The following is a 44,884-nucleotide window of genomic DNA, read 5'->3' as shown; positions in this document are numbered from 1 at the left end:
CGGCCAGGTAGACCGCCCCGCGGCGTTCCTGCTTGCGCAGGGCCACGATCTGGGCTTCCACCGCCGGATCGGTGCGGGTCGGGGACGTGTGAGGCCGCGAGGAACGATCTTCCAGCCCGGCCTCGCCTTCGGCCCGGTACCGGCCGATCCACTTGCTCACCGTTGGCCGAGAGACCCCCAGCTGCTCGGCGATGCGCGCCTGCGACCAACCGGCCAGATGACGCTGCACCATCAGCCGGCGGGCATAGACCGTGGTGCGGGCGTTACGGTGCGCCATGGAGGGCCTCCTGGGTTCGAAGTAGGTGCCTCAGACACACCCACCTCGCCCGGAGGCCCTCCCCTCGTTCAAGCCGACACGCCGTCGAGCACTGACAACAACGTCCTGAGTCACTACAGCTAGCCCGCAGCGGTCGCAGCGCCTCCGCCCAGGCGATCACCTGCGACAGCATCGCCTGCAGCGCCGCCTCGTGCTCCGGGCGGGGCGTGAACACCGTGAAGTCGGCGAAGTCGGTGAACACCGACAGCGCCACCTGGTCGGCGACTGCGGCCACGCGCAGCTGCCCCAGCACCTGGCGCAGCTGCTCGACGGCGCGCACGCCGCCGTCGCCGCCGTAGCCGACGAACCCGGCCGCCTTGTGGTGCCACTCCTGGTAGAGGAAATCGATCGCGTTCTTCAGCGCTCCGGGGATCCCGTGGTTGTACTCGGGCGTGACGAACACGAACCCGTCGAACGGTCGGACGGTCTCGGCCCACCGCACCGTGTGCGGCTGCTCGTAGCGGCCCATGATCGGCGACAGCGGCTCGTCGAGCAGCGGCAGACCGGCGTCACGCAGGTCGATCATCGAGAACTCCGCGTCACCCCGCGTGGCCGCCACCTCGTGCACCCACCGGGCGACCGGCTCGCCGATGCGCTGGGGTCGGGTGCTGCCGAGGATGATCGCGATCTTCGTCATGGTCCCGACGCTACGAGCCGCCGAGGAGACGATCCATGCGCTTGAGTCCGGCGATGATGCGCGATCGTCTCGCTTTCGCCCTGGCGTCTAGACTCGCGGAGGTGGACGTCCTCGGCCAGGCGATCGCGGCGATGCGCAGCGGTGCGCCGCGGTCGTTCGAGGTGGAGTGCCGTGCTCCGTGGGGGCGGCGCTACCCTGCCGTGCCCGGCGCCGGGTTCCACGTGATCCTGCAGGGCTCCGCGTGGCTGATCCCGCGCAGCGGCGAACCGCGGGCGCTCGGTCTCGGCGACGTCGTGCTGCTGCCGCACGGCACCCCGCACGGCATGGCCGACCGGCCGGACGCCCCGCTGCGTGAGATGGATCCCGCCCCCGGGGAGCCGCTGGTGTCGTACCGGGCCACGCTCGGGCCGGACGGCCCCGGCCCGGATGCGCCGCCCACCGCGATGCTCTGCGGCAGCTACCCGCTCGATCGGTCCCGCCCGCACCCGCTGGTGGCCGATCTGCCCGAGGTGGTCCACGTCCCGGCCCGCCTCGGCCGGCACCAGGCGCTGCGCGGTGCCGTCGATCTGCTCGCCGCGGAGCTGCAGGCCGTCCGTCCGGGATCCGCTGTCGCGGTGGCCGCGCTGCTCGACCTGATCCTCGTGCAGATCCTGCGCGCGTGGTTCGCCGAGCAGCCGGACGAGGGCTGGGGTGCGGCGCTCGCCGACCCGGCCGTCAGCGCGGCGCTGCGGCTGATCCACGCCAGGCCGGAACGGCCGTGGACGGTGGCCGGCCTCGCCGCCGAGGTCGGGCTCTCCCGCGCGGCGTTCGCCCGCCGGTTCCGCGAGCTGGTCGGGTGGGCGCCGTTGAACTACCTGACGTGGTGGCGAATGATGATCGCGGCCCGGCTGTTGCGGGACTCGCGCGCGCCGCTCGGCAGCGTCGCCCGCAGCGTCGGCTACACCTCGGAGTTCGCCTTCGCGAACGCGTTCAAGCGTGAGCACGGGATCGCTCCGGGGCGCTACCGCACGCAGCACAGGATCGAACACCCTCCCGCACCGATGGCCCGCTGAGGTCCCCGTCCACCCCGCCAGAAAGGCGCCCGGCATGGTTCAGCGCGACGGAACCCCTGGCTACGACATCACCGATCCCGCCGACCCCGCCGACGTGGGCGTCCAGGGCCGGGTCGACGCGGGCTACGAACCACTGGCGGTGGCCTTCGCCCGCCTCCTCGCCGAGGACGAGCTGGGTGCCGCGCTGTGCGTGGTGCGCGGTGGCCGGACCGTCGTCGACCTGTGGGGCGGCACCGCCGACACCACGACCGGTGCCGCGTGGACGGCCGATACCCGGGTACTCACGTTCTCCTGCACGAAGTCGCTGGCCAGCGCCTGCGCCGCGGCCCTCGTCGACGCCGGCGAGCTGGACCTCGACGCCCCGGTCGCGCGGTACTGGCCCGAGTTCGCCGCCGCCGGCAAGGCCGAGCACACCGTGCGCGAGGTCCTCTGCCACCGGGCCGGGCTGGTCTACCCCGAAACCGACCTCACCCTGGGCGACCTGCAGGCCTGGACCCCGGTCGTCGAGGTGTTGCAGGCGCAGCGCCCGCAGTGGCCCCGCGGCGCGGGCTTCGCCTACCACCCGCTCACGTTCGGCTGGCTCGTCGGCGAGATCATCCGCCGGATCACCGGTACCGCACCGCGCACGGCGTTCCGCGAGCTGCTGGCCGACCCGGTCGGCGTCGGCGTGCGCATCGGCGTCGAGCCGGACGACGCCGACCCGCCGATCGCGCGCCTCGAACCCCGCCGCTTCGAGTTCGACGACCCCGAGCTGGCTGCGGCCGAGGAGGCCGCCTTCTCCGATCCCCGCGTCGCCCGCGCGTTCACCCTCGGCGGCGCACTGCAGTTCCCGATCCGCGGCCTCGGCACCACCACGAACTTCAACGACCCCGCCGTGCGGGCCCTCGACATGCCCGCGGTGAACGCGACCGGCTCCGCCCGTGACCTCGCACTGCTGCACGCGGCGCTGGTCGGGGCGCACGGTGGGTCGCCGCTGCTGAGCCGGGCCGTCCGCGACGACGTGCTGCGGCCCCGCTCGAGCGGCGCCGCCGTCTTCGGACCGGAGAACCGCTCGGCTTGGGGCACCGGGTTCATGCTCGACTCCGCGGGTCGCCCGATGCTCGGCCCGCGCAGCTTCGGCCACGACGGCGCCGGTGGCGCGCTCGTGTTCGCCGACGACGCCTACGACCTCGGCTTCGCCTACGTCCCGAACCGCATGGGCGCGTTGCCCGACGAGCGGTCCCGTCGCCTCGTGGCGGCGCTGCGCGCGTGCGTGGCCCGGTGATAACTCTCTATCACTGACGAAAATTATCTATTGACTCCTGGTGGGTGCCGGGAGCAGACTTCCTGTCCATGGGCCGGAGGAACTCGCGGTTCCGACCGCTGCTCGGCACGCCTCGTCAGTCGTATCCCCGTCGCGAGTCCCCGCACGTCGTGCACCGCCGGACAGCGCGCGCTCGCATCCGTGGAGAGCACAATGTCGATCCCTCGTGAACCGCTCATCGAGCTCGTCGGTGTGAGCCGGTCGTTCGGCAGGGGCGCTGGGCGGGTGGTTGCCGTCCGCGACCTGGACCTCACGGTCGGCGAAGGCGAGATCATCACCGTCGTCGGCCCCAGTGGCTGCGGCAAGTCGACCCTGCTCAACATGCTCGCCCGCCTCGACGAGCCGGACGCCGGAGAGCTGCGCTTCCGCGGCCGCCCGGCTGCAGAGGCCGACGTCGAGATCGGGTACGTGACACAGTCCGACTCCCTGTTCCCGTGGCGGACGCTGCTGGCGAACGTCGAGTACCCGCTGGAGATCCGCGGAGTGCCGAAGGCGGAGCGGCGGGAGCGCGCCATGGCCCTGCTCGCCCGCGTCGGCCTCGCCGGCTTCGAGAACCACCTGCCTCGCCAGCTGTCCGGCGGAATGCGCCAGCGGGGGAACATCGTGCGTGCGCTCGTCTACGAGCCCGACATCGTGTTGATGGACGAACCGTTCGGGGCGCTCGACGCCCAGACCCGACTGCTGCAGCAGCGGCAACTGCAGGACATCTGCGCCGAGGAACGCACGACCGTCGTCTTCATCACCCACGACCTGCAGGAAGCGATCCTGCTGGGGGACCGGGTCGTCGTCATGACAGCCCGGCCCGGTTCGATCAAGCTGGTCCGCGAGGTCGGGATCGACCGCCCCCGGGACCTCGACCACATCCACGAGCAGCCGCGGTTCCAGCACCTCGTGACCGAGCTGTGGGACGCCCTGCGGGACGAGGTTCTGCGCGCCGCACCGGCGGTGGCGTCATGACCCGGGCGACGACGACCGCCCGCCGGACGGTGACACTGCAGCAGCGCCCGGCTGCACGGGTCCGCCGCAGGCGACTGCCGGTGTGGGCGCAGAGCCTCGCCCTGCTCGTCGTGCTCCTCGCGGTCTGGGAGGCATTCTCCGGCCGGCTGGTCGACCCGTTCTACCTGCCGGCGCCGTCCGCGATCGCGGATGCGCTGGCGGAGTCGGCCGTCGCGGGGACGCTGTGGGCGAACCTGTGGACGACCGTTCAGGAGACCGCCATCGGCTTCTTGATCGGCGCGTTGGCGGCGCTGGTTGCCGGGATCGTGTTCGGCCGCTCGCCCCGGGTCGCCGCGGTGCTGGACCCGTTCCTGGTGGCCCTCAACGCCACCCCGCGCGTCGCGCTTGCCCCGCTGTTCGTCGTGTGGTTCGGGATCGGGTTCCTGTCGAAGGTGATCCTCGTCATCACGATGGTGTTCTTCATCGTCTTCTACAACACGTTCCAGGGCGTGCGCAGCGTCGACGCCACCTATCTGCGGGTGGCCACCGTCATGGGCGCCTCGCAGCGGCAGATCTTCCGCACGGTGATCCTCCCGGCGGCGACGCCGCTGATCGTCCTGGGTCTGAAGCTCTCCATCCCGTTCGCCCTGATCGGTGCAGTCATCGGCGAGTTCATCGCCTCCAGCGCCGGGCTCGGCTACCAGATCAAGCTCGCGTCCAACACCTACGACACCGCCGGGACGATGGCTGGGATCTTCGTCCTGATGGTCGTCGCGGTCCTCATCGACCTCGTGCTGAACCGGATCGCCCGGCGGGTCCTGTTCTGGCAGCCCGAGAGCACCGAACGCACCACGAACACCCTCTGACTCCTCCTGAGGAGCCACTGTGAACTCCCTCAACCCCCTTCTCTCACGGCGCCGGGCATTGCAGGGCATCACTACGCTGGCTGGCCTCGGCCTGGCCGGATCGGTGCTGACCTCGTGCGCAGGCTCCACCACCGGGCCGGACGGCCTGCGCCGGGTCCGGCTGACGCAGGCGGTGAACTCCCTCGCCTACGCGCAGAACTACATCGCCCAGCGCGCCGGCTACTTCCGCGACGTCGGGCTCGCCGTCGAGACGGTGGTCACTGACGGCGGTGGACCGGACGTGCAGGCCGTGCTGGCCGGCAGCGCCGGATTCACGATCAACGACGGCGGCCAGGTGATCACCGCGCTGTCGGGGAACCGCCGCCTCACCGCCGTCGCGGCCACGTTCGACCGCTGCCTGGTCAACGCCACGATCTCGGTGCGGACCGCGCAGCGGCTCGGCATCGACGCAACCACTCCGCTTCCCCGCAAGCTGGCGGTGCTGCCCGAGCTGCGCATCGGGGTGACCGCTCCGGGCGCGCTGACCTGGCAGATCGCCCGGTTCAACCTCGTCGGGGCGGGCGCCGACCCGGACTCGGCCACGCTGGTCGCACTGGGCGGCGGCCCGGCGGTGCTGGCTGCGCTGGAGAGCGACCAGGTCGACGTCATCTACATCAGCGTCCCGTTCGGCGAGCAGGCCGTGCAGCGCGGCACCGGGCTGACGCTGATCGATCACAGCGCCGGCGAGGACCCGACGCTGTCCCGGTTCATGATGGAGGGGTTGTGGGTCCGCCCCGGCGACATCGAGGAAGACCGCGAATCCATCGTCGGGATGGTGACCGCGCTGCAACGCGCGTCCACCTTCATCCGCACGGCGAGCCCCGAGGAGATCGCCGACGTGCTCCAGCCCGACTTCACCGCCTTCGGCCGGGAGGTGCTGCTCGCGGCCGTGGAGCGGCTCAAGGGGGCCGTACCCGCCGACGGGCGCTGGGACGCGACCGCGCAGGCCACGACGGAGCGGGTGCTGCGGACCAACGGGCTGCTGCGCCCCGACGCGCCGCCGCTGGCCTCGATCGTGGAAGATCGGTTCTTGACATGAGCACGGCACGGCGCCGGGACCGCTCAGCGGAGGCCGATCACCTGATCCGCACCGCGAAGACGATCGCGGACGGCATCGGTGCGATGTTCGGGCGCAACTGCGAGGTCGCGGTCCACGATCTGCGCGACCCGACCCGGTCCCTCGTGCACCTGGTGAACGGACACATCAGTGGCCGGCAGCTGGGGCACCCGATCCGCGACCTCATCTACGCGGTGCTGCCCAACATCGGCCCGTCGGACGTGCTCGCCAACTACCCGACCGAGCTGCCGGACGGCCGGGTCCTGAAGTCGACCACCTGTCTGCTGCACGACAGCGCTGGTGAGCCCCTCATCGCGATCTGCATCAACCTCGACATCAGCTCGATGGCGGCGGCGAAGGAGACGCTGGAGCAGCTCACCGCCATGACCGAGCTGGACACCCGGCCCGGGGAGCCGTCGCCCGAGTTGGGCGACGCCGCCGTCGTCGACGTCCTGCGCGTGCTCGTGCGCAACACCGCCAAGCAGTTCAGTCGCCCGCCGCACCGGCTCACCAAGGACGAGCGCCTGCAGGCCATCGCATTCCTCGACTCGAAGGGCGCATTCCTGATCAAGGGCGCCGTTCCGCTCGTGGCGGAGACGTTCGGGGTGTCCGAGCCGTCCGTGTACCGCTACCTCGACCAGGTCCGGGCCGCGCAGCAGCCCGAGGACTGATCGCCCACGCCTTTGCCGGCTGTCCGACCACCGGAGGCATCTCGTTGATCACGCATGTCGTTCTGTTCCGGTTCCGCCCGGACGCGCGTCGGCACCTGGAGAGCGCCCGCGCCGCGCTCGCCTCCCTCGACGGCCAGGTGCCCGAGCTGCGCAGCATCTCCGTCGGGGTCAACGTACTGGCGTCCGACCGCGCCTACGATCTCGGCCTCGTCGCCCAGTTCGACGATCTCGACGCGTTGGCCGCCTACCGCGCGCACCCCGCGCACCGGGCCGTCGCGGCCACCGTCGACGACCACTGCACCTCGACGATCTCGGTCGACTATGAGAGCTGACGCCGCTGTGCCTGCGCCGCGGGTGCTCGTCTGCGCCGGCCTCAACCACCGCGACTCGCAGCGAGAGCTGGGAACCCCCGACCGCGTCGAGCCGCTGCTGTTTCTCAAACCCGTGAGCTCGGTGATCGGGTCGGGCGCACCGATCGTCTGTCCGGCTGGGATCGCCGCGCTCGACGTCTCCGCGGAGCTGGCCGTCGTCATCGGCCGCCCCACTCGCGGCGTCGCCCCGGAGGCGGCGATGGCGCACGTCGCCGGGTTCACCTGTGCCAACGACATCGCCGTGCGGGAGTGGATGCGCACCGAGGAGCAGTGGTTCGCCGCGAAGGGCGCCGACGGGTTCTGCCCGCTCGGCCCTCGCATCGTCGCGCTCGACGACCTCGAAGACCGGCTGATCACCCTGCGGATCAACGGAGAGGTGCGCCGCTCCGGCGCGGTCGGGGACCTGATCTGGGGCGTGCCGGAGCTGCTCGCGCTCGCCACCCGGCACGTGACGCTCGGCCCGGGCGATGTCCTGCTCACCGGTTCGCCCGCCGCACCAGCCACCGCCCGCCCGGGCGACCACGTCGAGGTGGTGGTGGACGGCATCGGCACGCTCTCCAACTCGGTCGTCCGCGCAGGGGAGGAGCCGTGATCGTCGAGGACATCCGTCGGCCACCGTCGTTGTCCGCGGCCGTGCGGCTGCTCGCCGATCTCGGCGACGATGCGCGGCTCGTCGCGGGTGGTACGGCCGTCGTTCTCATGCTGCGGCAGCGGCTGCTCTCGGTGTCGACGCTGGTCAGCCTGGACAGCGTCGCTGACACCCGGTACCGCGGGATCGACGTCCTGGACGGGCATTTGCGGATCGGTGGCGGTGAACGGCTCGCCGACGTCGCCGCGCATCCGGCCGTGCGGGGGCTGCTGCCGGCGTTCGCCGAGGCTTGCGGTGCGGTCGGCAACGTCCGCATCCGCAACCGCGCGACGATCGCCGGCAACCTCGCCGAGGCCGACTACGCCTCGGATCCGCCCGCCGCTCTGGTCGCGCTGGACGCGCAGGTCGACGTCATCGGGCCGGGCGGAGCCCGGCGCATCCCCGCGGCGGAGCTGTTCGTCGGCTACTACGAGACCGCCCTGCAGGACGCGGAGGTGATCGCCGGGATCGAGGTTCCGCGGCCGACGCGCGGCGTCGGCTCGGCGTACCTGCGGTTCACCAGCCGCGGCTCGGAGGACCGGCCCTGCATAGGTGCTGCGGCAGTCATGGCGATCACACCCGGCGGGCGGATCGAGCACCTCCGCGTCGTTGTCGGCGCGGTCGCCGACGTCCCGCATCTGCTGCCCGATGTCCTCGCCGACGCCGCCGGGCGCCCGGCGGCGGACGAGGTGTTCGCCGAGATCGGGGCCGGCTACGCGCGCCGGATCGATCCGCTCGACGACGAACGCGGTTCCGCCTGGTACCGCCGCCGGATGATCGAGGTCCATGTGCGGCGCGCGCTGGCCGAGGCACACCGGAGGGCCGTGCGATGAACCCGATGCCGGACGCACGCGACCGCGTGCGCGGCACCCTGCCCATGACCGTGCACCTGCACCTCTCTGGGATGCTCCACGCCGCCGTCGTCCGCAGCCCGGTCGCGCACGGGGAGCTGCGCGGCGTCGACGCGACGGCGGCACATGCGGTGCCTGGCGTGGTCGCGGTGCTGACCGCAGTTGATCTCCCCGGCCCGGTGCCGCACTTCGGCGACGCCACCGACGACCAGCCCGTGCTGGCCACCGATCGGGTCCGCTACGCGGGTGAGCCGGTCGCATTGGTCGTCGCCGAGGACGAGCACGCCGCCGCCGCCGCGGCCGCCGCTGTGGAGCTGGACGTCGACGTCCTGCCGCACGTCACCGACGCGGACGAGGCGCTCGCCCCCGAGGCTCCGCTGGTCCACCCTGGCGGCAACGTCCTGCGCGCCTGGACGCTGCGCCACGGTGATCCGGAGGCCGCGCTCGCCACCGCCGACCGGGTCTACGACGACGTCTACGAGAGCCCGCCCGCTGCGCACGTGCCGATGGAGCCGCACGTCGCCGCCGCGGAGTGGACGGACGAGGCGCTCACCGTGTGGACGTCCACGCAGAGCCCGCACGTGGTGCGGGAGACGCTCGCCGCGGCGTTCGCGCTGCCGGTCGAGCACGTCCGGGTGTGCGCCCTCAACGTGGGCGGAGCCTACGGGGCGAAGGTCGTCACCACGATCGAACCCCTTGCCGCGCTCGCGGCCCGGCACGTGGGCCGCCCGGTCCGGCTTCGGCTGGATCGGGCCGAGGTGTTCCACACCCTCGTCAAGCACGCGGCGCGGGTGCGGATCCGCACCGGCGTGCGGAACGACGGCCGCATCGTCGCGCGGCTGATCGACGTTGTGTGGAACGCCGGCGCGTACGCCACCAACAGCGAGAGCGCCGCCGGGTACGGGATGTTGCGCGCCCCGGGCCCGTACGACGTGCCGAACGTCGCGGTCACCTCGACCGCCGTCTTCACCAACACCGTGCCGGCCGGGCCGTTCCGCGGGGCGATGACCTCCCAGCTGTGCTGGGCCTACGAGTCGCAGATGGACGACATCGCTGCCGACCTGGGCATCGACCCGGTCCGGCTGCGCGAGATCAACCTCCTGCGCGATGGCAGCGTGTACCCGACGGGCGAGGTCATGCACGACCTGCACTACGACGAGCTGCTGGCTGTGCTCCGCCGCGAGCTGGCCGCGATCGACGTCGAGCCCGTCCGGCCCGGCCATGCCCGCGGCCAGGGCCTCGCCCTCATGATCAAGAGCACGCTGACGCCGTCTCACAGCGAGTGCCGGTTGCGGGCGTGCGCGGACGGGACGTACGAGCTGCACACAGCGAGTGTCGAGATCGGCCAGGGCGCGCACGCCACCCTGCGCGCGCTCGCCGCTGCCGAGCTGGGTACGACCCCGGAGCGGGTCGTCGTCTACCAGCCCGACACCGCCGAGGCGCCCTACGACTCGATGACCGCGTCGAGTCGCACGACATTCGCGATGGGTTCTGCTGTGCAGGACGCCGCCCGACAGGTGCGGCAGGCGCTGGCCGCCGGGAGGACGCCGCCGTTCGAGGTGATCGGAAGCTGGACGGGCGACGGAGGACTGGACGCTCTCGACGAGCACGGCCAGGGTCCGGCGAGCACGCACTGGCACCAGGGCGGGGTAGCCGTCGAGGTCGACGTCGATCTGGAGACCGGCCGGATCACGGTCGTGCGAGCCGCGGGGGCCTGTTATGCGGGACGGGTGGTGAGCCCGGTCCGGGTCGCGCACCAGAACGAGGGCGGGATGATCTTCGCGCTCGGGCCCGCCCTGTTCGAGGAGCTCGGCCTCCGCGACGGGCTGATCACCAACCCGAACCTCTCCGACTATTCGCTGCCGTCGTTCCGAGACGTGCCGCGGATGCGCAGCGCCGCGGTCGAGGCTCCCGGTGCGGATTTGCACGGGGTCGGGGAGATGACCGTGCCGCCGACGGCGCCGGCCATCGGCAACGCCGTACGGGCCGCGTGCGGGGTGCGACTGCGCAGGCTCCCGATGCACCCGGAACGCGTGCTGCGTGCGATCCTCGAGCGAGCGGAGGAGGTGCCCGCATGACCTGCGCGTTCACCGTCAACGGGGCCCGGGTCACCGCAGCGGAGGGGGAACCGCTCATCCACACGCTGCGGGACCGGCTCGGCCACCACAGCGTGCGGGAGACGTGCGGGATCGGGGTGTGCGGATCGTGCACCGTGCTGCTCGACGGCCGCCCGGTGAGCAGTTGCCTGCTGCTGGCAGGGTTGGTCGCCGGACAGGAGATAGTGACGGCCGAGGGACTGGCCGATCACGGCGGCGTCGCGGTGCAGGACGCGTTCGTCGAGCACGAGGCGTTCCAGTGCTCGTACTGCATCCCGGCGATGACCGTCGCCGCGCACGCGCTGCTCACCGCGATCCCGGATCCCGACGAGGAGACGGTGCGCGAGCACCTCGCCGGCAATCTCTGCCGGTGCGGGACACATCCGCGCATTCTCGCCGCGGTACAGGCGGCAGCCCGGCGCTCGGGTCCGGCCGCGGCACTGGCTCGGCTCGGCCACGATCCCGAGCACGCCCCTTCCCCGTCCGCGCCTGCGCGGCCGGTCGTGGAGGCCGCCGGGCTCTTGCACGTGGCCGGGCAGATCCCGCTGCGCGACGGGGACCTGCTCGCGACCGGGGTGATCGGTGCCGACGTCGACCTGGCGACCGCTCGGCGCTGCGCCGAACAGGCCACCGCGAACGCGCTGGCCCAGCTGCACGTCCACGCCGGTGGGCTCGGCCGGGTCCGCGCGGTGCGGCTAACCGTCTACCTCGTCGGAGCACCGGACTTCTCGGGGCACGCCGAGATCGGTGCGGCCGCGTCGGAGCTCGTCATCGCCGTGCTGGGCGAGCACGGACAGCACAGCCGCAGCGTCGTCGGCGTTGCCGGGCTGCCGCGCCGCAGCCCGGTCGAGGTGGAGCTGGTCGCAGCGCGGCGGGAGGTCTGAGCCTCGGCCTCGCCGCGGATCGGATCGGTGCGGATCGGTTCGACGCTGCCGTGACGGTCATCGATGCCCATGGATCGTCCTGGTGTACGTCGCCGCGCAGCCGACTGGGCCGGCCCCTGTCGACCCCTGCACAGACCGCGGACGTGCGGCCCGACGCTGGTGTCGGTGGTGGAGCGGGCCGATCTCGAGGGGGCCGATCCCGAGGCGCCGGTCAGCACGGTGGGTGCCCTCGACGGCCGGGTGATCGGTCCGGGCGGTGACGCCGAGGACGTGCGGCTGGCGATGGCGGCGCGGCGGCAGCGCCGGCTCGCCGTCGTCGACCACGACGGCACCCTGCTGGGCCTGCTGTGCCTGAAGCGCAGCGGACGGGGGTTCTGCTCGGCCGAGGACGTCGCGGCGCGGGAGGCCGAGCGCGCGGCCCGCCGGGGGGAGCATCGTGCTCAGGACGCAGCGGAGGGGGCGGCCGAGGCCACCCCCTCCGCATCCGCTGCGCCCCACCCCCCTTCGGGGCGCGGCGGTCCTACGCCGGCTCGAGCCGGCGACGGCCCTGGTTGGTGAGGCACGCGGCGGCGCGGTTCCTGCTCTGCCGCACGCGGTCGGCGACGGCGATCAGGCCCCGACGGACCAGCCGCCGCCTGGTCCACGTGAGACGACACGTGCGCTTGTAGGCGGGATCCAGGGCGGTGGATGTCCAGCGCAGTGCGGCGAACCCGTCGGAGGTGCTCGCGTGACGAGCCCGTCGACGGTCCGGTGGGGGGAGTCTCTCCGTGGAGGCAGCCTGGGCCGAGCAGCAGTGCGCCGGTTCGCAGCTCGGTCGAGGGAGCTGGACGCCGAGGCGGGAGGTCTGAGCCCCGCCCCGCCGCGGATCGAATCGGTGCGGATCAGATCGGCGCCGCCGTCCCGGTCACCGACACCCGTGGATCGTCCGGCCGGATGTCGACGAGCAGCCGGCTGAGCCGGCCCATGTCGGCGCCCTGCAGGATCGTGACGCGAGCAGGCGGGTCGACGAGGCTGAGGTCGCGCAGGTAGCCGCCGAAGGCGGCCGCGGCCGCGCCGGTGGCGGGGTCCTCGACGACGCCGCCCGGCGGGAACGGGTCGCGCGCGTGGAACAGGGTGGGGGACTCGGCCCAGACGAGGTGCGCGGTCGTCCAGCCGTGCTCGGCCATCGCCTTCTCCAGCGCCGGGTAGTCGTAGTCGAGTGCAGCCAGCACCGGCCGTTCTCGGACGGCGAGGACGAGGTGGTCGTTGCCGGCGAAGGCGACGTGCGCGGGGTAGCGCGGGTCCAGGTCGGCGGCGGTCCAGCGCAGGGCAGCGAGGGCGGCGGAGAGCTCTGCGGGCCTCGTCGGCCGGGTGCGCGTGGGCACGCTGGTCAGCGTCGCCGTCACGCCGTCCGCGCCGGTCTCGGTGGCCACGGCGATCGGCCCCGCGGGCGTGGCGAGATGCAGCGTTCCGACGCCGGCGCGTTCGGCGATCGCGACGGCGGTGGCGATCGTGGCGTGCCCGCAGAACGCGACTTCGGCCTGCGGGCTGAAGTAGCGCACCCGGAACCGGTTCGGCTCGTCCTCCGCCTCGACGAAGGCGGTCTCGGAGTAGCCCACCTGCGCCGCGATCCGCAGGCGGGCGTGGTCGTCGAGCCCGGCCGCGTCCAGGACGACCCCGGCCGGGTTGCCGCCGCGGCCGCCGTCGGTGAACGCCGCGTACCGCAGGACGTCCGGGTGCTGATGGGTCATGGGTGTCTCCGGGCCGGGTCGGGCCGGACTCCGCCGGCGGTGATCTCGATCCCGTGGCCGCGCAGCTGCGCCACTAGGTCGAGCGGGTCGATCAGATCCTCCAGGTGCACGACGCCCGGTGCCGGGCCAGCGGTGATCACGTGGTGCGCGGTGAGCGCTGTGATCAGCCCGGTCACCTGGCTCGTGTCGCGTCCGCGGGCCGCCCAGGAGAGCGTCTCGGCGCCGCGCGTGGCCGTCACGTGCACGACGACGTCGTCGGAGCCGAGCCGGACCCGGTGCAGCGCCGAGGTCAGCATGCGCCGCCCCGTGCTCCCCCGCAGCAGCCGCAGCACCCCGGCCGTGCGCAGGGCGAAGGCGGCTCCGGTGAGGACGGCCGAGTCGAAGCAGAGCCGGGTCGTCACGGGGATGCCGAGGTGGGCGGCGAGCGTGTGCTGGTCGGAGAACGGGAACGGGTACGCCGACCGCACCCCGAACCCGGGCAGATCGACCCGCGCCCGCCCGGCGCCGGAGGTGTCCGTTGTGACGAGCCCGTCGACGGTCCAGCGGACGGAGTCCTTCCCGTGGTCGCCACCCAGCCCGAGCAGCAGTGCGATGTCGATCGACGTGGCGCCGGGCAGGTCGGTGGCGCACAGCCGGGCGAGCACGTTGGTCAGCCCCGGCGCGAGCCCGACGCTGAGGGCCGCCACGGCCCCACCGTCCTCCGCGATCGCGTCCAGCGCCTCGATCGCGGCGATCACCCCCGGCGTGGCCGCAACGTCGACGACGTGCACGCCGCGCTCCAGGCACGCGACGGCCACCTCCGCGTTGGCCCGCTCCACGCACATGACGACGGCCGCTGCCCCGTCGAGGACGGCCGACAGCTCGTCGGGCAGCCCCACATCGACCCGCCGCGCCCGCACCCCCGGGACGCGGGCCGCGAACGTGGCCGCCGCCCGTTCGTCGCGACCGGCGACCACCACGCGGCCGGGATGCAGATCGGCGAGCGTCCGCGTCACGACTCGGCCCACCGCGCCGTACCCGCCGAGGACGACGACGTCGCCGGATCCATCGTCACTGTGACGCTCGGGCATGGTCCCCCCTTGTTCTCCGAGCTGTGACCAGCCCGACTCCGCGATCACGGTTGCGATCACGGTCGCGAGCGCGACGGCTGCGACCGGCACCACCAGCGCTGCCGAGTACCCGTCGTCGAGCGCCCCGCGCCGGCTCGCCGGCGATCACCGGGACGGTGGCCGCCGTGCGTCCCGCTGTGCAGCACGTCGTTGAGATTGGCACGCAGCTGCGCGCCCGCCCACAGAGTTTCCTGCCGCACGAGCGGCCGCGCAGAACTCCGCTCGATGACCACGAACGCCACGAGCCCCGACCCCCGCCGCAGTACCCCTGCGGTCCGCACCACCCGCCATCCAGCACCCACGCCGCGTCAACCGATCGGCGGCGCCCTGTTCGGTTGGTCCGTCGTCGCTGTGGCGGACGCGGTGATCGATGTGGTGGATCGGGGTGTCGCGGTAGGGGGCGGTGCAGTGGCCGTCGTCGGGGGCTGTGATGGTGGTGGCGAGGGGGCCGTGGAATCCGTGGCTGCGGGTTTCGCCGCCGATGTGACGCCGTCTGTGGTGATGAGGCGCCGGATGGTTTTCTGGCTTTCGCCGTTGGCGAGCAGTGCGACCGGGGGTTCGACGGCGCCTGGGTGAGCCGTGCGTCGAGCTGAGGGTGCTCAGAGTCCGAGATGTGTTCGGTGGCGTCGGTGATCACCTGCATTCGTGCGAGGTCGATCGTCCCCGCCGAGAAGACGGAGTGGATGTGGTCGCGTCCGGTGTGCAGCCTCCGGGTGGTCTGTATCTGTCTGTATCTGTCTGTATCTGTTTGTATCTGTTTGTCGGCTTCGGCGGGCGCGACTTTGCGGGTGTGTTCGATGGTGACTGTGACGACTTTCGCGATGTCGGCGGGGTCGGTGGTGCTTCGGGAGATCTGCGTGTCGATGTGGGTGCGGGTGCTGGTGTTCAGTGCGGTTCTGGTGCGGGCGGGCCAGGTGGTGGCCCGGCTCGCGTTCATATCTGGACTGTAGAGGCCGCCACTGACGGTTTCTGGTGTGCTGAATCCGGGATCCGCGCCTGTTTCGCCGGTTTGCCGTGTGATTCGGTGAACGTCTTGGAGTTGTGTGGTCAGCACGTGGGGAGTTGGGTGGAGCGAGAGCTCCACCGTCGGCCCGGGGGCTGCCCACCTCTGCGTCGGGGTCTGGACGGGTCCAGGGGCAGCGCCCCTGGCGGGGCTCCGGGGCAGCGCCGGGTCGAATCAAGCCCAGACGGGAGGTGACCCGCCCCGCGGTCGCAGCGGGGCGGGTCGGGAATGCGCTTCGGCGGGCCTCGTTCAGATCACGCCAGGGAGCGCGACTGGGGCACGCGAGGCCCGTTCTGGCCGAAGAGCTCGTCCAGGATTCGCCGGATGAGCTGCTCGAGGAAATCGGCGTTCAGCTGCGCCTGGTTGGGCAGCTGAGGCGCAGGGCGGTTATCCCGACGCGGACCGTCCTTGCGGTGGTCTTCCCGACGGTGGTCGCCGTTGCGGTGGTCGCCGCGGTGGTCCCCGTGCCGGTGGTTCAGGCGGCCGTCGTGGCGCCGGTCGTCCCGGGTGTCGTGGCGGTGGTGCCGAGCGCCGTGGTCGTGCCGGTGGTGGTGACCGTGGTGGTCATGGCGGTGCCGGCCGTCGTGGCGCCGGTCGTCCCGGGTGTCGTGGCGGTGGTGCCGAGCGCCGTGGTCGTGCCGGTGGTGGTGACCGTGGTGGTCATGGCGGTGCCGGCCGTCGTGGCGCCGGTCGTCCCCGGCGTCGTGGCGGTGGTGCCGACCGTCGTGGTCGTGTCCGTGGTGCCGGTGGCCGACGCGGTCGTTGCGACCGTCGTGGTGGTGCCCGTCCCGCCGGTCGTCACGGCGATCGTCGCGCCGGTCGTCCCGTAGGTGGTGATGCCCGCGGTGGTCGTCGTCCCGGTCACCGGAGCGTGCGGGTCCGCTGCGAGCGCAGTCACGGTCGCGCCCGTCGTGGACCCGATCCCGTCCGTCGCGGTCGTGGACGGTGCCGTTCCCGGTCCGGTCACGGTGGTCACCGCGAGGCCCACGATCGCGGTCGCCCCCGGACCAGCCTCCGTGGTTGGGACCGCCGTGGTTCGGGCCGCCGGGGTGGTTGTTGTTGCCGGGTCCGGTGTTGGGGTTGCCGGGGTGGTTGTTGTTGCCGGGTCCGGTGTTGGGGTTGCCGGGGTGGTTGTTGTTGCCGGGTCCGGTGTTGGGGTTGCCGGGGTGGTTGTTGTTGCCGGGTCCGGTGTTGGGGTTGCCGGGGTGGTTGTTGTTGCCGGGTCCGGTGTTGGGGTTGCCGGGGTGGTTGTTGTTGCCGGGTCCGGTGTTGGGGTTGCCGGGGTGGTTGTTGTTGCCGGGTCCGGTGTTGGGGTTGCCGGGGTGGTTGTTGTTGCCCGGTCCGTGGTTGCCGTTCCCAGGGCCGCCCGGGCCGCCCGGGAGCCCTGTCGAGGCGATGTCGGCACCGTTCACGGGGCCGCCCTTCTCAACGGGTTTCGGCTTCGGTGCCGTGCCGTCCTGCGTGCTGGAGTTCTCGGGGCCCTTCGCCGGGGCCGGGGCTTTCACCGGGTCGGCGTGGGCGATGCCGGTGCCGAGGAGGACGAAGCCACCGGAGACGGCGACGGTGACGAGCCCACGACGCAACGCTGAGTTCACGGGAGTCCTTCCGATGTCCGTCTGCCCGGTTCGGGGAGCCGGGCAAGGTCTTTCGTGCGGTCGGGGAGCCGCACGCTCGGTCGTCGAGGCCTTCGTCACGCCCGTTAGCCGAACTCGCGGAAGTTGCGCCGCCCGGCGGTCCGGCGCGGGCGCGCAGCGGAGCGCGATGTACGACACGTGCTCTGGAGCACACCGCCGGGTGGCGGTCATCTACGGTTCGCGTCATGGACGTCCGCGTCGTCGATCACCCGCTCGCGAAGGCCCGTCTGTCCACGATGCGCGACGCGCGGACGGACAACGCCGCCTTCCGGGCCGCGCTGCGCGATCTGACCCTGATGCTGATCTACGAGGCGACCCGGGACGCGCCTCTGGTGTCGGCGCCGCTGCACACCCCGATCGCCCGGACGATCGGCTACCGGCTGGCGAACCCGCCGCTGCTCGTGCCGGTGCTGCGGGCCGGGCTGGGCATGGTCGACGCCGCGCAGGCGCTCATGCCGGAGGCGCAGATGGGGTTCGTCGGGCTCGCCCGCAACGAGGCGACGCTCAAGCCGACGCCGTACATGGAGTCGCTGCCGGAGTCGCTGGAGGGCCGCCCGGTGTTCGTGCTCGACCCGATGCTGGCCACCGGCGGCTCGATGGCGCACACGATCCGGCTGCTCACCGATCGCGGCGCCACCGACGTGACGGCGATCTGCGTGCTGGCCGCGCCGGAGGGCATCGCGCACCTGGAGCAGAGCGGACTGCCCGTCCGCGTGATCACGTCCAGCGTCGACGAGCGGCTCAACGACTCCGCCTACATCGTCCCCGGCCTCGGGGACGCGGGAGACCGTCAGTTCGGCGCCGTGTGAGCTGCTGCGTGACTCAGGTCCTGGATCCGCGGCCACGGTCGCTCGGCCTCCAGCGCGTATGCCAGCTCCAGCAGCGTCCGCTCGTCGCCGTGCGCGGCCGACAGGTGCACACCGATCGGCAGCCCGGTGCTCGACAGCCCGCCCGGCAAGGAGATCCCGGGCGCGCCGGCGATGTTGTTCAGCGGCGTGAACGCGACGTAGCCGAGCAGCCGCTGCAGCAGCTCGTCGAACGGGACCGTGGGGCTGAGCCGACCGAGCTCCGGCGGGACGTGGGCGAGGACGGGGGAGAGCAGCACGTCGTGCCGGGTGAACAGGCGGGCGTAGTCGTGGCGCACCCGGCGGAGCCTGCGCAGGATCGCCGGCGTGCGCGGAGCCGCCCGCTTGTAGCGGTCGACCAGACCGCGGGTGAACGGGTCGAGCGCGGAGGCCCGGAACGTGCGGCCGAACGCGAAGCGGCCCCCGGCCGCGACCGTGGCGGCGAGCAGTCCCCAGTAGTCGACGAAGTCGTCGACGAACCGCGGATCCAGGTCGATCGAGGCCGGGGTGACCTCGTGGCCGAGCTTCTCCAGCGTCCGCGCGGTGTCCTCCACGACGGCCCGGGTGTCGGCGTCCACGACCGCGCCGGTGGGGGAGGTGAGCACCAGACCGACGCGCAGCCGCCTGTCGGCCGGGCCCTCGACCAGACCCAGCGGGGGTAGGTGGGGAGCGCGCCGCTGACGATCGGCGGCGGCGAGGAACACCGCGGTGTCGCGCACGGTCCGGCTCACCACCCCGTCGGCGACGAGGTTGATCGGCATCCGGGACCCGTTGGCGCTCGGCGCGGTGCGGCCGCGGCCGGGCTTGAGCCCGACGAGGCCGCACGCTGCGGCGGGGATGCGGATCGAACCGCCGCCGTCGTTCGCGTGCGCGATCGGCACCACGCCCGCCGCGACGAGTGCGGCCGCGCCGCCGGACGAGGCGCCGCAGGAGTGACGCGGGTTCCACGGGTTGACGGTCGGTTCCGCGGCGGCGAACTCGGTGCTCGCGTTGAACCCGAACTCCGGCATGCGTGACTTGCCCACGGCGTCGAGCCCGGTGCTGAGGATCTGCTGGGTGACGGCTGCGTGCGCGGGTGCGGGCCGCGGGACGTAGGAGGCCGAGCCGTTGCCGGTGGGCCAGCCCCGGACGTCGGTGTTGTCCTTGATGAACGTGGGTACACCGGCGAACGGGCCATCGGGGGATCCGGTGGCGGGTTCGGCGATGCGCTCGAGCTGGACGGCGCGCAGGGTGGGGTCCACCCGGGCGAGGCGCTCGGCCACCGCGGCGCGGACCTCTGCGACCGACACGGTTCCGCGGCGCAGCTCGGCGGCCAGCCCGACGGCGTCGTGGTCGCCGAGCGGGTCGTCGGCGAAGGCGTGCACCCTCGTCGACGACGTCCCCACCGACGAACTCCCCACCGACGAACTCCCCGCTGCGGAGTTCCTCGCTGCCGCATTCCTCGCTGCAGGATTCCTCACTGCGCTCGCCATCCCTCCAGAACCGCCCACAGAGCGGACTCCAGCCGGGCATCGGTCCCCGGCGGCAGGTACCCGAGCAGCTGGAGCGTCACCCAGCCGTGCACGGTCGTCCACAGGGTGATCGACGCGTGCGCCGGGTCGGTGTCCGCGCGCAGCGCGCCCTCGTCGATCGCGCGCTGCACCGCCATCCGCAACGGACCCAGTGCGGTGCCCGTCGCCGTCCGCGCCGCCACGGCGGGCGGCAGCCCGGTGCGGCCGCCGAACATCAGCGCGAACAGGTGCGGCTCGGCCAGCGCGGCGGACCGGTACGCCAGTCCGACCCGCACGACGTCGTCCAGCGGGTCGACCCCGCGCGGCACGGCGGCCAGCCGGCGCGCGAGCTCGGCGAACGCCTCGTCGAACAACGCCGTGACCAGGCCGTCCTTGCCGCCGAACAGGGCGTACACCGCGGTGGTCGACGTGTCGCAGGTGCGGGCGAGCATGCGGAGCGAGAGCGCGTCGACGCCGCCGGTCGACACGATCTCGCCCGCGCTGCGCAGGAGGCGGTCCCGCAGCGCGCCGTCGTGGACCTTCGCCCGGGCCATCAACGCACCCTATTCCCTCGTGGCAGGGCCCTTCGCTCAGCCTGGGGCGATCGTCGCCGCGACGACGGCGCCGAGCTCGTAGCAGCGGTCGCGGGCGGCCTTGTCGGGGGTGCCGAGCACGTCGACCGGTTCGGCGACCTGCTGCCAGCCGAGCCCCTCCGCGATCGTGGTGACCGAGTCGACGGCGCCGCGGACGTCGAGGTTGCCGTGGACCCACAGCCCGTACGGCAGTCCGCGCTTCTCGTCGGCGCACACGTAGTAGATCGTGTCGAACCAGTGCTTCAGCGCACCCGACATGTAACCGATGTTCGCCGGGGTCCCCAGCACGACAGCATCTGCCGAAAGGAGATCAGTTGCGGTAGAAACAAGAGCGGGCCGGCGGACGATCTCCACACCGGTGACGTCGGGGTCGCTCGCCCCGCGCACCACTGCGTCCAGGAGCTCGGCCGTTGCTGGGGAGGGCGTGTGGTGCACGATGAGGAGACGGGCCACGGTGGTGAGCATGCCAGGCGGGCTCGGCTGGGCTGGATCGTACGCGCCGTCGTCTGGACCGCCTGCGCCGCGGTCCTGATGACCAGCTGGGTCTGCGCCGAGCCGGTTCCCGCACCGCCGACGCCGGTGCCGCTGGCCGGGCAGACCGGGACCGACGACCGCCCGCTGCGGATCATGCCGCTGGGCGCGTCCAGCACGGCCGGGGCGCGCAGCCCGGAGACCGGTGGTTACCGCGGCTACCTGGAGCGCCTGCTCCTCGACCGGCGCATCCCCTACGACTTCGTCGGCACCCAGAAGCAGGGTCCGGCGTGGATGCGCGACCGCGACCACGAGGGCCACGGCGGCACGACCATCCCCGAGATCCTCCCGTCGGTGCCCCGGTGGATCCGCAGCACCCATCCCGACGTCGTGCTGCTGCACGTCGGTACGAACGACCTGCTCCGCGGCGCGCGCGGCGCCGAGGTCGCGGCCCGGCTGCGCACGCTCCTCCGCGCGATCTGGGACGCCGAGGACGACCGGCCCGATCCGTACGTCGTGGTCGCCGGCGTGTGGGCGCCGATGACGACGAAGCAGCCGGCGAAGGCCGAGTTCACCGTGAAGGCGTCCGCCCTCGTCGACGATCTGCGTCGGCAGGGCCGCCCGGTCACGTTCGTCGACACCTCGAACCTGCTGGCCAGGGGCGACGTCGCCGACGGGCTGCACCCCAACGCGTCTGGCTACGCGCTCATCGCGCGGATGTGGGAGCGGGAGATCGTCCGGTACCTCTCCGCCCGGCACTAGCCTTCGAGCAGGCCTCGGACCTCGGCGCGCAGCGCCTCCAGCCGGGCCGTCGCCGCGCCACGGGCGGCGGCGAGCCCGGCCGCGTCCGGAACCGGCTCGACGATCTGCAGGTACGCCTTCAGCTTCGGCTCGGTGCCCGACGGGCGGATCACCAGCCGCGCGCCCGGCCGGTGCAGCCGCAGGACGTCGGGGGCGGGCCGCTCCGCCGTCCAGCCGGCGGGCGGGGACGACTGCAGCCGGGCCACCGCAGCGTCGCGGACGGCGGGCTCCATGCGCAGCGACACCCCCGCGGTCAGGTGCACGCCGTGCGCGATCGCGAGCTCGTCGAGCCGGTCCAGCAGAGTGCGGCCGTCCGCCTTCAGCGCGGCGGCTAGGTCGGCGGCGACGACGGCGGCGGCCATGCCGTCCTTGTCGCGCACCGCGTCGGGATCGACGCAGTAGCCCAGCGCCTCCTCGTAGCCGTAGACGAGGCCGGGACCACCGCGGACGATCCACTTGAACCCGGTGAGCGTCTCGGCGTAGCGGGCGCCGTGAGCGGCGGCGATCCGCGACAGCATCGACGACGACACCACCGTGGTGACCACCAGCGGATCCCGGTACGAGCCGGTGCGCAGCAGGTGATCGCCGAGGAGTGCGCCGGTCTCGTCGCCGGTGAGCATCCGCCAGCCGTCCGGCGTCGGCACACCCAGCGCGCACCGGTCGGCGTCCGGATCCAGCGCGATCGCCAGGTCCGCGTCGATCTGCGCGGCGAGCGCCAGCAGTTCGTCGGTGGCGCCGGGTTCCTCGGGGTTGGGGAACGCGACGGTCGGGAAGTCGGGATCCGGTTCGGCCTGGCTCGCCACCACGCGCACGTCGGTGAACCCGGCTCTGGCGAGCGCGGCCACTGCGGTCGCCCCGCCCACGCCGTGCAGCGGGGTGAGCGCGATCCGCAGCTCCCGGGCGGTGCCGCGGGGCAGCCGGGCGACCCGATCGAGGTAGGCCTCGGTGACGTCGACGGTGGTCGCGCCGGGGGCGACCGGCACGGACAGCGCGGGCGGCGCCGCGGTGATGGCCGCCTCGATCTCGGCGTCGACGGGCGGCGCGAGCTGCGCGCCGTCGGCGAGGTAGACCTTGTAGCCGTTGTCGGCGGGCGGATTGTGCGACGCGGTGATCTGCACCCCGGCCGCCGCGCCCAGGTGCTGCACCGCGAACGCCAGCAGCGGGGTGGGCAGCGGTTCGGGCAGCACCCGCACGTCGAACCCGGCCGCGGTGAGCACCCCGGCGGTGGCCTCGGCGAACGCCGCCGAGCCGTGCCGGGCGTCGCGGCCGACGACCACCGTGCCGCGTTGCCCGTCGCGGGCGAGCCAGGCCGCGAGCCCCGCGGTGGCGCGGCGAACGACGGCGACGTTCATCCCGGCCGGTCCGGCGCGGACGATCCCGCGCAGCCCAGCGGTGCCGAACTTCAGCGGCGCGGACATGCGGTCGGCCAGCTCCTCGGCGGCACCCGGGGCCTTCGCCATGGCCGCGGCCAGCACCTTCGTCAGCTCATCGCGGGTCGCCGGATCGGGGTCGTCGGCGATCCAGCGCATCGCGGCGTCGCGCAGCGCCGGCGTGAACGTCATGACCGGGTGACCAGCTCGCGCAGCAGGGCGCCCATCCGGCCCGCCGCGGCCGCGCCGGCGGCCAGGACCTCCTCGTGGTTGAGCGGCTCGCCGGTCATGCCCGCCGCGAGGTTCGTGACCAGCGACAACCCGAGCACCTCGAGGCCCTCGGCGCGGGCCGCGATCGCCTCGAGCACCGTCGACATCCCGACGAGATCCGCGCCCAGCCCGCGCAGCATGCGGATCTCCGCCGGCGTCTCGAAGTGCGGGCCGGGCAGCCCCGCGTACACGCCCTCGGTCAGCGACGGGTCGATCTCGCGGGCGGCGCGGCGCAGCGCGGGGGAGTAGAGGTCGGTGAGGTCGGTGAACCGCGGCCCGACCAGCGGCGACCGGCTCGTGAGGTTGAGGTGGTCGCAGATCAGCACGGGATCGCCGACCGCCATGCCCTCCCGCAGCCCGCCGGCTGCGTTCGTCAGGACGACGGTGCGGCATCCCGCCGCCGCGGCGGTGCGGACGCCGTGCACGACGGGCTCCACGCCGTGGCCCTCGTAGAGGTGCGTGCGGCCCAGCAGGACGAGCACCCGGCGCTCGCCCGCCTTCACGGAGCGGATCGTGCCGCCGTGTCCAGCCACGGACGGGGGCAGGAACCCGGGGAGGTCGGCCATCGCCAGCTCGTGCTCGGCGGCGCCGATCTCGTCCGCCGCCGGCCGCCATCCCGAACCGAGCACGACCGCGACGTCGTGCCGGTCGATCCCGGTGGCCTCGGCGATCGCGGTGGCGGCGGCGCGGGCGGCCGCGGCCGGATCGGGAGCGCTCATGCCGGGCAGCCTAGGCAGGCACGAAGCCGTCGGCCAGCTTGTCGAACAGCGCCTTCGACGCCGAGCCCGCTGCGGCTTCCGGGACGGTCAGAGTGATCGTCCAGAACGCCTTCTGGCCCTCCTCGCCGGAGGGCACGATCCGCCGCCACGCGGTGCGCGAGTCGTCCGACCACGTCATCTCCACGGCGCCCGGCCGGCTGTCGACGGTGGTCAGCACGGCGTCCTGCGCGCCGGGAGCGGTGCGGGCGACCGCCATGTCCGGCGCGGTCGAGACGGCCAGCGCCTCGCTGCCGTCGGGGGAGACGAAGGTGATGGTGGGCGCCTGGTCGGCCGGCTCGTCGCGGTACTGCGTCCAGCCGGTCGGCACCGGCACGGTGAACCCGTAGGCGTCGCGGTGCTGTGTGGTGGGCGTGTCGGCCAGCGTGACGTTGAGGGTGGTGAGCGCGGACTGGCCGCCGGCCACGCGGACGGCCGACCAGCCGACGGCCACCCCGGCCAGCAGCACCAGCGCCCCGGCGAGCACCAGGCCGATCGAGCGGGCCAGCGACGGCTCGGAGCTGGTCGCGAGCAGCGACCTCGAGGTGCCGGACGTGCTGAAGCCCTCGGGCAGTGGCCCGGGGGAGGCGGCCAGCGGTGCGGGCAGTGGGCCGGGATCGGGGGCGAGCGGCGCAGCCGATGCAGCGGCCAGCGGGGCGGCCTGCGACGCGGTGACCGCGCGCGGGGCGGGCGCCGGGCGGGCCGGCGGGGTGGGCAGCGTGATCGCCGAGGCCAGCGTCGGGGAGTCCGGTGAGCCCGGGAACGACGGGTCGTCCGGGTCGTCGATCAGCGGCCGCAGCCGGGCCCGGACCTGGTCCAGCGGGAGTCGCTCGGCCGGGTCCTTCACCATCAGCGCGGCGATGACGTCCTGCACCGGGCCGGAGCCGCGCGGGCGGGGCACTTCGCCGTCGACGACCTCGGTGATCGTCTTGACCGGGTCGCCGTGCACGTCGTAGGGCGGGCGACCCTCGATCGCGGCGAACAGGGTTGCGCCCAGCCCCCACAGGTCGGCGGCCGGCGTGACCTGCTGGCCGGCCGCGACTTCCGGCGCGATGTAGGCAGGGGAGCCCAGCACCAGGCCCGCGCTGGTCATCGGTGCGTCGGCCACGTTGCGGGCGATGCCGAAGTCGGTGAGCTTGATGCGGCCGTCGTCGCCGATCAGGACGTTTCCCGGCTTCACGTCGCGGTGGGTGATGCCGGCCTTGTGCGCGGCGCGCAGCCCGCCGGCCGTCGCGAACCCGACGACCGCGGCCTGCTGCGCGTTGAGGGCGCCCTGCAGGCTGATCAGTTCGGCGAGGTTGCGCGAGGGCACCAGCTCCATGACGACGAGCGGTTCTCCGTCGACGTCGACCACGTCGTAGACGGTGATGACGTTGGGGTGCGACAGGCCGCCGAGGGCGCGGGCCTCGCGCATGATGCGCTCGCGCATGTCGAGCGCCTCTTGCGCCGGCACCCCGGGCGGGACCTTCAGCTCCTTGACCGCGACCCGGCGCTGCAGCACCTCGTCGTAACCCGCCCAGACAGTGCCCATGGCGCCGCTGCCCAGCTGCGTGGACAGGCGGTAACGACCGCCGATCCGCCGCTCCCCTTCGCCCTGGGCACTCTGCGCCACGCCACCCATTCTGACCAGCCACCGATCACCGAACGCTGTCGGCCCCCGGAAGGCCGGTCAAGCGCGCGACGAACGGTCGGTGACGGGGGTCACGTTGCACGCACCCGCCGCTCGTCGTGGCGGGGCCGCCCGTCCGCAGCAGATCAGCCACCCCTTGGCGAGGAAACACTCGCGAGGGGCCCTTTCGGTTTGGAACACCGCCGTCCGGGTGAGCACCATGGGCCAATGCACGACAGCACAGCAGTGCCCGCCACGAGGGGTGGGGATCGGTGACCTTGCTCGACGCGCACACCGACCTCGCCGTACCTGGGGCTGCCTCCGTGACCGATCTGGGCGAAGGCAGTGGCCCGGCGTGGCTCGACGCGTGGCTGTCGGCGCACCGCGACGACGTCGTCGCATGGCGGCGCACCGTGCACGCCCACCCCGAACTCGGCCGCGCCGAGCACCGCACCACCGCACTCGTCGCCCGCGAGCTGATGGCGGCCGGACTCGAACCGCGCACCCTCCCGGGCGGCACCGGTCTCGTCTGCGACGTCGGCTACGGCGACCGCTGCGTCGCGCTCCGCGCCGACCTCGACGCGCTGCCCCTCCAGGAGGCCACCGGTCTTCCGTTCGCGTCGACCGTCCCCGACGTGATGCACGCCTGTGGACACGACGCGCACACCGCCATGCTGCTGGGCGCCGGCCTCGCGCTGGCGTCCGCGCCCGCCCTGCCCGGGCGTGTCCGGCTGATCTTCCAGCCGGCCGAGGAGGTGCAGCCCGGCGGCGCCATCGACATGGTCGCCGACGGCGCCCTCGAGGGCGTCGAGCGCATCTTCGCGCTGCACTGCGACCCGCGGCTGGAGGTCGGCAAGCTCGGCACCCGGGTCGGGCCGATCACCTCCGCGTGCGACATCGTCGAGGTCGCGCTGACCTCGCCCGGCGGCCACACCGCCCGCCCGCACCTGACCGCCGACCTCGTCGAGGCCGTCGGCTCGCTGATCACTCAGCTGCCCCTGCTGCTCACCCGCCAGGTCGACCCGCGCTCCGGCACCGTCCTCGTCTGGGGTGCGGTGCAGGCCGGGGAGGCGCCGAACGCGATCCCCCAGCGCGGTGTCCTGCGCGGCACCCTGCGCACCGCGGACCGGCACACGTGGGGCGAGCTGGAGGGCCGCGTCCGCGCGATCGTCGAGACCGTGCTCGCGCCGTACGGCGTGGGGTACGAGCTGAGCTACACCCGCGGCGTCCCGCCCGTCGTGAACGACGAGCGCAGCGCCCGGATGCTCGCCGACGCCGCCGTGGCGATCCTCGGCCCCGACGCCAGCACGGGTACGGAGCAGTCCAGCGGTGGTGAGGACTTCGCGTGGTACTTGGAGCAGGTCCCCGGCGCCATGGCGCGCCTGGGGGTCTGGCCTGGTGAGGGTGCCCCGATGAAGGACATCCACCAGCCGACGTTCGACCTGGATGAGCGCGCCTTGCCCGTCGGCGTGCGGGTGCTGGCGAACGTGGCGCTGGCGGCGCTGACGGACTGAACGGGTCCAGCCTCGCCGGGCGGCGAGTCTCGCGTTTCGTCGCGCGAGTCCCGCGTCCGGTCGGGCGTGTCGCGCGTCCGTCCCCGCGAGTCCCGCGGTCGGCACGCGAATCGTGCGCCCGGGCCGCGATCGACTCCGGCGTTGACGATCGTCGGCGCTGCCGACTACGGTGCGCTCGCCTGGGTTTCCGCTGCGGAGCCCGCGCCGTGCTGGACAAGTGCATAGCGGACTCGAGCAGTGCACCACCCGTGTGTATTCGTCCACGGGGCCCGGCGCTCCGCCACGCGGCAAATCTCGCTTGGACCGCGCCGCGGATCCGTTCACCACGCTGGCCACGCCGCGTCGTGAACACGTCCCCATCACCACCGGCGACGAAGGATCCGTCAATGCCCCCCGCAGCATCTGCTGAACCTGCGCCCGCAGCGTCGTACGTGACCAGCCACATCCACGTCGACGGGCCGATACCCGGACCGCACTCGCTGCTCAGCGTCGTCTCCGTCGCGCACACGGCGGACGGGGAGGCGCTCGGTGCGTTCACCGTGAACGTACGGGAGCTGCCCGGTGCCGGACTCCACCCCGACGCCCTCCAACAGTGGCGGCGCCGGGCCGAGGACTGGCTCACCACCCGCCGCGGCAGTCGCCCACCCGCGCCGGCGATGATCGCCTTCACCGGATGGATCGCGGATCTACCCGGGGAGAAGGTCTTCGTCACCGACCCCGCCCAACCGGACTACCTGTTCCTCTTCTGGTACCTGCAGCGCTTCGCCGGGCAGTGGCCGTTCGCCCGCGTGAGCGCGCAAGCACCGCGGACGGCGCTGGCCCCCGCGGGGCTCTGCCCGCTCGGTGGTTGCCGGGCGCAGACCCCAGCGCTGACCGGAACCGGCTAGGGATCGACGGCCGGTGCGCATCCCGCGCACCGGCCGTCGTGTTGTCGCTGCTGTGCCGCCGGACGTGCCACGATGTACCGGGTGATCTCCGACGACGAGCGGATCGCCCTGTTCCTGGACTACGAGAACCTCGCCATCGGCGCGCGCGACGGGCTCGGCGTCAGCCCCTTCGCGTTCGGCCCGGTGGCCGACGCGCTGGCCGAGCGCGGCCGGGTGGTGATCCGCCGCGCGTATGCCGACTGGTCGTCGTTCGACGAAGACCGCAGGCTGCTGGCCCGCGCCCAGGTCGAGCTGATCGACATCCCGCAGCGGCTCGGCGGCTCCCGCAAGAACGCCGCCGACATCAAGATGGCGGTCGACGCGATCGAGTTGGCCTACGAGCGGTCGTTCATCACGACGTTCGCGATCGGCACCGGCGACTCCGACTTCACCCCGCTCGTGCACAAGCTGCGTGAGCTGGACAAGCGGGTCATCGGGATCGGCGTGCAGTCGTCGACCTCGCAGCTCCTGCCGCCCGCCTGCGACGAGTTCTTGTTCTACGACCGCCTGCCCGGCGTCGAGCGCACCCCCGTCGAGGAGCCGGACGCCGCCGCGGAGGAGGTGCCGCCGGCGCGCGACGACGTCGGCAAGCTCGTCGCGGCCACGCTCGCCGGGCTCGCCCGGCACGCCGACGGCCCGGTCCACGCCTCCCGGCTCAAGCGCGCCATCCTCCGCAAGGACCCCACGTTCGACGAGGCCGATCACGGCTTCCGCGCCTTCGGCGAGCTGCTGCGCCACCTGGCGGACGAGCACGTGGTCGCGCTGCGGGCCGGCTCCGCGCCGGGCGATCCCGAGGTGTTCTTCCCCGAGGACAGCGGAGAGGACGAGGCGTTCCGGCTGCTCGCCGACGTCGTCCGAGACCTGGGCGGCACCCAGCTGTCCGGGCTGAAGGACCAGCTGCGCAAGCGGTGGCCGGGGTTCAGCGAGAAGCGCTACGGTTACAACACGTTCTCGGCGTTCACGAAGGCGGCGCGCGCCCGCGGCCTCGTGACGATGGAGTGGGACGACGCGGTCGGCGACTACCGGCTGGAAGTCAGTCGGTGACGCCGCGGCCGATCACCGCGCCCGCCACACCCGCGACGACCGTCAGGCCGGCGATCAGGATCGGCACCAGGCCGAGGCCGCTGATCAGCAGGCCGACCGCCGCCGACGTGAGGCCGACGGCCAGACCGGTGCGGGCGATCGCCGGTCCGGTGGCCCGGCGGGTCACGTAGCGGGCGCCGGCCGCGGTCGCAGCCAGCGCGAGCACCGCGGCGAACGGGCCGAGCAGGCCCAGCGGCGAGAGCAGGATGAACGCCAGGTCGTCGACCAGCTGCGCGCCGATCCCGGCGACGAGCACCGGGGTGACGGGCACCTGCGACGAGGTGGGCTGGGTGGGTTGGATCGTCATACCTCGAGCATCGGCTGAGGCGGTGCGCACATCCTCAGGGATGCCCCGGAGCCGATCCCTGGTCGCGACCCTCCCGGGTCGCGGCTGCGAGACTGACGCACATGTCGCCGGCCAGGTCGCTGACAGCGGGCGCCAACACGCCCGTCCCGACGACACCACTCCGGGCTGTGCTGAGCTGGCTGCCCACCGACGGCCTGTCGGAGATCGACGTGTCCGCGCTGCTGCTCGGCCCGGGCGGCCGGGTGCGCGACGACGCCGATCTCGTCTTCTACAACCAGCCGCGGCACCTGTCCGGCGCGGTCCGCCAGGACGGACCCGCGGTGGAGGTCGATCTGCCCGGCGTCGAGCCGGAGATCGAGCGGATCGTGCTCGCCGCATTGCTCGACGCGGGCACCTTCGGACAGGTGGCGGACCTCGTGCTGCGGCTGGACACCGCCGCGGATGAGGCGATCGCCGAGTTCCCGATCACCGCGAGCACCGAGACCGCACTGATCGGCGGGGAGCTCTACCGGCGCGGGGACGGCTGGCGGTTCCGCGCCGTCGGGCAGGGCTACGACGCCGGCTTGGCCGCGCTGGCCACCGACTTCGGTGTGACGATCGACGAGGAGCCCGAGCCCGCGTCCGTCGCGAGTGCCCGGACCGGCGCCGCGGAGGATCCGACGGTCGGGCTGCCCCGCCCGGCACCGCCGCGCGTCCCCGATCTCGCCGAGTGGCCCGACCACCTCGCGCCGCTCCCGTTCGCCCCGCAGCTCGCACCGGTGGACCCGCAGTTGGAGGCCCGCAAGCAGCGGATCGCGGACACCCTCGCCCGCAACGGCGCGCCGGGGCCCGGGCTCGCGTCGTGCTCGTCCTGGACGCGTCCGGCTCCATGTCCCTGGCCTACGTCGACGGCGTCGTCGGGCGGATCGTCGAGCGGGTGGCGCCGATCGCGGCCGTGCTCGACATCGGTGTGGTGCGTGCCTGGAAGTTCGCCGACACCGCGCAGCAGCTGCCCGACCTGCACGTCGACCGGGTCGGCGACTGGATCGCGGGCCTGGACTACCACGGCGTCGGGCTGCGGAACAACGAACCGGCCGCGATCCGAGCGGTGCTCGACCACGCCGCGACCCACGGCGACCCCACGCTCGTGCTGTTCTTCGCCGACGGCGGTGTGCGCCGCAACCTCGAGACGTCCGTGCTGCTGCGCGCCGCGTCCGCCAAGCCGGTGTTCTGGCAGTTCGTCGGGCTGGGCTCGGCCGACTTCACCCGCTACGCGAAGCTCGACACGATGAAGATCCGCCTGGTCGACAACTGCGGGTTCGCCCGGCTGAGCAACCCCGACCACATCTCCGACGGCCGGTTCTACGATCTGCTGCTCGCCGAGTTCCCGCGCTGGCTCGCCGCCGCCCGGGCGAAGGGCATCGTGACCGGTTGATCAGGCCAGTGATCAGTCGAGGTCGCCGTGCCGCATCAGCTGGCGCCCGGCCTCGGTGATCGACCCGGACAGCGACGGGTAGACCGAGAAGGTGTAGGCGAGATCGTCCACGGTCAGCCCGTTCTGCACCGCCAGCGCGATCGGCAGGATCAGCTCGCTCGCCACCGGCGCCACGACCACGCCGCCGATCACGGCGCCCGTCGCGGGGCGGCAGAACAGCTTCACGAAGCCCCGGTGCAGCCCCTGCATCTTGGCGCGCGGGTTCGTCGAGAGCGGCATCATGATCGTCCGGGCCGGGACCTCACCGGCGTCGATCGCGCGCTGGCTGATGCCGACGGTGGCGATCTCCGGGCGGGTGAACACCGCAGCGGCCACCGTCTTCAGCTTGATCGGCGCGACGCCTTCGCCCAGTGCGTGCCACATCGCGATCCGGCCCTGCATCGCAGCGACCGAGGCGAGCATCATGACGCCGGTGCAGTCGCCCGCCGCGTAGATGCCGGGGACGCTCGTGCGCGAGACCCGGTCGACCGGGATGAACCCGCCCCGATTGGTCTCGATGCCGACCGTCTCCAGCCCGATTCCGGTCGTGTTCGGCACCGATCCGACGGTCATCAGCGCGTGCGAGCCGGTGACCTTGCGGCCGTCGGCCAGCGTCACCACGACGCCGTCGCCGTCGCGGTGCACCGACTCGGCGCGCGCCTGGGAGAGGATCTCGACGCCGCGGGCGGCGAACACGTCCTCCAGCACGGCGGCGGCATCGGCGTCCTCGCTGGGCAGCACCCGGTCGCGGCTGGACACCAGGGTGACCCGAGCGCCCATCTCGACGTACGCCGAGACGAACTCCGCACCGGTCACGCCGGAGCCGATGACGATCAGGTGCTCCGGCAGCTCCTCCAGGTCGTAGAGCTGGCGCCAGGTGAGGATGCGCTCGCCGTCGGGCTTGGCGTCGTCGAGGATGCGCGGGGTCGCGCCGGTCGCGATCAGCACGACGTCGGCGGACAGCTGCTCAGTGCCGCCGTCGGGGAGGTTGGCCACGACCGTGTGCGGCGCGCGGCCGGAGGTGCTCTCGCCGAGCACGGCGGTGCCGCGCACGATGCGCACGCCCTCGCGCTCCACGCGGGCCCGCACGTCGGCGGACTGGGCGCGGGCCAGGCCCTTCACCCGCTCGTTCACGGTCGGGAGATCGACCCCGATCGCCTGCTCGTCCGCGGCGAGCCCCAGATCCGGCGCGCGGCCGAGCTCCACGCGGGCGCCGGCGGAGGAGATCAGCGTCTTCGAGGGCACGCAGTCGTGCAGCACGCACGCGCCGCCCATGCCGTCACGCTCGACGACGGTGACGTCGGCGCCGTGCTGCGCGGCCACCAGTGCCGCTTCGTATCCGGCCGGGCCACCGCCCATGATCACGATGCGGGTCACCCACATACCGTACGCAGGGGGCGGCGCTCTACCCTGTACCGGTGCCGCTCTACGCCGCTTACGGGTCGAACATGGACCCGGCGCAGATGAAGGAACGGGCGCCGCACTCGCCGATGGCGGGCACGGGCTGGCTCGTCGGCTGGCGGCTGACCTTCGGCGGGGCCGACTACACGTGGCAAGGCGCCCTCTCCACGGTCGTCCCGGACCCGGACTCGCAGGTGTTCGTCGTCCTCTACGACGTCACCGAGCAGGACGCGGCCAACCTCGACCGCTGGGAAGGCGGTGAGCTGGGTCTGCACAAGAAGCTGCGCGTCCGGGTCTCCACGCTCGACGGCGACGTGCTCGCGTACATCTACGTGCTCAACGACTACGAGGGCGGGTTGCCCAGCGCCCGCTACCTCAACACCCTCGCCGACGCGGCCGAGGCCGCGGGGGCGCCGGACGACTACGTCCGCGATCTGCGCAACCGCCCCTGCGGCTGAGGGCGGAGCGCGAGTCCTGCACCCCGCCCGGCGAGTCGCGTGTCCGGTGCGGTGGTTTCGCGCTCGGTCGGGTGAGTTGCGCGTTCTGTGCGGCGAGTCCCGCGTTCGGTCGGGTGAGGTCTTCACCGTGCGCGGCGAAGACCGCGTGGGATCCCTGGTCAGGAGCGTCACCGGCCATCTCGCGCCGCACCCACGAGTACCCGCGCTCCGCGAACGCCTCGTCGAGCTCACGCACGACCCGCCCGAGGTCACGCATGTCGTGCTTGTCCACCCGGATGACGATCCAGCCGCGGCTGTGCAGGTCCTCGGCACGCGCGGCATCCGCTGCCCCGCGCCCGACGTGGGCCTCGTAACCGTCGTACTCGACGGCGATCCGCACGTCCGGCCAGGCGAGGTCCACGCGGCAGACCCGGCGCCCGGTCACGTCCTGCACCCAGAAGTCGACTTCCGGCAGCGGGAAGCCGCGCTGGATCAGGATCATGCGCAGCCGGCTCTCCTGCGCCGACTCGGCGCGGGGAGAGGCGAGGTCCAGGACGTTCCTGGTGCGCACCGTGCCCCGCGGATCGGCACGGCGGGTGATCCGGCTGAGGATCTGCGCGGAGGCGAGCTCGTGGTGCTCCCCCGCCCGGCGCAGGACCTCGTCCGCGACGACGATCCCGTCCTGCGGCAGGGAGGAGCAGAGCAGCTCGGCTGCGACCCGCTCGCTGCACAGGACGCGCAGCCCTGCGGGCGGTCGACGACGTCGTCCTCGTAGTAGCCGCCGTGGTGCACCACCAGGCCGTCCCGGCTGTTGCGTCCCGCATCCGTAGGGGAGCAGGACGTGCGTCTTCGAGGTGTCGACCGCCGTGCAGCCGTGGAGGGCGGCCGCGGTCTCCAGCGTGATCACCGCCCGCGGATCGGTGGTGAGCAGCGCCGCGGCGGCCCGCGTCCAGACGTCCGTCAGCCGTGCGGTCTCGACGACCACGCCGCGCCACATCGGGCGCAGCCCGCCGCTGTCGAGCGCGTTCCTGAGCCAGGCCTTGCCGTGCGCCGCGACGAGTGCGGACCGCAGATGCGCGCCGTGCAGGCCGTCGGGGACCGTGGGCATGCCGGTACTGTCCCGTGCCCAGGGCGGTCCGAGGAGACGCGAAGATCGACATGTGGACAGCGGGCCGTGCTGGGGACAGCTCGTCGGCCGAGATGCCGGTCTCGACCGACCGCGTGAGACACTCGCGCGCCCGAGCACGGGACTCGCGCGGGCGGAACGGGGGACTCGCCTGTCTGAACGCGCGACTCGCGCGCCGGCATGCGGGACTCGCGCGGGCGGAACGGGGGACTCGCGTCAGGCCTCGTCCAGCCACTTCGCGACCGTCGGCAGCGTGTCCGGCCCCGACGTGACCGCGACGTCGTCCGCGATCTCGGCGATCGTGACCCGGCGCAGCGACTCCCGCCAGGCGCGGTCGGCTTCGTGCATCACCCGGGCGATCGAGCACGGCGCGGTGCACCGCTGCGGCGGGGCGGCGAGCGGGCCGCGCTGGCGGATCTCCGTGCAGACGAACGACGGATCTGGGCCGTCGATGGCCTCGACGACGTCCAGCACCGTGATCGACGACGCCGGGCGCGTGAGCGCGTAGCCGCCCGCCTTGCCCTGCACGGACCTCACGAGGCCGGCTCGGGAGAGCGCCTGCAGCTGTTTCGCCAGGTAGGTCGGGGAGACGTCGTGCAGCTCGGCGAGCCGGGCAGCGGGCACGGGGGCGCGCGCGACGGTGAGCACGACGCAGCAGTGCAGGGCCCACTCCACGCCGCCGGACAGCTTCACGGGCTCAGGCTACTTGACTCGGACATGATGAGTCCGAGTAATGTTCTCGGACAGAAGTTGTCCGAGTTTGGGGGTGCGAGATGAAGGTCGTCGTGGTCGGGAGCAGCGGGCTGGTCGGGCGCGGGCTGGTGGAGCGGCTCACCGCGGCCGGGTACGAGGTGGTCGCCGCGTCCCGCTCGAGCGGCGTCGACGCCGTCACGGGCGAGGGGGTGGCCGCGGCCCTCGTCGGCGCACACACCGTCGTGGACGCCACCAACGCGCCGACCCACGATCCCGCCGAGATGCTGCGGTTCTTCACGACCGCCACCACGAACCTGCTGGCCGCCGAGCGGACCGCGGGCGTGCGCCACCACGTCCTGGTCTCGGTCGTCGGGGCCGACGGCCTGCCGGACAACGGTCACTTGACCGCCAAGGCCGCCGCGGAGCAGCTGGTGCGCGAGTCGGGCGTGCCGTTCACGATCCTGCGGGCCACCCAGTTCTACGAGTTCCTCACGACGATCGCCGACTCCTGCACCGCGGGTGACACCGTGACGCTGCCCGACGCGCAGCTGCAGCCGGTGGCGGTCGCCGACGTGCAGGCCGCGCTCGCCCGCATCGCGACCGGCGAGCCGGCGAACCGCATCCTCGACATGGCCGGGCCGGACCGCCGTCCCCTGGCCGAGTTCGTGATCGAGGCGCTCGCTGCTCAGAACGCCTCCCGCACCGTCGTGACCAGCGACGATGCCCGCTTCTTCGGTGCGAAGGTCGCGGCGGAGTCGCTGGTGCCGGCCGGCACGGCGGACATCACCGGACCGACGCGCTTCGAGTCCTGGTTGACGCGTTGAGGGGTGCACCGGGCAGCGCGCATCCGCGCAGACGCTGGCCCCGGGCAGCAGCCGACCCCTGCGAGCCGGCCGTCGAGGAGGGTCGAGGAGGAGCTGGAGCACACCGACTCCCGCCGCCGGGCGGTCGCCGCCCCGCTCGCCACAGTGCGGGACCGCCGCGCCGCGGCCGGGGCCGAGTACGGCTTCGCCGCTCACGCCGGCGAGATCCGCAACCGGTGGCGGAGCTGGGGCGGCTGCTCGGCAGGACCGGACAGGAGCGGCCGCCCTCAGGCCGGGTCCACCTCCACCACGATCCGCCCGAACACCGCGTTGTCCTGCATCGCCCGGTACGCCTGGGCCACCTCGGCCAACGGGAACCGCGCCCCGATCACCGGCGGGACCTTCCCGTGCGCCACCAGGTCGAGGGCCGCGGCGATCTCCGCGCGCGTCGCGTACCGGGACCCGGTGATCACCACCTCGTCGAGCACGAGCGGCCGCGGGTCCAGCTCGAACGCTGACCCGGCCTGGAAACCCACCACCACGACGGTGCCGGCCCGGCCGAGCATCCCCACCGCGGCCGCGAGCGTGTCCCGCGACGCCACGGTGTCGACGCACACGTCGATCGGCCACGGCAGGTCGGTCGCGTCCTCGGGTCCGGTGACGAGGTCGCAGCCGAGTTCCAGCAGCCGCTCCGCCTTGCCCGGCTCGGCCTCGATCCCGACCACGCGGGCGCCGAGCGCGCGGGCCATCCCGACGGTGTGCACCCCGACCCCGCCGCCGGCTCCGATGACGGCGACGGTCGAGCCCGCCCGCACCGGCGCCCGCGCGGTCAGCGCGTGGTACGGCGTCGCGATCGCGTCGGCGGCGATCGCCGCGGCGGCGAGCGAGACGTCACCGGGCACGGCGACCAGCCCGTGCGCGGGCAGCACCACCTGCTCGGCCAGCCCGCCGTCGACGTGCACCCCGACGAACCCGCCCCAGTTCGCGCAGAGCGTCTCGCGGCCGCCCGCGCACCACGTGCACCGCCCGCAGAGCAGGTAGAACGACGTCGTGACGCGGTCGCCGACCGCCCACCCGGTCACCCCGGACCCCAGATCAGCGATCACACCGCCGATCTCGTGCCCCACCACCCGCGGGGTCGAACCGCCGAGCGCGCCCGTGCGGGCCCGCTCGAGCGTCAGGCCCACCCCGCAGGCGGCGACGTCGACGAGGACCTCGCCGGGTCCAGGCCGCGGCGTCGGCACCTCGACGATGCGGACATCACCGTCGAACGCGTCGAGGAGGGCTGCCCGCATCACCAGTCCCACATGCGGTCGAGCTGCTCGTCGGTCCGCGCCGCGAGATCGGCCGCGATCTTCCGGCGCATGATCGTGTTGGTGCCGTCGGAGTGCAGGAAGATCGTGGCGTCGCGCAGCAGCTTCTCCATGCCGACCTCGCGCATCACCCCGGAGCCGCCGAAGATCTCCAGCGCGTGCCGGGTCACCTCGAACGCCGTCTCCGACGCGACGAGCTTGGGCGCGGCGGCCATCTTCGGGTCGAACGCGTCGGCGTGGTCGGCCGCCCACGCCGCCCGGTAGACGTACGTGCGCGCGGCCTCCAGCCGCGCCCACAGATCACCGAGCTCGGCTGCGATCACGCTGTGCCCGATGATCGGTCTCCCACCCTGCACCCGGACCTTCGCCCGCTTGATCGCCCTGGTCAGCGCGGTACGGGCGACGCCGATCGTGCAGATCCCGGCGTAGGCGTTCGAGCCGCGCAGCAGCCGCGCGACGTCGGAGAGGATCGCGTTCTCCGCCCCGAGCAGGTCCTCGGCCGGGACGAACGCGTCCTCGTAGAAGATCTCCGAGTTGTTCGCCAGCCGCTCGCCCATCTTGTCGTGCACCACGCCGAACCGGACGTGCGGATGATCGGCGGGCACGATGAACGCGCTGCACCCGTCCTTCACCGGCACGGTCGGGTCGGTGCGCATCAGTGCGAGGATGATGTCGGCGCGGTTGGAGTTGGAGATGTAGTGCTTCTCGCCGCGCAGCACCCAGCCGCCCTCGACCTTGGTCGCGGTCGACTGCATCCCGCCGTCGACGCCGGCGTAGGTGAGCACGTTGTCCGAGCCGTAGCCGGGCTCGGTGAACGACGCCGCCATGAGCCCGCGCGGGTTCTCCGCCAGCCGCGGCAGCCACCGCTCCCGCTGGTCGGCGGTGCCCAGCTCCATCAGCAGCTGGGCGAACTTCCAGGTCTGCGCCAGGACCACCGCGACGCCCATGTCGGCCGCCGCGATCTCCTCCAGCATGACGGCGTTGGTCAGGAAGTCGGTGCCCCCGCCGCCGTACTCCGCCGGCAACGGGGCAAGGCGCAGGCCGCGCGCGTCGGCGGCTTCGACGATCTCCCAGGAGAACGCCTCAGCCGGGTCGACCTTCGCGTCCAGCTCCGCCGCCCGCGGCGCCACCTCCTCCAGAGCGAAGGCCCGCGCCCGCTCCCGCCACTCCCGCTGCTCATCGGTGAGCCGGTACTCCACCGCACCCCCTACTTGATCGCGACGGGGTTGAGGGGGGTCCCGCACGCACCGGTGATCGGCAGGGCGGTGGCCGAGAGCAGGAACTCGTAGACGCCGTCGGCCGCGCAGTCGGCCGCGATCGCCTCCAGGTCCCACACCTCGCCGAACGGCATGCCCATGTGCACCAGCGCGATGACGTGCAGCGGCTGGAACAGCTCGACCTGGTTGGGCCGCACCTCCAGCCCCCAGGTGTCGGCGGCCATCGCCGCGATCTCGTGCTCGTACAACCACGGCGCGCTGAACAGCGACATGCCGGGCGCGTCCCCGCCGGCGTAGTCCCCCCAGCGGCCGCGGCGTTCGCCGAGCATGCCGGTGCGGATGATGATGCAGTCGCCGCGGCGGATCTGGACACCCTGCGCCTCGGCGGTGCCGTCGAGATCGTCGGGGCCGATGGCGTAGCCGGGCTCGAGCGCATCGACCCCCTTGTAGCGGGCGACGTCGAGCAGCACCCCGCGCATGACCAGCTGGTTCTTCAGCGTCTCGATGCCGCAGCGCTTGGCGCCCTTCGCGGTCACCAGGCTCGCGTCGGCGCCGTTGTACATCTTCCCCTCGAAGAAGATGTGCGACAGCCCGTCCCACTGCGTCCCGGCCTGGTTCGGCATCACGACGACGTCGTCGGCGAACCCGAAGCCGTGCGCCGGGCCCCATTTGCCGGGCAGCGGGTCCTGGTGGCCCTGCACGTGGTCGGTGCCGGTCGCGGTCATCATGTTGAGCGGGTTGGCGCGGAACCCGCCGGTCTGCGGCCCGAACCCGTCGTAGGGCAGAGCCATCGAGATCACCTTCCCCTGCCGCACGAGCGCGGCCGCGGCCTGGATCTCCTCGGGGCCGACGAAGTTCAGGGTGCCGAGCTGGTCGTCCTCGCCCCAGCGGCCCCAGTTGGAGAACCGGCGGATGTAGTCCTCGATCAGGTCCTGCCCGCGGTACGCGCGTCCGGTGCTCGCCCGCTCGACGTCCGGGTTCACGGTGGTCATCGCACTCACCCCTCGTAGGACGAGGTGATCTCGTCCAGTGCCGGCTTGACGTGCTGCATGAACATCTCGACGTTCTCGATGACGCTCTCGGCCGGCTGCTGCGCGAAGTGGTAGATCAGTACGACGTACTCGGCGGGCAGCTTCCGCCACTGCTCCACGTACTGATCGCGCACCTCGTCCGGCGAGCCGATCACCCACAGCCCGCTGTTCAGAACGGAGTCGACGGGGTTGGCCGGGTCGAACATCATCGGCGTGGTGCCGCCGTAGAGATCACGGAAGATGTCGACGTCCCACGCCTCGACGTTGGCACGCGCCTGCTCCATCGTCGGGGCGATGTTGCCCCAGCGCACCAGCGCCTGGTTCTGGCCGAGCGCGTAGTGGCGACCAGCCGCCTTCGCCGCATCGACGTAGGCCCGCCCGTACTCGGCGGCGCGCTCGATCTTGGAGAAGTACGTCGGGATGAATCCGCGCGGGCCGCAGTACTCGATGGTCTCCCGGCTGGCGTTCGAGGAGATGAAGATCGGTGGATGCTCCCGTGAGTACGGGGCGGGGACGACGCTGACCCGGCGGATCCTGTTGTCGTCGTCCATCTCGCCGACCGCGCCGATCTCCTTCGTCGCGGTCATCGTCCAGTCGATCCCCTCCTCGTACGGGTACGGGATCTGCCAGCGGCCCTTGGCCTCGATGGCGTCGTTGTCCCAGGCCTTGAGGACGAGATCGACCTGCTCCTCGAAGATCTCCCGGTTGAGTTTGTCGTCGGCGAAGCGCTGCTGCTTCTCCTCGTCCGACAGCAGCGCCATCTTCTCCGCGGGCGTGCCGGTGGGCGAGAGCGTCGCGCGGGCGCCGAGGTGCTGGCCGAGGATGTTCGTCCAGCGGGACTGGTAGCCGCGGGCGAAGCCGACGAAGATCCGGCCCTCGGCCAGGTGCGACAGGATCGCGGTCTCCTCGGCGACCCGGATCGGGTTCTGCGCGCTCATCACGTACCCGAGCTGGCCCACGCGCACGTTCTCGGTGATCGCCGCCCAGTACGCGTCGAGCACACCGGGGTTGGGCCCGACCTCGTAGCCCTCGGAGTGGAAGTGGTGCTCGACGGTGGCCACGCCCCACACGCCCAGCCGGTCGGCGGCCCGGACGATGTCGTGCCAGCCACCGAGCAGCTCCTGGTAGCGCTCGCGGTTGCGGCCCATCGGCCGCTGCGCCTCGCGCTCCGCCCGCGTGGCGGGGATGACCGGATACAGCTGGAGCAGAACCTTGACCACGGCGGACTCCCTTGTCGTCGCGTGGGGGCTTGTCGGCGTCGGGCGAGGATAGGAGCGGCTTCCCGGGCCTTTCCATGGGTTCGGCGGCAACCGTCGGCCGCTCCGCTTGTGGGCGAGCACAGCCCGCGGCCTCGACATCGCCCCTACACTTCTGCTGGCCACGCACCGATGAGGGTGGGGTCGGATGACAGCTCTGACGAACGATCGAGCCGTCGGCTCGGCCCATGACCTGCGCGCGTGGCTCGACGCCGCCGCCGAGCTGGCCAGGGCGGTCAACCGCGGGCTCGGCCCGGCCGAGGTCGCGAGCCTCGCCGCCGGCACCGTCGTGCACCTGACCGGGTACGACTTCTGCTCGCTGTTCGTGCCGGACGAGACCGGCCGGCACCTGGTCATCCTCGGCTCGTACGGACTGTCCGTCGAGTACGTGACCCGGGTGAACGCCGAGCGCCCGCCGCGCATCACCCCCGGCGCGACCGCGGAGGGCCCGACCAGCCGCGCGTACCGCTCGCAGCGGCCCGTCGCGCTCGTCGACATCTGCGCCGATCCCACCTGCAGCGAGTGGGAGGCGGCGGCCGCCCAGGAGGGCTACCGGGCGATCCTCGCACTGCCGCTGACCGGCGTCGGCGGGGTGCTGGGCGTGATCAGCTGCTACAGCCGCCCGCCGCGCGACGTCCCCGCCGACGAGGTCGTCCTCATGGAGACCTTCGCCAACCAGGTGGCGCTGACGATGGAGGCCGCGATCCGGCGCGAGCGCGGCCGCACCGAGAACGCCCGGCTGCGCGCCCGGGTCGCCGAGCTGGAGGAGCGCCACCGCGTCGAGGAGCGCGCCGAGCGCGTGCACCGGGCGCTGCTGCGGCTGCTGCTCGCCGGGGAACCGCTGGCCCGCGTCATCGAGCACCTCGCGCGCGAGCTCGGCGCCGACGTCGTGGTCGAGGACGCGGACGGCAACCGGCTCGCCGCCACCGCCGACCGCCACTGCCCGGCCGGGGCAGCCCCGCCGGCCCACCGCGCGAGCGACGAGTACCGCGCCGTGCCGATCGACGGGGAGAACGGGCTGGTCGCGCCGATCGTGCTGGCCGGGGAGCTGGCTGGGCGGGTGTGGGTGTTCGACCTGCAGGACCCCGGCGCGGCCTGGCAGCGGCGCGTGCTGGAACGCGGAGCGAGCGTGGTGGCGCTGGCCGTCTCGAAGATGTGCACCGCGCAGGAGGTGGAGTGGCGGTTGTCGCGGGAGTTCCTCGACGAGCTGCTCACCGCCCCCGCCGTCGATCCGCCCGCCGCGGTGAGCCGGGCCCGGCACTTCGGCGTCGACCTCGCCCTGCCGCACACGCTGCTGGTCGTGCGTCCCGATCCCGGCGTCGACCAGGCGTCGAACGGCAACCGTTCGCTGCTCACCCAGGTCCAGCACGTCGTCAACGCCACGGCCGCCGAGGCGCTGGTCGCGGCCCGCGGCGGCGATGTCATCGTGCTGTGGCCGCACCGGCCCGGTCTGCCCGACGCCCGGGACATCGCCGAGCGGCTGCGCGGGCACTGCACCTCGTGCAGCCCGGGCACGGTGTCGGTGGGCCTCGGCCGGGCCTGCGAGAACGTCACCGAGTACGCCGACGCCTACCGGCTCGCCGTCGGCGCGCTCAACCTGACCCAGCGCGCGGGCGGCACCGATCGCGTCGTCGCCCTCGGTGACCTGGGTATCTACCGGCTGCTGCTGCAGGTGGAGCGGCCCGACGAGCTGATCGAGTTCATGCAGCAGATCCTCGATCCGTTGCGCAGCTACGACCGCCGCCGAGACACCACGCTCGTCGAGACGCTGCGCGCGTTCATGCGCTGCGGCTGCAACGCCACCGTCACCGCGGAGGCGCTGATCGTGCACCCCAACACGATCAGCTACCGGCTGCACCGCATCGAGGAGATCCTGGGCGTGGACCTGCACGATCCGCAGGCCCTGCTGCGCATCCAGCTCGCTTTCGTCGTCGACGACGTGCTGGGTGCGGGCACGTGACGCGGGTGATCGACCTGCACGCCCACGTCTCCACCCCGGCGTGCGAGAAGCTGCTCGACGGTCCTGCCCCGGCGTGGCTCGACCCGTTCACCCGGTTCAGCGGTCCGGAGACGGCCGCCTACAACGCCACCCAGTTCGCGGCGCTCGCCGGGAAGTTGACCGATCCGGCGCAGCGCATCGCCGACATGGACCGCACCGGCATCGACGTGCAGGCGATCTCCGCGGCGCCGCCGCAGTTCTACTACTGGGCTGACCCGGCGCTCGGCCGCCGGCTGGCCCGGATGCAGAACGAGCACCTCGCCGAGTTCGCCCGCGACCGCCCGGACCGGTTCGTCGCGCTCGCCACGGTGCCGCTGCAGGACGTCGAGGCCGCGGTCGCCGAGCTGCACCACGGCGTGCGCGAGCTGGGCATGCGCGGGGTGGAGATCTGCACGAACGTCAACGGCCTCGATCTCGACGACCGCCGCTTCCGGCCGTTCTTCGCGGCCGCCGCGGAGCTGGGCGTGCCGGTGCTGCTGCACCCGCACGGGTTCACCGGCGGCGACCGGCTCACCGAGTACTACCTGACCAACGTCGTCGGCAATCCGCTCGACACCACGGTCGCGGCCACCCGGATGATCCACTCCGGGTTGCTGGAGGAGCTGCCGGACCTCGCGCTCGTGTTCGTCCACGGCGGCGGCTACCTGCCGTTCTACAGCTCCCGCATGGACCACGCGTGGGCGCACCGGCCGGAGGGCCGCCGCTGCATCCCGAACCGCCCGCCGTCGGAGTACCTGCGCCGCTGTTACGTCGATGCGCTCGTCTACGACGCCGCCCACCTGCGGTTCCTGGTGCAGCAGATGGGTGCCGACCACGTCGTCGTCGGCACCGACTACCCGTACGACATGGGCGACGAGCACGTCGTCGAGCTGATCCGCGAGGCGCTGCCGACGGACGCGGCCGAGCAGGTCCTGGGCGCCACCGCGGCTCGGCTGCTCGGCCTGTAGCCGTTCCCTTGTGGGCGGTCACAACACTTGTTGCACCAAGCCTGTGCCGGGCCCATTGAGAGGCAGCTCACACGGGCCTAACGTCCCGATCTGCCCCTTCCCCCCTGCGATGCTGCAGAAGGAGACGCCATGGCCAGGATCCAGTTCGGCATCTTCCCCATCACCGAGGACTGGCCGGACGGCGCCGACATGGCCCGCGTCTACGACGAGATCGTCGCCGAGGCGAAGATGGCCGAGTCGGTCGGTTTCGACTCGTGCCTGATCACCGAGCACCACCAGCAGGCCGACGGCTACTTCCCGAACCCGTTGATGGTCTCGGCGGGGGTGGCCCGCGAGACGACCACGCTGAAGGTCGGCAGCTGCGTGGCGCTGGCGCCGCTGTACAACCCCATCCGGCTCACCGAGGACGCCGCTCTGCTCGACGTGATCTCGAACGGCAGGCTGATCCTCGGACTGGGTGCGAGCTACGTGAGCGAGGACCTGGCTGCGTTCGACGTGGACCCGAGCCAGCGCGGCGCGCTCATGGAGGACACCGTCCGGTTCCTGCAGGAGGCCTGGACGCACGACGACCTCGACTTCGACGGCGAGGTCTTCCACTTCCAGAACATGCGGATCACCCCGAAGCCGGTGCAGCAGCCGCGGCCGCCGGTGTGGCTGGGGGCGTGGACGCCGCAGGGTCTGCGCCGGGCGGGCCGGCTCGGCGACGCGTGGGTCACCGACGTGATCAACACGATCGGGACCTTCAAGACGTTCAACGAGATCTACGCGAAGTCGGCGGCGAAGCACGGGCGGATCCCGCGGGTGGCGGTGCTGCGCGAATGCTGGGTCGCGCCCACCACCGAGCAGGCGATCGAGGAGTACGCCGAGCACCTGATGATGTCGCACCGGTTCTACTACCAGGCCGGTGGCTACAGCCCCCTCGCCGACCCGTGGATCGCGGACCTGTCCTCGGTCGACGAGTTCACCTTCGACAAGGTGGCGCCGGACCGGTTCATCATCGGCTCGCCCGAGCACGTCATCGACGAGATCGAGCGCTGGCACCAGGAGCTGGGCGCGGACTACTTCGTGATGCGCTTCCGCCACCCCACCGGGCCGTCGCACGAGAAGGCGATGGAGTCGATCCGGCTGTTCGGCGAGAAGGTGATCCCGGCCTTCCGCTGACCCGACCACCGCGATGACGACGCAGCGCGATCTGCTCTGGACGCCGTCGGACGCCCGGCGGGCCCGCGCCAACCTCACCCGCTACGCGCACTGGCTCGCCGAGCACCGCGGCCTCGAGCTGCCCGAGTACGACTACCGGGCACTGCACCGGTGGTCGGTGGAGCACCTCGACGCCTTCTACGCCTCGCTGTGGGAGTACTTCGACATCACCTCCGACTCCGGCTACGACCGAGTGCTCGGCCGCCGGGAGATGCCCGGTGCGCAGTGGTTCCCCGGCGCCCGGTTGAACTACGCAGAGCACGTCTTCCGCGGCAAGGCCGACGACGCCCTCGCCGTGCAGTACGCGGCCGAGGGCGTGCCCGCCCGGTCGTGGACGTGGGGCACGCTGCGGGAGCGGACCGCGGCACTGGCGGCCGGGCTGCGCGAGGCGGGCGTCGGCGTCGGCGACCGGGTGGCCGCCTACCTGCCGAACGTGCCGGAGACGCTGGCCGCAGGCCTGGCCTGCATGAGCATCGGCGCGATCTGGTCGGCCTGCTCGCCCGACTTCGGGGTGCGCAGCGTCGTCGACCGGTTCGCCCAGATCGAGCCGACCGTGCTGCTCGCCGTCGACGGCTACACCTACAGCGGCAAGCCGTTCGACCGCCGCGCCGAGGTGCGGGCGCTGCAGGACGCGCTGCCGACGGTCCGCACGACCGTGGTGCTGCGGGCGCTCGACCCGGACGCCGATCTGTCCGGCCTGCGCGATCCGGTGCAGTGGGAGGAGTTCGGCCGGCCCGGCGCCCCGCTCCAGTTCACGCGGGTGCCCGGCGAGCACCCCCTGTGGATCGTCT

The 44,884-nt window shown here is 72.8% G+C and carries 45 protein-coding genes and 1 pseudogene (1 of these 46 running past the window's edge); 28 read left to right on the top strand and 18 right to left on the bottom strand.

Translation table 11 applies throughout. The annotated features are described in order from the left end of the window. The coding region (locus BUE41_RS12925) for a helix-turn-helix domain-containing protein (RefSeq protein ID WP_143172119.1) at window positions 1-277 on the bottom strand (277 nt) is incomplete at its 3' end. Beyond that, the gene (locus BUE41_RS12920; protein WP_073457300.1) at window positions 264-953 is read right to left on the bottom strand and encodes an NADPH-dependent FMN reductase; all 690 of its coding nucleotides are present in this window, start codon (window positions 951-953) and stop codon (window positions 264-266) included. The genes BUE41_RS12925 and BUE41_RS12920, both read right to left, overlap by 14 nt. A 101-nt stretch (window positions 954-1,054) precedes the next feature. Here BUE41_RS12920 and BUE41_RS12915 point away from each other — a divergent pair, with 101 nt between their 5' ends. The 12 genes from BUE41_RS12915 to BUE41_RS30185 all read left to right on the top strand — a co-directional run bounded on the left by BUE41_RS12915 (window position 1,055) and on the right by BUE41_RS30185 (window position 12,265). After that, on the top strand, window positions 1,055-2,005 hold the full coding sequence (locus BUE41_RS12915) for an AraC family transcriptional regulator (RefSeq protein ID WP_073457299.1): 951 nt from the start codon (window positions 1,055-1,057) through the stop codon (window positions 2,003-2,005). 34 nt (window positions 2,006-2,039) lie between these two features. Beyond that, entirely contained in the window at window positions 2,040-3,269 is a 1,230-nt protein-coding gene (locus BUE41_RS12910; protein ID WP_084754868.1) for a serine hydrolase domain-containing protein, read from the top strand. 192 nt (window positions 3,270-3,461) lie between these two features. Then, a complete protein-coding gene (locus BUE41_RS12905) occupies window positions 3,462-4,265 on the top strand; it encodes an ABC transporter ATP-binding protein (protein ID WP_073457298.1) in 804 nt (267 codons plus the stop codon). Beyond that, window positions 4,262-5,110 carry an ABC transporter permease gene (locus BUE41_RS12900; protein WP_084754867.1) on the top strand — a complete coding sequence of 283 codons (849 nt, stop codon included), beginning with the start codon at window positions 4,262-4,264 and terminating at the stop codon, window positions 5,108-5,110. Before BUE41_RS12905 ends, BUE41_RS12900 begins: the two co-directional genes overlap by 4 nt. A 58-nt stretch (window positions 5,111-5,168) precedes the next feature. After that, window positions 5,169-6,188 carry an ABC transporter substrate-binding protein gene (locus BUE41_RS12895; protein ID WP_159444904.1) on the top strand — a complete coding sequence of 340 codons (1,020 nt, stop codon included), beginning with the start codon at window positions 5,169-5,171 and terminating at the stop codon, window positions 6,186-6,188. Further along, entirely contained in the window at window positions 6,185-6,877 is a 693-nt protein-coding gene (locus BUE41_RS12890) for a helix-turn-helix transcriptional regulator (protein WP_073457296.1), read from the top strand. Before BUE41_RS12895 ends, BUE41_RS12890 begins: the two co-directional genes overlap by 4 nt. A 44-nt stretch (window positions 6,878-6,921) precedes the next feature. Then, window positions 6,922-7,209, top strand: coding sequence for a Dabb family protein (locus BUE41_RS30765; protein ID WP_073457295.1), 288 nt, complete (start codon window positions 6,922-6,924; stop codon window positions 7,207-7,209). 7 nt (window positions 7,210-7,216) lie between these two features. Further along, window positions 7,217-7,840 carry a fumarylacetoacetate hydrolase family protein gene (locus BUE41_RS12880; RefSeq protein ID WP_073457294.1) on the top strand — a complete coding sequence of 208 codons (624 nt, stop codon included), beginning with the start codon at window positions 7,217-7,219 and terminating at the stop codon, window positions 7,838-7,840. Then, window positions 7,837-8,709 carry an FAD binding domain-containing protein gene (locus tag BUE41_RS12875; RefSeq protein ID WP_073457293.1) on the top strand — a complete coding sequence of 291 codons (873 nt, stop codon included), beginning with the start codon at window positions 7,837-7,839 and terminating at the stop codon, window positions 8,707-8,709. The genes BUE41_RS12880 and BUE41_RS12875 overlap by 4 nt, the downstream gene beginning before the upstream one ends. A 5-nt stretch (window positions 8,710-8,714) precedes the next feature. Then, a complete protein-coding gene (locus tag BUE41_RS12870) occupies window positions 8,715-10,805 on the top strand; it encodes a xanthine dehydrogenase family protein molybdopterin-binding subunit (RefSeq protein ID WP_159444903.1) in 2,091 nt (696 codons plus the stop codon). Then, window positions 10,802-11,707 carry an Atu1372/SO_1960 family protein gene (locus BUE41_RS32675; protein WP_073457292.1) on the top strand — a complete coding sequence of 302 codons (906 nt, stop codon included), beginning with the start codon at window positions 10,802-10,804 and terminating at the stop codon, window positions 11,705-11,707. The genes BUE41_RS12870 and BUE41_RS32675 overlap by 4 nt, the downstream gene beginning before the upstream one ends. A 165-nt stretch (window positions 11,708-11,872) precedes the next feature. Next, entirely contained in the window at window positions 11,873-12,265 is a 393-nt protein-coding gene (locus BUE41_RS30185; RefSeq protein ID WP_143172118.1) for a CBS domain-containing protein, read from the top strand. Window positions 12,266-12,588: 323 nt separating this feature from the next. On the opposite strand, the gene BUE41_RS12855 is transcribed toward BUE41_RS30185, so the two are convergent. Then, entirely contained in the window at window positions 12,589-13,437 is an 849-nt protein-coding gene (locus BUE41_RS12855; protein WP_073457290.1) for a PhzF family phenazine biosynthesis isomerase, read from the bottom strand. Beyond that, a complete protein-coding gene (locus tag BUE41_RS12850) occupies window positions 13,434-14,507 on the bottom strand; it encodes a saccharopine dehydrogenase family protein (protein WP_073457331.1) in 1,074 nt (357 codons plus the stop codon). Before BUE41_RS12850 ends, BUE41_RS12855 begins: the two co-directional genes overlap by 4 nt. 845 nt (window positions 14,508-15,352) lie before the next feature. On the opposite strand from BUE41_RS12850, the gene BUE41_RS30760 reads away from it, so the two are divergent. From BUE41_RS30760 to upp, 4 genes are all read left to right on the top strand, one after another. Further along, window positions 15,353-15,496: a hypothetical protein gene (locus BUE41_RS30760; protein WP_159444902.1), complete on the top strand. Its 144-nt coding sequence runs from the start codon at window positions 15,353-15,355 to the stop codon at window positions 15,494-15,496. 466 nt (window positions 15,497-15,962) lie between these two features. Next, a complete protein-coding gene (locus BUE41_RS30755) occupies window positions 15,963-16,379 on the top strand; it encodes a hypothetical protein (RefSeq protein ID WP_073457288.1) in 417 nt (138 codons plus the stop codon). 15 nt (window positions 16,380-16,394) lie between these two features. Next, window positions 16,395-17,138 (top strand): hypothetical protein, encoded by a 744-nt coding sequence (locus tag BUE41_RS30170; RefSeq protein WP_143172117.1) that lies wholly within the window; start codon window positions 16,395-16,397, stop codon window positions 17,136-17,138. Window positions 17,139-17,368: 230 nt separating this feature from the next. Further along, complete coding sequence (upp, locus tag BUE41_RS12835) at window positions 17,369-17,992, top strand: uracil phosphoribosyltransferase (RefSeq protein ID WP_073457287.1); 624 nt, start codon at window positions 17,369-17,371, stop codon at window positions 17,990-17,992. Here upp and BUE41_RS12830 read toward each other — a convergent pair. The 3 genes from BUE41_RS12830 to BUE41_RS12820 all read right to left on the bottom strand — a co-directional run bounded on the left by BUE41_RS12830 (window position 17,974) and on the right by BUE41_RS12820 (window position 20,564). Beyond that, complete coding sequence (locus BUE41_RS12830; RefSeq protein WP_073457286.1) at window positions 17,974-19,413, bottom strand: amidase; 1,440 nt, start codon at window positions 19,411-19,413, stop codon at window positions 17,974-17,976. The two genes, upp and BUE41_RS12830, sit on opposite strands and share 19 nt — an antisense overlap. 71 nt (window positions 19,414-19,484) lie before the next feature. Next, on the bottom strand, window positions 19,485-20,072 hold the full coding sequence (locus tag BUE41_RS12825; RefSeq protein WP_073457285.1) for a TetR/AcrR family transcriptional regulator: 588 nt from the start codon (window positions 20,070-20,072) through the stop codon (window positions 19,485-19,487). Between the two features lie 36 nt (window positions 20,073-20,108). Then, window positions 20,109-20,564, bottom strand: coding sequence for a flavodoxin family protein (locus BUE41_RS12820; protein ID WP_073457330.1), 456 nt, complete (start codon window positions 20,562-20,564; stop codon window positions 20,109-20,111). A 78-nt stretch (window positions 20,565-20,642) separates the two neighbouring features. On the opposite strand from BUE41_RS12820, the gene BUE41_RS12815 reads away from it, so the two are divergent. After that, window positions 20,643-21,344, top strand: a complete 702-nt coding sequence (locus BUE41_RS12815) for a GDSL-type esterase/lipase family protein (RefSeq protein WP_073457284.1) — start codon at window positions 20,643-20,645, stop codon at window positions 21,342-21,344. Here the strand turns inward: BUE41_RS12815 and BUE41_RS12810 are convergent. Genes BUE41_RS12810 through BUE41_RS12800 form a run of 3 tightly spaced genes read right to left on the bottom strand, consistent with a single transcriptional unit; the run spans window position 21,341 to window position 25,390 of the window. Next, window positions 21,341-22,945, bottom strand: a complete 1,605-nt coding sequence (locus BUE41_RS12810) for a phospho-sugar mutase (RefSeq protein WP_073457283.1) — start codon at window positions 22,943-22,945, stop codon at window positions 21,341-21,343. The genes BUE41_RS12815 and BUE41_RS12810 overlap by 4 nt on opposite strands. Next, window positions 22,942-23,742 carry a purine-nucleoside phosphorylase gene (locus BUE41_RS12805; RefSeq protein ID WP_073457282.1) on the bottom strand — a complete coding sequence of 267 codons (801 nt, stop codon included), beginning with the start codon at window positions 23,740-23,742 and terminating at the stop codon, window positions 22,942-22,944. Before BUE41_RS12805 ends, BUE41_RS12810 begins: the two co-directional genes overlap by 4 nt. 10 nt (window positions 23,743-23,752) lie before the next feature. Beyond that, a complete protein-coding gene (locus BUE41_RS12800) occupies window positions 23,753-25,390 on the bottom strand; it encodes a serine/threonine-protein kinase (protein WP_234997211.1) in 1,638 nt (545 codons plus the stop codon). Window positions 25,391-25,659: 269 nt separating this feature from the next. Here BUE41_RS12800 and BUE41_RS12795 point away from each other — a divergent pair, with 269 nt between their 5' ends. From BUE41_RS12795 to BUE41_RS12785, 3 genes are all read left to right on the top strand, one after another. Then, the gene (locus tag BUE41_RS12795) at window positions 25,660-26,901 is read left to right on the top strand and encodes a M20 family metallopeptidase (RefSeq protein WP_073457280.1); all 1,242 of its coding nucleotides are present in this window, start codon (window positions 25,660-25,662) and stop codon (window positions 26,899-26,901) included. 386 nt (window positions 26,902-27,287) lie between these two features. Beyond that, the gene (locus tag BUE41_RS12790) at window positions 27,288-27,788 is read left to right on the top strand and encodes a hypothetical protein (RefSeq protein WP_073457279.1); all 501 of its coding nucleotides are present in this window, start codon (window positions 27,288-27,290) and stop codon (window positions 27,786-27,788) included. Window positions 27,789-27,860: 72 nt separating this feature from the next. Then, window positions 27,861-28,871 carry a PIN domain-containing protein gene (locus tag BUE41_RS12785; protein WP_073457278.1) on the top strand — a complete coding sequence of 337 codons (1,011 nt, stop codon included), beginning with the start codon at window positions 27,861-27,863 and terminating at the stop codon, window positions 28,869-28,871. On the opposite strand, the gene BUE41_RS12780 is transcribed toward BUE41_RS12785, so the two are convergent. After that, window positions 28,861-29,217: a hypothetical protein gene (locus BUE41_RS12780; protein WP_073457277.1), complete on the bottom strand. Its 357-nt coding sequence runs from the start codon at window positions 29,215-29,217 to the stop codon at window positions 28,861-28,863. The two genes, BUE41_RS12785 and BUE41_RS12780, sit on opposite strands and share 11 nt — an antisense overlap. Window positions 29,218-29,318: 101 nt before the next feature. Between BUE41_RS12780 and BUE41_RS32900 the strand changes: the two are divergent. Then, window positions 29,319-29,792, top strand: a pseudogene (locus BUE41_RS32900) (TerD family protein); the annotation flags it as partial. Window positions 29,793-30,058: 266 nt separating this feature from the next. Then, window positions 30,059-30,631, top strand: coding sequence for a VWA domain-containing protein (locus tag BUE41_RS31270; protein ID WP_200803878.1), 573 nt, complete (start codon window positions 30,059-30,061; stop codon window positions 30,629-30,631). A gap of 12 nt (window positions 30,632-30,643) precedes the next feature. Here BUE41_RS31270 and BUE41_RS12770 read toward each other — a convergent pair whose 3' ends face one another. Continuing rightward, complete coding sequence (locus BUE41_RS12770; protein ID WP_073457329.1) at window positions 30,644-32,047, bottom strand: NAD(P)H-quinone dehydrogenase; 1,404 nt, start codon at window positions 32,045-32,047, stop codon at window positions 30,644-30,646. A 41-nt stretch (window positions 32,048-32,088) separates the two neighbouring features. Here BUE41_RS12770 and BUE41_RS12765 point away from each other — a divergent pair, with 41 nt between their 5' ends. Further along, on the top strand, window positions 32,089-32,529 hold the full coding sequence (locus BUE41_RS12765) for a gamma-glutamylcyclotransferase (protein WP_073457276.1): 441 nt from the start codon (window positions 32,089-32,091) through the stop codon (window positions 32,527-32,529). Here BUE41_RS12765 and BUE41_RS12760 read toward each other — a convergent pair. Further along, complete coding sequence (locus tag BUE41_RS12760; RefSeq protein ID WP_073457275.1) at window positions 32,447-33,616, bottom strand: DUF559 domain-containing protein; 1,170 nt, start codon at window positions 33,614-33,616, stop codon at window positions 32,447-32,449. The two genes, BUE41_RS12765 and BUE41_RS12760, sit on opposite strands and share 83 nt — an antisense overlap. Window positions 33,617-33,850: 234 nt before the next feature. Continuing rightward, complete coding sequence (locus tag BUE41_RS12755) at window positions 33,851-34,327, bottom strand: RrF2 family transcriptional regulator (protein ID WP_073457274.1); 477 nt, start codon at window positions 34,325-34,327, stop codon at window positions 33,851-33,853. 80 nt (window positions 34,328-34,407) lie between these two features. On the opposite strand from BUE41_RS12755, the gene BUE41_RS12750 reads away from it, so the two are divergent. Then, window positions 34,408-35,151: an SDR family oxidoreductase gene (locus BUE41_RS12750; protein WP_073457273.1), complete on the top strand. Its 744-nt coding sequence runs from the start codon at window positions 34,408-34,410 to the stop codon at window positions 35,149-35,151. 266 nt (window positions 35,152-35,417) lie between these two features. On the opposite strand, the gene BUE41_RS12745 is transcribed toward BUE41_RS12750, so the two are convergent. The 4 genes from BUE41_RS12745 to BUE41_RS12730 are packed head-to-tail and all read right to left on the bottom strand — an operon-like array spanning window position 35,418 to window position 39,911. Then, on the bottom strand, window positions 35,418-36,425 hold the full coding sequence (locus BUE41_RS12745; RefSeq protein WP_073457328.1) for an alcohol dehydrogenase catalytic domain-containing protein: 1,008 nt from the start codon (window positions 36,423-36,425) through the stop codon (window positions 35,418-35,420). Further along, complete coding sequence (locus BUE41_RS12740) at window positions 36,425-37,642, bottom strand: acyl-CoA dehydrogenase family protein (RefSeq protein WP_073457272.1); 1,218 nt, start codon at window positions 37,640-37,642, stop codon at window positions 36,425-36,427. The genes BUE41_RS12745 and BUE41_RS12740 overlap by 1 nt, the downstream gene beginning before the upstream one ends. An 8-nt stretch (window positions 37,643-37,650) precedes the next feature. Beyond that, a complete protein-coding gene (locus tag BUE41_RS12735) occupies window positions 37,651-38,652 on the bottom strand; it encodes a cyclase family protein (RefSeq protein WP_073457271.1) in 1,002 nt (333 codons plus the stop codon). Between the two features lie 5 nt (window positions 38,653-38,657). Continuing rightward, window positions 38,658-39,911, bottom strand: coding sequence for an LLM class flavin-dependent oxidoreductase (locus BUE41_RS12730; RefSeq protein WP_073457270.1), 1,254 nt, complete (start codon window positions 39,909-39,911; stop codon window positions 38,658-38,660). A gap of 184 nt (window positions 39,912-40,095) precedes the next feature. Here BUE41_RS12730 and BUE41_RS12725 point away from each other — a divergent pair, with 184 nt between their 5' ends. The 4 genes from BUE41_RS12725 to BUE41_RS12710 form a co-directional block, all read left to right on the top strand. Next, window positions 40,096-41,907 (top strand): helix-turn-helix domain-containing protein, encoded by a 1,812-nt coding sequence (locus BUE41_RS12725; RefSeq protein ID WP_073457269.1) that lies wholly within the window; start codon window positions 40,096-40,098, stop codon window positions 41,905-41,907. Continuing rightward, entirely contained in the window at window positions 41,904-42,893 is a 990-nt protein-coding gene (locus tag BUE41_RS12720) for an amidohydrolase family protein (RefSeq protein ID WP_073457268.1), read from the top strand. Before BUE41_RS12725 ends, BUE41_RS12720 begins: the two co-directional genes overlap by 4 nt. Window positions 42,894-43,022: 129 nt before the next feature. Continuing rightward, on the top strand, window positions 43,023-44,054 hold the full coding sequence (locus BUE41_RS12715) for an LLM class flavin-dependent oxidoreductase (RefSeq protein WP_073457267.1): 1,032 nt from the start codon (window positions 43,023-43,025) through the stop codon (window positions 44,052-44,054). A 13-nt stretch (window positions 44,055-44,067) separates the two neighbouring features. After that, window positions 44,068-44,884 carry the 5' portion of an acetoacetate--CoA ligase gene (locus tag BUE41_RS12710; protein WP_200803877.1) on the top strand. Its footprint extends 1,178 nt past the window's final position, so the window shows 817 of its 1,995 coding nt (coding positions 1-817); it begins with the start codon at window positions 44,068-44,070; its stop codon lies beyond the right edge, outside the window.

It is taken from the genome of Pseudonocardia thermophila, from assembly GCF_900142365.1.
Taxonomy (GTDB): domain Bacteria; phylum Actinomycetota; class Actinomycetes; order Mycobacteriales; family Pseudonocardiaceae; genus Pseudonocardia; species Pseudonocardia thermophila.
This window is presented reverse-complemented; position numbering and strand designations above follow the sequence as displayed.

Bases quoted from the DNA above. Each gene is read 5' to 3' on its own strand.
- BUE41_RS12785 (WP_073457278.1), top strand. From the start codon at position 27,861: ATGTACCGGGTGATCTCCGACGACGAGCGGATCGCCCTGTTCCTGGAC.
- BUE41_RS12735 (WP_073457271.1), bottom strand. From the start codon at position 38,652: ATGACCACCGTGAACCCGGACGTCGAGCGGGCGAGCACCGGACGCGCG.
- BUE41_RS32675 (WP_073457292.1), top strand. From the start codon at position 10,802: ATGACCTGCGCGTTCACCGTCAACGGGGCCCGGGTCACCGCAGCGGAG.
- BUE41_RS12870 (WP_159444903.1), top strand. From the start codon at position 8,715: ATGCCGGACGCACGCGACCGCGTGCGCGGCACCCTGCCCATGACCGTG.
- BUE41_RS12715 (WP_073457267.1), top strand. From the start codon at position 43,023: ATGGCCAGGATCCAGTTCGGCATCTTCCCCATCACCGAGGACTGGCCG.
- BUE41_RS12920 (WP_073457300.1), bottom strand. From the start codon at position 953: ATGACGAAGATCGCGATCATCCTCGGCAGCACCCGACCCCAGCGCATC.
- BUE41_RS12725 (WP_073457269.1), top strand. From the start codon at position 40,096: ATGACAGCTCTGACGAACGATCGAGCCGTCGGCTCGGCCCATGACCTG.
- BUE41_RS12905 (WP_073457298.1), top strand. From the start codon at position 3,462: ATGTCGATCCCTCGTGAACCGCTCATCGAGCTCGTCGGTGTGAGCCGG.
- BUE41_RS12910 (WP_084754868.1), top strand. From the start codon at position 2,040: ATGGTTCAGCGCGACGGAACCCCTGGCTACGACATCACCGATCCCGCC.
- BUE41_RS12890 (WP_073457296.1), top strand. From the start codon at position 6,185: ATGAGCACGGCACGGCGCCGGGACCGCTCAGCGGAGGCCGATCACCTG.
- upp (WP_073457287.1), top strand. From the start codon at position 17,369: ATGGACGTCCGCGTCGTCGATCACCCGCTCGCGAAGGCCCGTCTGTCC.
- BUE41_RS12780 (WP_073457277.1), bottom strand. From the start codon at position 29,217: ATGACGATCCAACCCACCCAGCCCACCTCGTCGCAGGTGCCCGTCACC.
- BUE41_RS12805 (WP_073457282.1), bottom strand. From the start codon at position 23,742: ATGAGCGCTCCCGATCCGGCCGCGGCCGCCCGCGCCGCCGCCACCGCG.
- BUE41_RS12815 (WP_073457284.1), top strand. From the start codon at position 20,643: ATGACCAGCTGGGTCTGCGCCGAGCCGGTTCCCGCACCGCCGACGCCG.
- BUE41_RS12810 (WP_073457283.1), bottom strand. From the start codon at position 22,945: ATGACGTTCACGCCGGCGCTGCGCGACGCCGCGATGCGCTGGATCGCC.
- BUE41_RS12790 (WP_073457279.1), top strand. From the start codon at position 27,288: ATGCCCCCCGCAGCATCTGCTGAACCTGCGCCCGCAGCGTCGTACGTG.
- BUE41_RS12825 (WP_073457285.1), bottom strand. From the start codon at position 20,072: ATGGCCCGGGCGAAGGTCCACGACGGCGCGCTGCGGGACCGCCTCCTG.
- BUE41_RS12900 (WP_084754867.1), top strand. From the start codon at position 4,262: ATGACCCGGGCGACGACGACCGCCCGCCGGACGGTGACACTGCAGCAG.
- BUE41_RS12745 (WP_073457328.1), bottom strand. From the start codon at position 36,425: ATGCGGGCAGCCCTCCTCGACGCGTTCGACGGTGATGTCCGCATCGTC.
- BUE41_RS12855 (WP_073457290.1), bottom strand. From the start codon at position 13,437: ATGACCCATCAGCACCCGGACGTCCTGCGGTACGCGGCGTTCACCGAC.
- BUE41_RS12760 (WP_073457275.1), bottom strand. From the start codon at position 33,616: ATGCCCACGGTCCCCGACGGCCTGCACGGCGCGCATCTGCGGTCCGCA.
- BUE41_RS12850 (WP_073457331.1), bottom strand. From the start codon at position 14,507: ATGCCCGAGCGTCACAGTGACGATGGATCCGGCGACGTCGTCGTCCTC.
- BUE41_RS12750 (WP_073457273.1), top strand. From the start codon at position 34,408: ATGAAGGTCGTCGTGGTCGGGAGCAGCGGGCTGGTCGGGCGCGGGCTG.